Annotated in this window: 44 protein-coding genes (2 of these 44 only partly in view); 16 read left to right on the forward strand and 28 right to left on the reverse strand. The window is 74.4% G+C overall.

Going from position 1 to position 57,671, the window contains the following annotated elements:
* The 3 genes in view from ACF1AL_RS09190 to ACF1AL_RS09200 are tightly spaced (each overlapping or abutting the next) and all read left to right on the forward strand, a layout consistent with a single transcriptional unit that may run on beyond the window.
* On the forward strand, positions 1-1,067 hold the 3' portion of the coding sequence (locus ACF1AL_RS09190) for an FGGY family carbohydrate kinase (RefSeq protein WP_391825673.1). It extends 373 nt beyond the left edge of the window; only the last 1,067 of its 1,440 coding nucleotides appear in the window; the start codon falls outside the window, past its left edge; its stop codon occupies positions 1,065-1,067.
* Positions 1,064-2,467 carry an FAD-dependent oxidoreductase gene (locus ACF1AL_RS09195; protein ID WP_391825674.1) on the forward strand — a complete coding sequence of 468 codons (1,404 nt, stop codon included), beginning with the start codon at positions 1,064-1,066 and terminating at the stop codon, positions 2,465-2,467. The genes ACF1AL_RS09190 and ACF1AL_RS09195 overlap by 4 nt, the downstream gene beginning before the upstream one ends.
* Positions 2,464-3,543 carry an NAD(P)/FAD-dependent oxidoreductase gene (locus tag ACF1AL_RS09200; protein ID WP_391825675.1) on the forward strand — a complete coding sequence of 360 codons (1,080 nt, stop codon included), beginning with the start codon at positions 2,464-2,466 and terminating at the stop codon, positions 3,541-3,543. The genes ACF1AL_RS09195 and ACF1AL_RS09200 overlap by 4 nt, the downstream gene beginning before the upstream one ends.
* Positions 3,544-3,644: 101 nt before the next feature.
* Here the strand turns inward: ACF1AL_RS09200 and ACF1AL_RS09205 are convergent, their stop codons facing one another.
* Complete coding sequence (locus tag ACF1AL_RS09205; protein WP_391818440.1) at positions 3,645-4,409, reverse strand: crotonase/enoyl-CoA hydratase family protein; 765 nt, start codon at positions 4,407-4,409, stop codon at positions 3,645-3,647.
* A 94-nt stretch (positions 4,410-4,503) separates the two neighbouring features.
* On the opposite strand from ACF1AL_RS09205, the gene ACF1AL_RS09210 reads away from it, so the two are divergent.
* The gene (locus ACF1AL_RS09210) at positions 4,504-5,217 is read left to right on the forward strand and encodes an SDR family NAD(P)-dependent oxidoreductase (RefSeq protein WP_391825676.1); all 714 of its coding nucleotides are present in this window, start codon (positions 4,504-4,506) and stop codon (positions 5,215-5,217) included.
* 228 nt (positions 5,218-5,445) lie between these two features.
* Here ACF1AL_RS09210 and ACF1AL_RS09215 read toward each other — a convergent pair whose 3' ends face one another.
* The gene (locus ACF1AL_RS09215) at positions 5,446-6,420 is read right to left on the reverse strand and encodes a YbhN family protein (RefSeq protein WP_391696004.1); all 975 of its coding nucleotides are present in this window, start codon (positions 6,418-6,420) and stop codon (positions 5,446-5,448) included.
* Between the two features lie 144 nt (positions 6,421-6,564).
* Here ACF1AL_RS09215 and ACF1AL_RS09220 point away from each other — a divergent pair, with 144 nt between their 5' ends.
* Positions 6,565-8,520 carry an ABC transporter ATP-binding protein gene (locus ACF1AL_RS09220; RefSeq protein ID WP_391825677.1) on the forward strand — a complete coding sequence of 652 codons (1,956 nt, stop codon included), beginning with the start codon at positions 6,565-6,567 and terminating at the stop codon, positions 8,518-8,520.
* Positions 8,521-8,853: 333 nt separating this feature from the next.
* On the opposite strand, the gene ACF1AL_RS09225 is transcribed toward ACF1AL_RS09220, so the two are convergent.
* Complete coding sequence (locus ACF1AL_RS09225) at positions 8,854-9,654, reverse strand: pentapeptide repeat-containing protein (protein WP_391780313.1); 801 nt, start codon at positions 9,652-9,654, stop codon at positions 8,854-8,856.
* A 558-nt stretch (positions 9,655-10,212) separates the two neighbouring features.
* Positions 10,213-10,674, reverse strand: coding sequence for a DUF4345 domain-containing protein (locus ACF1AL_RS09230; protein ID WP_391696010.1), 462 nt, complete (start codon positions 10,672-10,674; stop codon positions 10,213-10,215).
* 97 nt (positions 10,675-10,771) lie between these two features.
* On the opposite strand from ACF1AL_RS09230, the gene ACF1AL_RS09235 reads away from it, so the two are divergent.
* A complete protein-coding gene (locus ACF1AL_RS09235) occupies positions 10,772-11,389 on the forward strand; it encodes a TetR/AcrR family transcriptional regulator (RefSeq protein WP_386912425.1) in 618 nt (205 codons plus the stop codon).
* On the opposite strand, the gene ACF1AL_RS09240 is transcribed toward ACF1AL_RS09235, so the two are convergent.
* The 5 genes from ACF1AL_RS09240 to ACF1AL_RS09260 all read right to left on the reverse strand — a co-directional run bounded on the left by ACF1AL_RS09240 (position 11,386) and on the right by ACF1AL_RS09260 (position 17,616).
* Positions 11,386-11,871 carry a peptidylprolyl isomerase gene (locus ACF1AL_RS09240; RefSeq protein WP_391696014.1) on the reverse strand — a complete coding sequence of 162 codons (486 nt, stop codon included), beginning with the start codon at positions 11,869-11,871 and terminating at the stop codon, positions 11,386-11,388. The two genes, ACF1AL_RS09235 and ACF1AL_RS09240, sit on opposite strands and share 4 nt — an antisense overlap.
* A 168-nt stretch (positions 11,872-12,039) precedes the next feature.
* Positions 12,040-14,181: a SpoIIE family protein phosphatase gene (locus ACF1AL_RS09245; RefSeq protein WP_391780311.1), complete on the reverse strand. Its 2,142-nt coding sequence runs from the start codon at positions 14,179-14,181 to the stop codon at positions 12,040-12,042.
* A gap of 112 nt (positions 14,182-14,293) precedes the next feature.
* Entirely contained in the window at positions 14,294-15,343 is a 1,050-nt protein-coding gene (locus ACF1AL_RS09250; RefSeq protein WP_391825678.1) for a TolB family protein, read from the reverse strand.
* A complete protein-coding gene (locus ACF1AL_RS09255; protein ID WP_391818434.1) occupies positions 15,340-16,740 on the reverse strand; it encodes an MFS transporter in 1,401 nt (466 codons plus the stop codon). Before ACF1AL_RS09255 ends, ACF1AL_RS09250 begins: the two co-directional genes overlap by 4 nt.
* 21 nt (positions 16,741-16,761) lie before the next feature.
* The gene (locus tag ACF1AL_RS09260; RefSeq protein WP_391696024.1) at positions 16,762-17,616 is read right to left on the reverse strand and encodes a glycosyltransferase family 2 protein; all 855 of its coding nucleotides are present in this window, start codon (positions 17,614-17,616) and stop codon (positions 16,762-16,764) included.
* Between the two features lie 343 nt (positions 17,617-17,959).
* Here ACF1AL_RS09260 and ACF1AL_RS09265 point away from each other — a divergent pair, with 343 nt between their 5' ends.
* From ACF1AL_RS09265 to ACF1AL_RS09300, 8 genes are all read left to right on the forward strand, one after another.
* The gene (locus tag ACF1AL_RS09265; protein WP_391825679.1) at positions 17,960-19,399 is read left to right on the forward strand and encodes a sugar transferase; all 1,440 of its coding nucleotides are present in this window, start codon (positions 17,960-17,962) and stop codon (positions 19,397-19,399) included.
* A complete protein-coding gene (locus ACF1AL_RS09270) occupies positions 19,399-20,577 on the forward strand; it encodes a Gfo/Idh/MocA family protein (RefSeq protein ID WP_391825680.1) in 1,179 nt (392 codons plus the stop codon). Before ACF1AL_RS09265 ends, ACF1AL_RS09270 begins: the two co-directional genes overlap by 1 nt.
* A 72-nt stretch (positions 20,578-20,649) precedes the next feature.
* Entirely contained in the window at positions 20,650-21,624 is a 975-nt protein-coding gene (locus ACF1AL_RS09275; protein ID WP_391696031.1) for an NAD-dependent epimerase/dehydratase family protein, read from the forward strand.
* On the forward strand, positions 21,621-22,760 hold the full coding sequence (locus ACF1AL_RS09280) for a DegT/DnrJ/EryC1/StrS family aminotransferase (protein ID WP_384207279.1): 1,140 nt from the start codon (positions 21,621-21,623) through the stop codon (positions 22,758-22,760). Before ACF1AL_RS09275 ends, ACF1AL_RS09280 begins: the two co-directional genes overlap by 4 nt.
* On the forward strand, positions 22,757-23,446 hold the full coding sequence (locus tag ACF1AL_RS09285) for an acetyltransferase (RefSeq protein WP_384207282.1): 690 nt from the start codon (positions 22,757-22,759) through the stop codon (positions 23,444-23,446). The genes ACF1AL_RS09280 and ACF1AL_RS09285 overlap by 4 nt, the downstream gene beginning before the upstream one ends.
* Entirely contained in the window at positions 23,443-24,561 is a 1,119-nt protein-coding gene (locus ACF1AL_RS09290) for a DegT/DnrJ/EryC1/StrS family aminotransferase (RefSeq protein WP_391825681.1), read from the forward strand. The genes ACF1AL_RS09285 and ACF1AL_RS09290 overlap by 4 nt, the downstream gene beginning before the upstream one ends.
* A gap of 62 nt (positions 24,562-24,623) precedes the next feature.
* On the forward strand, positions 24,624-28,229 hold the full coding sequence (locus ACF1AL_RS09295; protein ID WP_391825682.1) for a DUF4082 domain-containing protein: 3,606 nt from the start codon (positions 24,624-24,626) through the stop codon (positions 28,227-28,229).
* A gap of 73 nt (positions 28,230-28,302) precedes the next feature.
* Positions 28,303-29,349, forward strand: coding sequence for a glycosyltransferase family 2 protein (locus ACF1AL_RS09300; protein WP_391825683.1), 1,047 nt, complete (start codon positions 28,303-28,305; stop codon positions 29,347-29,349).
* 17 nt (positions 29,350-29,366) lie between these two features.
* On the opposite strand, the gene ACF1AL_RS09305 is transcribed toward ACF1AL_RS09300, so the two are convergent.
* On the reverse strand, positions 29,367-30,029 hold the full coding sequence (locus ACF1AL_RS09305; protein WP_391825684.1) for a hypothetical protein: 663 nt from the start codon (positions 30,027-30,029) through the stop codon (positions 29,367-29,369).
* Between the two features lie 71 nt (positions 30,030-30,100).
* Here ACF1AL_RS09305 and ACF1AL_RS09310 point away from each other — a divergent pair, with 71 nt between their 5' ends.
* Positions 30,101-32,119: an O-antigen ligase family protein gene (locus ACF1AL_RS09310; protein ID WP_391825685.1), complete on the forward strand. Its 2,019-nt coding sequence runs from the start codon at positions 30,101-30,103 to the stop codon at positions 32,117-32,119.
* The gene (locus ACF1AL_RS09315; protein WP_391825686.1) at positions 32,116-33,015 is read left to right on the forward strand and encodes a glycosyltransferase; all 900 of its coding nucleotides are present in this window, start codon (positions 32,116-32,118) and stop codon (positions 33,013-33,015) included. Before ACF1AL_RS09310 ends, ACF1AL_RS09315 begins: the two co-directional genes overlap by 4 nt.
* 3 nt (positions 33,016-33,018) lie before the next feature.
* Here the strand turns inward: ACF1AL_RS09315 and ACF1AL_RS09320 are convergent, their stop codons facing one another.
* From ACF1AL_RS09320 to ACF1AL_RS09405, 18 genes are all read right to left on the reverse strand, one after another.
* Positions 33,019-33,807: a glycosyltransferase family 2 protein gene (locus tag ACF1AL_RS09320; protein WP_391825687.1), complete on the reverse strand. Its 789-nt coding sequence runs from the start codon at positions 33,805-33,807 to the stop codon at positions 33,019-33,021.
* Between the two features lie 11 nt (positions 33,808-33,818).
* Positions 33,819-34,754, reverse strand: coding sequence for a hypothetical protein (locus ACF1AL_RS09325; RefSeq protein ID WP_391825688.1), 936 nt, complete (start codon positions 34,752-34,754; stop codon positions 33,819-33,821).
* Positions 34,751-36,247 (reverse strand): oligosaccharide flippase family protein, encoded by a 1,497-nt coding sequence (locus ACF1AL_RS09330; protein WP_391825689.1) that lies wholly within the window; start codon positions 36,245-36,247, stop codon positions 34,751-34,753. The genes ACF1AL_RS09325 and ACF1AL_RS09330 overlap by 4 nt, the downstream gene beginning before the upstream one ends.
* The gene (locus ACF1AL_RS09335; protein ID WP_391825690.1) at positions 36,201-37,052 is read right to left on the reverse strand and encodes a Wzz/FepE/Etk N-terminal domain-containing protein; all 852 of its coding nucleotides are present in this window, start codon (positions 37,050-37,052) and stop codon (positions 36,201-36,203) included. Before ACF1AL_RS09335 ends, ACF1AL_RS09330 begins: the two co-directional genes overlap by 47 nt.
* Before the next feature lie 51 nt (positions 37,053-37,103).
* On the reverse strand, positions 37,104-38,216 hold the full coding sequence (gene wecB, locus ACF1AL_RS09340; RefSeq protein WP_391825691.1) for a non-hydrolyzing UDP-N-acetylglucosamine 2-epimerase: 1,113 nt from the start codon (positions 38,214-38,216) through the stop codon (positions 37,104-37,106).
* 3 nt (positions 38,217-38,219) lie between these two features.
* Entirely contained in the window at positions 38,220-39,479 is a 1,260-nt protein-coding gene (locus ACF1AL_RS09345) for a nucleotide sugar dehydrogenase (RefSeq protein WP_366834950.1), read from the reverse strand.
* On the reverse strand, positions 39,479-40,249 hold the full coding sequence (locus ACF1AL_RS09350) for a WecB/TagA/CpsF family glycosyltransferase (protein WP_366834951.1): 771 nt from the start codon (positions 40,247-40,249) through the stop codon (positions 39,479-39,481). Before ACF1AL_RS09350 ends, ACF1AL_RS09345 begins: the two co-directional genes overlap by 1 nt.
* Positions 40,246-41,409, reverse strand: coding sequence for a hypothetical protein (locus tag ACF1AL_RS09355; RefSeq protein ID WP_391825692.1), 1,164 nt, complete (start codon positions 41,407-41,409; stop codon positions 40,246-40,248). Before ACF1AL_RS09355 ends, ACF1AL_RS09350 begins: the two co-directional genes overlap by 4 nt.
* A gap of 285 nt (positions 41,410-41,694) precedes the next feature.
* Positions 41,695-42,294: an acyltransferase gene (locus ACF1AL_RS09360; protein ID WP_366834953.1), complete on the reverse strand. Its 600-nt coding sequence runs from the start codon at positions 42,292-42,294 to the stop codon at positions 41,695-41,697.
* Between the two features lie 338 nt (positions 42,295-42,632).
* Positions 42,633-43,130: a hypothetical protein gene (locus tag ACF1AL_RS09365; RefSeq protein WP_391825693.1), complete on the reverse strand. Its 498-nt coding sequence runs from the start codon at positions 43,128-43,130 to the stop codon at positions 42,633-42,635.
* 47 nt (positions 43,131-43,177) lie between these two features.
* Positions 43,178-44,341, reverse strand: coding sequence for an MFS transporter (locus ACF1AL_RS09370; protein ID WP_391825694.1), 1,164 nt, complete (start codon positions 44,339-44,341; stop codon positions 43,178-43,180).
* A complete protein-coding gene (locus tag ACF1AL_RS09375) occupies positions 44,338-45,150 on the reverse strand; it encodes a thioesterase II family protein (RefSeq protein ID WP_391818420.1) in 813 nt (270 codons plus the stop codon). Before ACF1AL_RS09375 ends, ACF1AL_RS09370 begins: the two co-directional genes overlap by 4 nt.
* A complete protein-coding gene (locus ACF1AL_RS09380; RefSeq protein ID WP_391825695.1) occupies positions 45,147-46,901 on the reverse strand; it encodes an amino acid adenylation domain-containing protein in 1,755 nt (584 codons plus the stop codon). Before ACF1AL_RS09380 ends, ACF1AL_RS09375 begins: the two co-directional genes overlap by 4 nt.
* Positions 46,877-47,689: a hypothetical protein gene (locus ACF1AL_RS09385; RefSeq protein WP_391825696.1), complete on the reverse strand. Its 813-nt coding sequence runs from the start codon at positions 47,687-47,689 to the stop codon at positions 46,877-46,879. Before ACF1AL_RS09385 ends, ACF1AL_RS09380 begins: the two co-directional genes overlap by 25 nt.
* A 20-nt stretch (positions 47,690-47,709) precedes the next feature.
* A complete protein-coding gene (locus ACF1AL_RS09390) occupies positions 47,710-50,967 on the reverse strand; it encodes a beta-ketoacyl synthase N-terminal-like domain-containing protein (protein ID WP_391825697.1) in 3,258 nt (1,085 codons plus the stop codon).
* Positions 50,964-56,066: a MupA/Atu3671 family FMN-dependent luciferase-like monooxygenase gene (locus ACF1AL_RS09395; RefSeq protein WP_391825698.1), complete on the reverse strand. Its 5,103-nt coding sequence runs from the start codon at positions 56,064-56,066 to the stop codon at positions 50,964-50,966. Before ACF1AL_RS09395 ends, ACF1AL_RS09390 begins: the two co-directional genes overlap by 4 nt.
* 57 nt (positions 56,067-56,123) lie before the next feature.
* The gene (locus ACF1AL_RS09400; protein WP_391825699.1) at positions 56,124-56,876 is read right to left on the reverse strand and encodes a TylF/MycF family methyltransferase; all 753 of its coding nucleotides are present in this window, start codon (positions 56,874-56,876) and stop codon (positions 56,124-56,126) included.
* 38 nt (positions 56,877-56,914) lie between these two features.
* Positions 56,915-57,671, reverse strand: the 3' portion of a protein-coding gene (locus tag ACF1AL_RS09405; RefSeq protein WP_391825700.1) for a hypothetical protein. Its footprint extends 284 nt past the window's final position; only the last 757 of its 1,041 coding nucleotides appear in the window; the start codon falls outside the window, past its right edge; the stop codon is at positions 56,915-56,917.

Consider the following 57,671-nt stretch of genomic DNA (forward strand, 5'->3'; position numbering starts at 1 on the left):
CGCTGGACGCCTACTTCGCCGCCCCGAAAATGGCCTGGATCCGGCGCCACCTCACCGGCGAGGGAGTCGTCACCACCTCCGACGCCTGGCTCGTGCACCGCCTCACCGGCGCCTTCGCCACCGACGCTGCCACCGCCGGCCGCACCCAGCTCCTCGACCTGGACCGCACCGACTGGTCCGCCCGCGCCCTGGACCTGTACGGCCTGGCCGGCGAACGCCTGCCGCGGGTCACCGACTGCGCCGGCCCGGTCGGCACGACCACCGCCTTCGGCCCCGAGATCCCGCTCACCGGACTGATCACCGACCAGCAGGCCGCCCTGCTCGCCCAGCGCCTGACCACCCCGGGCGGTGCCAAGTGCACCTACGGCACCGGCGCCTTCCTGCTCGCGCCCACCGGTCCCGCACCCCGCCGCTCCGCCTCCGGCCTGGTCGGCTGTGTCGCCTGGCGGCTCGGCGGGCGCACCGACTACTGCCTGGACGGGCAGGTCTACACGGCGGCCTCCGCCGTGGACTGGCTCACCGGCCTCGGCGTCCTCAGCGGCCCCGCCGACCTCGACCGGGTCGGGGCCGCCGTCCCCGACAGCGGCGGCGTCACCTTCGTGCCCGCGCTGGCCGGGCTCGCCGCCCCCTGGTGGCGTGGCGACCTGCGCGGCTCGCTCACCGGCCTCGGCCTCGACACGGAGGCCGGCCACCTGGTGCGCGCCCTGTGCGAGGGCCTCGCCGCGCAGGTCGCCGAACTCGCCGACGCCGTCGCCGCCGACCTGGACACCCCCCTGGACGCGCTGCGCGTCGACGGCGGCCTGACCCGCTCGGCACTGCTCCTGCAGACCCAGGCCGACCTGCTGCAACGGCCCGTGGAGGTCTCCGAGGTGCCGGACGCGACCGCGCTCGGCGCCGCCGCCCTGGCCCGCCTGGGCGCCGACCCGGCCCTGACCCTCGCCGACGTCCTGCCGGAGGCGAAACCGTCCGCGGTGTACGAGCCGCGGATCACGCCCGACGAGGCCGCCGCGCGGCGGGCGTCCTTCCGCGAGGCCGTGGCCCGGCTGCTCGACCGGACGCCCGTATGACGGTCACCGCGTCCGGGCCGCTGCCCGATCGGCCGTACGACGTGGCGGTCGTCGGCGCCGGCGTCGTCGGCTGCGCGATCGCCCGCGCCCTCGCCCACCACCCACGCCTCAGGATCGCCCTGATCGAGGCCCAGGACGACGTCGGCCAGGGCACCTCCAAGGCCAACACCGCCATCCTGCACACGGGGTTCGACGCCGCCCCCGGCTCGCTGGAGTCCCGCCTGGTGCGCGACGGGGCCCGCAGGCTCGCCGCGTACGCCGCCGAGTCCGGCATCCCCGTCGAGCGCACCGGCGCCCTGCTGATCGCCTGGGACGAGGAGCAGCTCGCCGCACTGCCCCGCCTCGCCGAGAAGGCCGGACGCAACGCCTACCCGGCCGCGCGCACCCTGGACCCCGCCGAGCTGTACGCCCGCGAACCCCACCTCGGGCCCGGCGCCCTCGGCGCCCTGCACATCCCCGACGAGTCCGTCGTCTGCCCCTGGACCACCACCCTCGCCTACGCCACCCAGGCCGTCCGCAGCGGCGTCCACCTGCACCTCGACTGCCGGGTGACCGGGGCGAGCCGGTACGAGGACATGCACGTCCTGGACACCACCCGCGGCCCGCTGCGCGCCCGCCGGCTCGTCAACGCCGCAGGACTGCACGCCGACACCCTCGACCGCGCCCTCGGCCGGTACGACTTCACGGTCACCCCGCGCCGCGGCCAGCTCCTCGTCTTCGACCGCTTCGCCCGCGACCTGGTGCGCCACATCCTCCTGCCCGTCCCCACCGCCCTCGGCAAGGGCGTCCTGGTCGCCCCCACCGTCCACGGCAACGTCCTGCTCGGCCCCACCGCCGAGGACCTGCACGACAAGCGGGCCACCCACTCCACCGCCGACGGGCTGGCGGCCCTGCGGACCCAGGGCCGCCGCATCCTGCCCGCCCTGCTTCAGGAGGAGGTCACCGCCGTCTACGCCGGCCTGCGCGCCGCCACCGAACACGACGACTACCGCATCACCGCCCACCCCGCGCAGGGATACGTCACCGTCGGCGGCATCCGCTCCACCGGCCTGACCGCCTCCCTCGCCATCGCCGCCCACGTCGTCGGCCTGCTCACCGAGACCGGCCTGGACCCGGGGCCGGAGCGCGCGCCGGAACCCGTGCGCATGCCCGACCTCGGGGCGGCCGGCCCCCGCCCCTGCGAACGCGCCGACCTGGTCGCGGCCGACCCCGCCTACGGCACGCTGGTCTGCCCCTGTGAGCGCGTCTCCCGCGGGGAGATCCGCGACGCCCTCGCCAGTACGATCCCGCCGCGCAGCCTCGACGGACTGCGCCGCCGCACCCGCGCCCGCGCCGGCCGCTGCCAGGGCGACTTCTGCGGGGCGGCGGTCCGCGCGCTGTTCGAGGGAGCCGCGCGGTGAACCGCGAGGTCGACGTCCTCGTCGTCGGCGCCGGCCCCGCCGGGCTCACGGCCGCGGCCCGGCTCGCCGCGGCCGGTGTGCCCCGCGTCGAGGTGCTGGAACGCGACGATCCGGCCGGGGGAGTGCCCCGGCACTGCGCCCACCGCGGCTTCGGCGCCTGGCCGGGCGCGCTCACCGGCCCGCAGTACGCCCGCCGGCTCACCGAGGCGGCCCTGCGCGCCGGGGCGGAGGTCCGCACCGGTGTCACCGTCCTGGACTGGGCGGGCCCGCGCACCCTGACCGCGGTGAGCGCCCGCGGACCGGAGACGATCACCGCCGGGAGCATCGTGCTGGCCACCGGCGCCCGCGAACGCCCGCGCGCGGCCCGCCTGGTGCCCGGCACCCGCCCCGCCGGGGTGTACACCACCGGCGAACTCCAGCGGGCCGTCCACCTCCACGGCCAGGACATCGGCGAGCGGGCCGTGATCGTCGGCGCGCGGGACGTGGCGTACGCCGCCGCCGCGACGCTGCGCACGGCCGGCACCCGCGTGGTGGCGATGGTCACCGAGCACCCGGGCCCGCGCTCCGCCCCGGTGCGCGCCGCGCACAGCCGGCTGTGGCACGCCGTCCCGCTGCTCACGGACACCACGGTCACCGAACTCCTCGGCCACGGGCGGCTGTCCGGCGTCCGCGTCCGCCGGCGCGACGGCCGTACGACCGTGCTGGCCGCCGACACGGTCGTCTTCACGGGCGACTTCGTGCCCGACCACGAGCTGGCCCGGCGTGGCGGCCTCACCCTCGACCCGGCCACCCGCGGCCCCGCCGTCGACGCCGCCCTGCACACCTCCCGCCCCGGCGTGTTCGCGGCAGGCGGCCTGCTCCTCCCGGGCCGGAGCGCGAGGGCGGCGGCCCACGCGGGCGCCCGCGCGGCCTGGTCGGTGCGGAGCCGGCAGGCGGCGGCCGAGGCGGAGGCGGTGCGGGCCCGGCAGACGCAGGCCGAGGCGGAGAGGGGGCGGCAGGCGCAGGCCGAGGCGGGACGGGTCCGGCGGTCGGAGGCTGAGCCGGTGCGGGTCCGGCGGACGGCGGGCGGCGGCTGACTCCCGGAGCACATCGCCGGGTAGCTGCTCATCCCGGCGGCTCCGGCTGCGCGACCGCCTCGACCGGTGGGCGGCCCCGCTGTGCCGTCCCGTGGGCCGAATCAGCCGGCGCCGAACGACCCGTGGCGGCCCGCGCCCGCCGCGAACCGTCCCGCTCCCCGCAGCCCCTCAGCCAACACGCCCGTGCCGTGGGCGAGTTCGGCGCGCAGGGCCTCCTCCTCGGGCAGCCCCTCCTGGCCGAGCACCGAGGCGCGGTCGGAGCGCAGGCAGTCCTGGGGAAAGCGGGCCAGCTCGGCGGCCAGTTCCTCGGCGGCGGTGCGCGCGGTGCCGGGCGGCACCAGACGGTTGGCCAGCCCCATCTCGTACGCCTCCCGGGCCGGTACCGGGCGGCCCGTCAGGATCAGGTCCAGCGCGCGGCCGGTGCCGATCAGCCGGGGCAGCCGTACCGTGCCGCCGTCGATCAGCGGCACGCCCCAGCGGCGGCAGAACACGCCGAACACGGCGTCCTCCTCGGCCACCCGCAGATCGCACCACAGCGCCAGTTCCAGCCCCCCGGCCACCGCGTGCCCGGCCACCGCGGCGATCACCGGCTTGGACAGCCGCAACCGCGTCGGGCCCATCGGCCCGTCCCCGTCCTCGGCCACCCGGTTGCCCCGCTCGGTGCCCATCGCCTTCAGATCGGCGCCCGCGCAGAACGTGCCGCCCTCGCCCCACAGCACGGCCACCCGCGCCTCCTCGTCCGCCTCGAAGGCCCGGAACGCCTCCGCCAGCTCCGCGGCCGTCGGCCCGTCCACGGCGTTGCGCGCCTCGGGGCGGGACAGGACGACCGTCGTGACGTGATCTCGTCGTTCGACGCGGACGGGCATGGTGGAATTCCCTTCGACTGCGACGCCGCTCGGCAACGCCCGCACGCTACCCGCCCGTCGCGTCGCCGGCCCACGACCTCGTCAGGAGCAGTCCATGGCAGTGCAGCCCGGCCCCGATCCCGTCGCCGTCGTCACCGGCGCCAACCGCGGCATCGGCCGCGAGGTCGCCCGGCAGCTCGCCGACCGCGGCCACCACGTCGTCCTCGGCTCCCGCGACCTCGCCAAGGGCGAACGGGCGGCCGCCCGCATCGACCCCGGCGGCACGCGCGTGACCGCCATGCGGCTCGACGTGGCCGACGCCGCGAGCGTGGCGGCGCTCGCGGAACGGGTCACCCGCGAACTCGGACGCGTCGACGTCGTCGTCAACAACGCGGCGATCCTGTACGACACCTGGGCGCGCGCCCGCAGCGCCGACCTGGACGAGGTCCGCAGGGCGCTGGAGACGAACCTGTTCGGCGCCTGGCAGGTGACGCAGGCGCTGCTGCCGCTGCTGGAACGCAGCCCGCACCCGCGGGTCGTCATGGTCAGCAGCGAGGGCGGATCGCTCGCCGGGATGACCGGCGGCACGCCCGCCTACAGCGTCTCCAAGGCCGCGCTGAACGCGCTCACCCGGCTGCTGGCCGGCGAACTGCGCTCCCACCGGGTGCTGGTCAACGCCGTCTGCCCGGGCTGGGTCGCCACCGACATGGGCGGCGGGGGCGGGCGGCCCGTGCCGGAGGGCGCCGCCGGCGTCGTCTGGGCGGCGACCCTGCCGGACGACGGCCCCACCGGCGGCTTCTTCCGCGACTGCAAGCCGGTCCCCTGGTGAGCGGGCGGGGACCGGCCGGACGGATCCTGCGGGGCTACGCCGCTGGTGAGCGGGCGGCCGGGCTGCCGGCGTCGTTCGGCCCGGGTCGCCGGCGCCCTCCGGGACGCGTCACTGGCGCCCTCCGGGCCGGGGTGCCCGGCGTCCCTCGGGGTCGGGTGACCGGTGGTCCGGAGGAGCCGGTGGCCGCGATGGTCGCGGGTCGCGGACCGTGGACCGTGGACCGGGGCTTCAGATCACTTTCAGCCGGACCAGCGCCCCCAGCGTCACCGCGCCCGGCAGCAGCGGCAGCCACACGGTGAGGATGCGGTAGGCCAGGACCACCGCCGTCGCGACGGCCGCCGGGCCGCCCGCCGCGACCAGCGCCACCACGAGCGCGGCCTCCACCGAGCCGAGGCCGCCGGGCGTCGGCACCAGCGCGACCGCGACGGTCGCCGCGAGGTACGCCACCGCGATGTGCGCGGGCGCCACCGGAAGGTCCAGCGCCTGCCCGACCAGGACCAGTCCCGAGGCCTGCAGCGCCGGGAAGGCCAGCGAACCGCCCCACAGCGCCAGGGCGCGGGCCGGCCGGGCGTGCACCGAGCGTGCCTCGCCGAGCGCGGTGCGCAGGAAGCCACGCGCGGCCGTGCGCAGCCGCCGCACGCAGGCCAGCACCAGGGCCGCGGTCACGGCGAGCGCGGCCACGGCCGCCCCGAGCGGCAGCAGGGCGTCCTGCGGCACCAGCGTGCCGAGGTGCAGCGCGCCCGGGAACGCGATCAGCAGCGCCGCCAGCAGCACCAGCCGGCCCACGCACTCGGCGAGCAGGTACAGCGCGAGGGCGGCCGAGGAGCGGGCGAGCGGCACCCCGCACACGGTCATGAAGCGCAGGTTGACGGCGCCTGCGCCCAGCCCGGTGGGCAGCAGGTGGTTGGCGGCGCCGGCGGCGAACTGCGTGGCCAGCAGCCGCAGCCGCGGCAGCCGCTCCACGACCGCGCCCTGCCGGGTGAAGGAGGCGGCCACCCAGGTCAGACAGGTCGCGCCGGCCGCGGCGGCCAGCCACGGCCACTCGGCCGTGCGCAACTGGCCGAAACCCTCGGCGAGCGTGGCGCGATGCCGTACGGCGACGACGGCGACGAGCAGGAGCGGGAGCAGGCACAGCACCTGCCGGACGGGGACGCGACGGGGGAGTCGTCCCTGCGGCAACGGGGGAAGGGGGACGGCGGTCACACCGGGAGAGGGTGTCCGCACCGCGCCAACGGCGGGTTGCGGAAGCGGGGACGGCACGTTGCGTACGGTCATCGGATCCTTCGAACGAGGGGACGAGCGGGAGACATTGACCTCAACGATGATTGAGGTTCTACGTTGCTGTCCATGAGCATGGAGACCACCGCCTGGACGCAGTTGCACAGCGTCATGACCGCCCAGCAGGAGCGGCGCCCCTTCGACCCGGCGACGCTGCGCCGCATCGCAGCCTTCGCCCGCCCGCACCGCCGCCGCATCGCCCTGTTCGTCGCGCTCGGGGTGGTGACCGCGCTGCTCGCCGTGGCCACGCCCGTCCTGGCCGGGCGCGTCGTCGACGCGATCGTGTCGGGCGGCGAGGAGGGCCATGTGGTCCGCCTCGCCCTGCTCATCGCGCTCATCGCGGTGGCCGAGGCGGCGCTCGGCATCCTCTCGCGCAGACTCTCGGCGCGGCTCGGCGAGGGACTCATCCTCGATCTGCGCACGGCCGTGTTCGATCATGTGCAGCGCATGCCGGTCGCGTTCTTCACACGCACCCGTACGGGAGCGCTGGTCTCCCGGCTCAACAACGACGTGATCGGCGCCCAGCGCGCCTTCAGCAACACCCTGTCCGGCGTGGTCAGCAACCTCGTCACGCTGCTGCTCACGCTCGCCGTCATGCTCACCCTGTCCTGGCAGATCACGCTGCTCGCGCTGGTGCTGCTGCCGGTGTTCGTGGTGCCGGCCCGGCGGATGGGCAGCCGGATGGCCCGGATGCAGCGCGAGGCCGCGGCGCTCAACGCGGCGATGGGCACCCGGATGACCGAGCGGTTCTCCGCCCCCGGCGCCACGCTGGTCAAGCTGTTCGGGCGGCCCGAGGAGGAGTCGGTGCAGTTCGCGCAGCGCGCCCGGCGGGTGGCGGACATCGGCATCCGCACCGCCACCGCCCAGTCGGCGTTCATCACCGCCCTCACGCTGGTCTCCGCCCTCGCGCTCGCCCTGGTCTACGGCCTCGGCGGCTACTTCGCCCTGCGCGGCACGCTGGAGGCGGGCGCGGTCGTCTCGCTCGCGCTGCTGCTGACCCGGCTGTACGCGCCGCTCACCGCGCTCGCCGGGGCGCGGGTGGAGGTCATGAGCGCCCTGGTCAGCTTCGAGCGGGTCTTCGAGGTGCTCGACCTCAAGCCGCTCATCGAGGAGAAGCCCGACGCCCGCGAGGTCCCCGAGGGCCCGGCCGGCGTCGAGTTCGACGACGTCCGCTTCGCCTACCCGGCCGCCGACCAGGTCTCCCTCGCCTCCCTGGAGGAGGCGGCCGCCCTCGACACCCGCGGCGGCGCCGAGGTCCTGCACGGTGTCTCCTTCCGCGCCGAACCCGGACAGACCGTCGCACTCGTCGGCTCCTCCGGCGCCGGCAAGTCGACCATCGCGCAGCTGCTGCCGCGGCTGTACGACGTCGACGCGGGCGCCGTCCGGGTCGGCGGCGTCGACGTGCGCGACCTGACGTTCCGCTCGCTGCACGCCACCGTCGGCATGGTCACCCAGGACGGCCACCTCTTCCACGACAGCGTCCGCGCCAACCTGCTGCTCGCCCGTCCGGAGGCGAGCGACGAGGAGCTGTGGGACGCGCTGCGCCGGGCCCGCCTCGACGACCTGGTGCGGGAGCTGCCCGACGGCCTGGACACCGTCGTCGGCGAACGCGGCTACCGGCTCTCCGGCGGCGAACGCCAGCGCATGACGATCGCCCGGCTGCTGCTCGCCCGCCAGCGCGTGGTCATCCTGGACGAGGCGACCGCCCACCTCGACAACACCTCGGAGGCGGCCGTCCAGGAAGCGCTCACGGAGGCCCTGGCCGACCGCACGGCCCTGGTGATCGCCCACCGGCTGTCCACCGTGCGGGCCGCCGACCTGATCCTGGTGATCGAGGCGGGGCGGGTCGTGGAACGCGGCACCCACGAGGAACTGCTCGCCGCCGACGGGCGCTACGCCGAGCTGCACCGCACACAGTTCGCCCACGAGGAGCACGTCCAGGAGGAGCACGGCCACGAGGAGCACGCTGGGGGGAAGGACGCGGCGGGGGAGGCCGTACCGCTGGCCGGGGAAGCGGTGGCGTAGACCGGGGGCGAACCGCGTCGAGTGCCGGACGGGCGGGATGCCGGGGTGCGGGGCGCCGGTGGTGCGGGGTGCGGTGGCGCCCGGCCGGCGCGCCGGGCGCGGACGCGGGGCCCCGCCGTCCGGCGCGTGAGGCACCGGCCGGGTCGCGGTCCGTCTCGGGGTTCCGGACGCGGCCCGGCCGGAGTCGTGGAATCCGGTGCGGTGCCGGTGATTTCAGTTAACGGCGGCCGGTGCGGCGCCGCATCTCCGGTGCACCGAACGGCCGAACCCGGCCGCCACCGCGCGTGGCGCCGGGTTCCGCCACCGGGTCCCGCCGGGTGACCGCGGGCCGGGTCACCAGTGCGCCGGCCGCTCCAGTCCCGCCGGGAGGACGGTCGACGCGTCGCCCCGCGCCGCGTTGAGCTGGGCCTGGGTGACGAAGAGGGCGTCGGTGAGGTCCGCGCCCGTGAGGTCCGCGTCGCGCAGGTCGGCGCCGATCAGGTCGGCCGAGCGCAGATCGGCGCCCTGGAGATCGGCGGCGACCAGCAGCGCGCCCCGCAGGCTGGCGCCGCGCAGGTCCGCCCCGGCCAGCCGGGCGCCCATGAGGTCGGCCCCGCGGTGATTGCGGCGCCGGCCCGGCAGCCCCGCGCGCGCCAGCTCGCTCGCCCGCAGCAGCAGCTCGTTCACCTCGCCGCGCAGGGCGTTCACGTCCACGGCGACGATCTCCTCGGCGCCCGCCCGGGTGAGGTCCTCGATACGGCCGGACGCGCGCCGCAGGTCCCGGTGGACGGGCCGGGCGGCCGCGAGGCCGAGCGCCTCCGTGACGTACCACAGCAGCTCGTGCAGCTGCCGCATCACCGGGAAGACCGCGAACATGGCCGGCGAGGTGCCCGGCGCGCTGTGCCAGTCCGTGCCGCCGAAGGTGACCTGGGAGACCTTCTGACCCGCGCCGAAGCAGTCGAAGACGGTGCAGCCCGGGTAGCCGCGCTCGCGCAGCTCGGCGTGGATGCCGCAGCGGAAGTCGGCCTGGAGGTTCCCGCAGGGCGTCCCGGCCGGTTTGTTCACCGCGAAGTCGGCGGACCGTGCGAAGGGCAGCGCGACACAGCACAGCCCGAAGCAGGCGGAACAGTCGGCCTGCAGATCGTCCCGCCGCACCACGGGCAGCGCACGCCCACGCCCGCCGGAGTCCTTGCCCGGCGTCCGCTCCTCGCGTCCGCCGGCGCCCTTCCCCCGCGCACCCTTCTCGTTGCGCGCCGGTGCCGTACGCCGGCGTGCCCCGTCCCGCGAGTCCCCGCGCGCGCCTTGGCGTGAGCCTTCGCGTGCCCCGTCCCGGGAGTCTTCGCGCGCGCCTTGGCGTGACCGGTCCCGCGGCGCGGCGCCCTCGCTCCTGCCGCCGGACGCGTCTCCGGCCGCGGCCCTGCCCCCTGTCCCCGGCTTGCCGACGGCCCTGCCTCCCGGCTTTCCGGTGCCTCCGGATCCGCCCCGGGCCGCCTGCCGGCCCCCGGCCGCGTCGGAGCGGCCGCCGCCCGCGGACGGGGCGGGGCGCTTGCGGCCTCCGGCGGAGGAGGGCTTTCCGTGCTGTGGCGACACCGTGTGTGTTCTCCCAGGGCGAGACGGGCACCGCTGGTCAGCGGCGGGACCGGCCGCCCATTCTCGCAGAACGCGCACGGCCCCCGGCGGCCGCTGCGCACCGGCCACGCCCTGCCGGGCCCGTCACGCCTTCCCGGGCGCCCTCTCCTCGCCGGCCACCGGCCTCTCCTCGCCGGCCACCGGCCCCTCCTCGCCGGCCACCGGCCTCCTCTCCTCCCCGGCCGCCAGCCACAGCAGCACCGGCGACAGCCCCAGTTCGACCACCGCCAGCAGGATCTGGAACCACTGCGGCCGGCCCTCGACGGCCAGGGACAGCAGCCGCCCCACTCCGCCCAGCAGGAAGACACCCGTCAGCACGCGGATCACGGACAACGGCATCGGGGACTGCCGTACGGCCCACAGCCAGGCGAGCCCGTACCCGGCGAAGACCGCGCCCATGAAGCGCCCGAAGCTGTCGACGGTCGGCCCGGCCGAACCCGCCCCCGGGATCGCGGAGTTGCCGAGCAGCACATGGAAGAGACCGATCGCCACGCACGCGTACCCCATCGCCCACGCGAGCCCGCGCAACGCCTTCACCTTGGTCATGCCGAGCGCCCCGTCCGTCAGTAGACATGTGTCCAGTAAGACGTACGGTCTCAGGGTAGGCGCCGTTAGTAGACACATGTCAAGTAAGATGCGGCGCATGCCGCCGCGCCGCCGCCTCAGCCCTGATGAACGCCGCGCCGAACTGCTCGCCGTCGCCGCGCGCGAGTTCGCCGCGCGCCCCTACGACGAGGTGCTGATGGAGGACGTGGCCGAGCGCGCGGGCGTCTCTCGGGCGCTGCTGTACCGGTACTTCCCGAGCAAGCGGGACCTGTTCGCCGCGCTCTACCGGCAGGTCGCCGACCGGCTGCTCGCCCGGACGCGGCTGGATCCGGCGGCGTCGCTGGCGGACCAGCTGGCCCAGGGCCTGGACGTGCACATCGAGTACTTCGCGGAGAACCGCAACACCGTCCTGGCGGCCAACCGGGTGCTGGCCGGCGACCGGCTGATCCAGACGATCATCACCGGCGAGCTGGACGCCCTGCGTGAGCGCCTGCTCGGGGTCCTGCCGGTGACCGACGAGGCCACCCGGCGGGCCGTCTCCGGCGTGCTGAAGAGCTGGCTGGTCTTCGTCCAGGTGCTGTGCGTGGACTGGCTGACCGAGCCGACCTGCACCCGCGCCGAACTGCGCGACGTGTGCGTCGGTGCCGTGCTGGGCGCCCTGCGCCCCCTGCTGCGGGAGGACCCGGCGCCCGGCCGGCCGGACGTCGGAGCCTAGGCCTGCACGACCTCGGCGGAGTTGATCACGACCTGCTCCTTGGGCACGTCCTGCGCGCCCGTCGGGACCTGGGCGATCCGGTCGACGACGTCCTGGCCCTCGACGACCTTGCCGAAGACGGCGTAGCCCCAGCCGTCCTGGCCCGGGTAGTCGAGGAAGTCGTTGTCGTTCACGTTGATGAAGAACTGGGCGCTGGCCGAGTGTGGCGCGGAGGTGCGGGCCATGGCGACGCTGTAGCGGACGTTCTTCAGGCCGTTCTTGGCCTCGTTCTCCACCGTGCGCGGAGCCGGCTTGATGCGCATGTCCGTGCTGTGGCCGCCGCCCTGGATCATGAAGCCGTTGATGACCCGGTGGAAGATCGTCCCGGTGTAGTGGCCGCTGTCGAGGTACTCCAGGAAGTTCGCGACCGTCTTCGGGGCCTTGGCGTCGTCGAGGCTGAGGACGATGTCGCCCATGGTCGTCGAAAGGCGGACGTTGGTCATGACTTCTCCACTCGGTGTAGTGCGTCCCTCCCGGCCCGGTCGGGCGCGGGAAACACGTCAGTCTTTCACAGCACCTTCGGGCACGCCCCGACCCACCGGCCCGGCACCGGGCGATCCGCCCTCGCGGAGCAGTGACCGGTTCGGTGACGGTGGATCAGGCGACGTCCGTCAGCCGGGGGAGCCGGCTGCTGCGGCGGGCAGCGCCTGTTCCGCCCAGATGACCTTGCCCTCGCGGAACTGGCGGGTGCCCCAGCGGTCGGCGAGCTGGGCCACCAGCAGCAGTCCGCGCCCGCCCTCGTCGAAGATGCGGGCACGGCGCAGATGCGGGGAGGTGCTGTTGGTGTCGAAGACCTCGCAGGTCAGCGTGGACTGCAGGATCAGCCGCAGCTGGATGGGGCCCTTGCCGTAGCGGATCGCGTTGGTGACCAGCTCGCTGACGATCAGCTCCGTCGCGAAGGACAGCTCCTCCAGGCCCCACGAGGTGAGCGCCTGGGCGGTGTGCAGGCGCGCGCCGGCGACGGCCGCCGGGTCCGACGGGAGGTCCAGCGTGGTGACGTGGCCCGGGTCGAACGCCCGGGTCCGCGCCACCAGCACGGCGACGTCGTCGGAGCGGTCGGCGGGCAGCACCGCGGCCAGCAACCGGTCGCAGATCTCGTCCGGCGTGTCCGGCCCGTCGGTGACCGCGTCGCACAGCGCGGCGCGCGCGGCGTCGACGTCACGGTCCCGGCTCTGGATGAGGCCGTCGGTGTACAGCGTCAGCAGGCTGCCCTCCGCCAGCTCGAACTGCGCCGTCTCGAAGGGGAGTCCGCCCAGGCCCAGCGGCGGCCCGATCGGCATCTCGGGGAAGTCGACCGACCAGGTGGCGCCGACACCGCGCGCCTGCGGGGGAGTCGCCACGGCCGGTGCGACATGGCCGGCGCTGGCCAGCGTGCACAGGCGGGACACCGGGTCGTAGACGACGTACAGGCAGGTGGCGCTCAACTCGCCGTCGCCCGGGGCCTCTTCGCGCTGCAGGCGGATGACCACGTCGTCCAGGTGCGTGAGGAGCTCGTCGGGCATCAGGTCGATGTCGGCGAAGGACCGCACGGCCGTGCGCAGCCGGCCCATGGTGGCGGCGGCGTGCAGCCCGCGGCCGACGACGTCGCCCACGACCAGGGCGACCCGCGCACCCGACAGCGGGATCACGTCGTACCAGTCACCGCCCACACCGGCCCGCGCGCCGCTCGGCAGGTACCGCGACGCGGTGTCGACGGCGGACTGCTCCACCTCCCGCTGCGGCAGCAGGCTGCGCTGCAGGGTGAGCGCGGTGCTGCGCTCCTGGCTGTAGCGGCGGGCGTTGTCGATGGACACCGCCGCCACCGCCGCGATCTCCTGGGCCAGCAGCAGATCGTCGTCGTCGAAGGGGGGCGCGGTGGCGCGGCGCAGGAACCGGGCGAGGCCCAGCGTGTTGCCGCGGGCCCGCAGGGGAAGCAGCAGCGCCGACACGCGGGCGTCGGCGGACGCCGGGGCGCGGAGCGGTCCCGGCTGCCCCGAGGCGAGCGCGCGGGCCGCCTCCGAGTCCGCCGGAAAGGTGTGGGTCCGGCCGGTGGCGACCGGCGGGTCCGCGTCGTCGTCCAGCAGGGAACGCTGGGCGATACGGCGCAGCAGCGGCGTACGGCCGGGCGGGGCGGAGGGATGGTCGTCGCCGTCGTGCAGCAGGGAGTCGAGGAGGTCGACAGTGACGAGGTCGGCGAAGTCCTCGGTGCCGAACCCCGCCAGTTCCTCGGCGGTGCGGGCGGTGTCGAGCGTCGTCCCGATCCGCCGGCTCGCCTCGTTGGCGAGCAGCAGCCGCCGCTGCACCCGCCGGTCGCGCTCCTCCTGGTAGGCCGTGACGACCTGCTCCGACCCCCGGTCGACGTACGCGAAGGCCGCGCCGACGAGCCGCATGATCGCGGCGTTGCGCAGCTCCCAGTCGTCGGTGAGCCGGGCGGCCTCGTCCTGGAGCTGCTGGACCAGGAGCATGTGGCCGAGGCGGTAGGAGCGCAGCAGCCGGCTGATCGGCACTCCCCGCCGGGCGGCCAGGCGGGCGATCTCCAGCGCCTCGGGCGGCGCCTCGACGTCCTCCACCTCGATGCGCTGTCCGAGGACGTCCAGGAACCGGGAGATGTGCCCGGTCGTCTCCTCCAGCGCGAGCCCGGCGACCTCCTCGTGCTCCCACAGCTCCGGCATGTCGACGCGCAGGCGCCGCAGCAGCAGCTCGGCCGACTCCTCCGCCCGCGGTCTGAGCTCTTGCGCCAGACGACGCAGGAACGCGTCGACATCGATGCCCATACCGGAAACGTACCGTTGCTCCCGGCTCCGCGCCTCCGGCGCCGCCGGGACCGGCCACCACGGCGGCGTCCCTCCGCCCGAACCCGGCCCGTTGCCTGCGGGGCCCCGGTGGCTACAGCGGCGCCAGCGACGACGCGCCCGCGATCAGCAGCCGCGGGGTCCCCGTGCCGTCCGCGGGCACGCTCCACAGGTCGCTGCTGCCGACCCTGCCGTTCGCGGGCAGGGCGTAGGCGAGGGTGCGGTCGTCGAGCCAGGTGGCCTGGTCGTCCACGCTGTGCCGCTCGGCGAGCGGCGTCTGGCGCAGGGTGCGCAGGTCGAGGACGTACTCGTGCCAGAGCGAGGCACCCGACAGCACCCGCTTCTTGTACGCCACCCGGGTGCCGTCGGGGGAGAGCGAGGGGCACTCCACGTTCTCGGCCAGGGTCGTCACCGTCCGCCGGGACAGGGAGCCGCGGACCAGGTGGGTGCGGCCCGCGGTGTTGAGGGTGGCGTAGAACGTGTCGTCGTCCGCGGCGAAGGTGACGCCCCAGAAGTTGACGTCCGAGGCGTGGTAGGGCTTGCCGTCCTTGACGACGGAGAACGTCTCCAGGCTGGGCGTCAGCTTCATGGTGCGGGTGTCCAGGAGGGAGGTCCGGGTGGAGAAGAACGCCGAGGAGTACGACTCGCCGGAGACGAAGACGGTCCAGGCGGCGAAGCGGCCGCTGGGCGAGACCCGGGCCCGGCTCGGGGTGCCGGCGAGCGCGAAGGTGCGCACGGTGCGCAGCTCGGAGTCCAGGAGCAGGGCGCGGTTGCTCTGCTTGAGCACACCGGGGTTGGACTGCAGGCAGATGCCGGTGCCGGCCGCCGCGTAGAATCGCGCGCACGTCAGGTCCGCGGCGGTGCGCCGCCCCTGCGGATCACCGGCCGGCACCGAGGCGACGGCCCCGCGGTGCGGTCCGGCGGCGGCGTTGACGAACATCAGGCGGTCCTTCTGGCCGAGGGTCGGACGGCCCGCGGTGACCGTGGGGCCGCCGGGCTGCGCCTGGCCGGCCCGGTCGGCGCGGCCGGCGGCGTGCAGCACCACGGCGGTTCCCGCGCCGGCGAGCAGCAGGACCGCCGCGAGGAGGACGAGCAGGCGGCGGCGCAGCGGGGTCATGGTGGTCCTCGGGGTCGTGACGGTCATCGGGGGCCGCCGGCGGGCCGCAGGACGACGCCCGCGACGGCGGCGCAGCACAGCAGGCCGGCCGCCGCTCCGGCGAGCGCCGGGCCGTCCCCCCACAGCGTCCACGCGGCGCCGAACCCGAGCGAGCAGCAGAACCGGGCCAGCGCCTGGCTGGTGCCGACGATGGCCAGGCCGCTGCCGCGCAGACGCTCGGGCACGACCGCGGCGAGCGCGGCCGGGAGCACCCCGTCGGTGGCCGCGTAGAACGCGCCGTGCAGCGCGAGGACGACGGGGGCCAGCGCCGGGGTGGCCGGGGCCCACAGCAGCAGGGCGTAGGCGGTGAGCAGGGCGGCGTGCCCGGCGAGGAACACGGTGCGCCGTCCGATGCGGTCGGCCAGCGCGCCCAGCGGCACCGCCAGGAGCAGGAACACGACGGCGGTGCCCAGCGGCAGCAGCGTGAACCAGGCCTCGCCGACGCCGGCCCGCCGCTGCAGCAGCAGATAGACGAAGGCGTCGCTGACGGTGGTCAGACCGAGCAGCGCGGCACAGCCGGCCAGCGCCCGCAGCCGGGGCAGGCGCAGCAGCGCCAGCGCCTCGCGCACCCGGACCGGCTGCGGCCCGGTGATCGCCGCAGCGGCGCCCGTCGGTCCGCCGGCGGTGACCGGGGGGCCGGCGTCCACCGGTCCGTCGCCGGAGGTCCCGGCGCCCGTGGGTCCGGCGGCCGAGGGTTCGGGACCCGCCGACCCGCCACCCGCGTCACCGGAGGCCCCTGCCCCCGCCCGCTGCCTCCGGCCCGGCACGAACAGCACCAGGACGAGGACGCCGAGGACGGCCACGCACGCGCTCACGCCGAACACCGCGTCGTAGCCGTCGGCGGCCGCGCGCAGGATGAGGAAGGCGGCCAGCGGGCCGAGCATCGCGCCCGTGGTGTCCATCGCCCGGTGCACGCCGAACGCCCGGCCCTGGCGCCCGGCCGGGGTGGACAGCGAGATCATCGCGTCGCGCGGCGCGGTGCGCAGGCCCTTGCCGGTGCGGTCGAGCGCCAGCACCGTCCCGAGCGCGCCGAAGCTGCTCACGAGCAGCAGCAGCGGCTTGCACAGCGCGGACAGGCCGTACCCGAGCCCGGCCATCAGCTTGTGGCCGCGCACCCGGTCGGCCAGATGGCCGCCGGTGAGCTGGACCAGCGCGCTGACGCCGTTGTAGATGCCGTCCAGGGTGCCGAAGCCCAGCGGGCTGAAACCGAGCGTGCTGACCAGATAGAGCGGCAGGACGGCGGTCACCATCTCCGAGGAGACGTCGGTGATCAGGCTGACCGTGCCCAGGACGAGCACGACCGGGGCGACCCGGGCCCCGGTGCCGCGTCCCCGGCCCCGGACGGTGTCCGTCCGCGCGGGTGCGGAACGCTCGGTGAGGTACATGTGCGCAGGCTCCAGGTGCGATCAGGTCCGCCGGCTGCTCTCGTCGCGCAGCCAGGTGCCGAAGTCCTGCGCCCGGATGGCCTTGCGGGCGCCGCGCCGGGCGACCAGGGCCGCGGCGAGGAAGACCACCAGGCCCGGCAGCAGGGCCGGGTCCTCGCGCAGCAGGGCCAGCAGGTCCGCCCGGCTGGTGCGCGCCGACGCCCGGCCGGGGTCCTGCCGCTGCTCGACCTGGGCGGTGGACACCGCGGCCCGTATGCGCCGTCGTATCAGGTCCCGCCAGGTGCGCGGGGGGTGGACGACGACCCGGGCCGCGCCGACCACCCGGCGCTCGGGCGCGTCGAACGCCAGGGACGCGGCGAGGTCGTCGGCCATCAGCGGAGGCAGCGCGGCGAGCCGCGCCTGCCCGGCCTTGGACACGGCGATCACACCCCGGCCGAACAGGCCCTCGCGCACGGCGGGCAGCCGCTGCCAGACCCGGTAGTAGGCGCGCACCGGCCAGGCGCAGCCGGCCAGCGGGATGTGCCGCTCGGGCGCGGTGGCCAGGATGTCGGAGGCATCGTCGTCCAGCGGCGCCGTCAGTGCCCGGACGTCGGCGGGCGTGATCACGACATCGGCGTCCACGTACAGCCGCGGGAAGCCGCGCGCGTGGTCGTCGCCCGTGCGCAGGGCGGTGTGCTTGGAGGGCACGGGGATCTCGACCACCCGCACCCGCGGACCGCGTGCGGCCGCGACCCGCGCGGTGTCGTCCGTACAGCCGTTGCACACGACCACGATGTCGGTCTCGTCCTCGTCCCCGGCGGGGTCTGCCAGCAGCGCGTCGAGGAGCCGGCCGATCACGCGCGCCTCGTTGTGCGCCGGGATCACGATGCTCGTCACCCGGGCAGTATGCCGCCGGTGTCGCCCCTGCGCTGCGTGTTTCGTCCAACTGTTCACGGGACTGCGTCCCGTGGTCTAGATTGAGGATCGCCGGACCGGTTTGGGAGGGGAGACCAGCCCTTGACTGCGTGTCAGGGAACGGCGTTGTGAACCGGATGCCGAACAGGCAGCCAGCCAACATGCGGGGGGCATGAGGCGGTTGGGGAACCGCCGAGCTTCCTCGTTCTTCAGTGCCGCTGTGTTGAGGAGACGCACCGGTGCTGATCCATTCCCGGCTGCGGACCTCGTGCCGCATGCCCGGGTTCGTTGGGTCAGGGGTAGCTGCGCATGTGGTGGGGGGTCCATGGCCATTGAGGTCACGCATGAGCACCTGGTTGTGGAACGTAGACGTCCAGATGCTCGCCGAAGACGTTGGGAACGCACGTACCGAAGAACTCTGCTGGTCGCGGACGCCCTCGCGGCCACGGCCGCGGCCCTGGTGATCCACGGGGCGTACGGCCGCTGGGCGGCGGCCCTGCTGCTGCCACCCCTGTGGATCACGGCGATGTTCGCCCATCGCACCTATGAACGCGGCGCCCTCGGCCTGGGCGGCGAGGAGTACCTGCGGGTCCTGCGCGGCGCCCTCGTCCTGCCCGCCCTCGCCGGCGCGCACTGGCTGGTCACGCACGACACCGGCCTCCTCCATGACATGACCCTCGCCGCGGCGCCGGCCGTCGCCTTCGCGCTGCCCGCCCGTTACGCGCTGCGCCGTCGGCTGCACCGCCGCTGGGCACGCGGCCGCGACCGCAACGCCACCCTCCTGGTCGGCCCCTCCCGGGGCGTCCTGGAACTGGCCGCCGTCCTGCGCCGCGCCGGCGGCCCGCAGGAGATGCGGGTCGCCGGGGTCTGCCTGAGCGACACCGACCACGCCGCCGAGATCCGCGCCCTGGGGCTCCCCGTCCTGGGCGGCGCCGGCGACCTCGACGACGTCATCCGGGCCATGGGCATCGGCACCGTGGTGGTGCTCCCGGCACCCGAGTTCGACGCCGCCGCGCTGCGCCGGATGAGCTGGATCACGGCCGTCCACGACGCCGACTTCCTGCTCGCCCCCGTCCTCTCCGACGTCTCCGCCTCCCGGCTGGCCGTCCGGCCCACCCACGGGGTGCCGCTGCTGCGCATCCAGGCACCCAACCTGTCCCGGTTCGCCCGGCTGCCCAAGGAGGCGCTGGACCGCTCGCTCGCCGCGCTGCTGCTGGTGCTGTGCGGGCTGCCCATGCTGCTGATCGCCCTGATCGTCCGGCTGGACAGCCCCGGACCCGCGCTGTACCGGCAGCAGCGGGTGGGCCGCTACGGCGACCACTTCACCATGCTGAAGTTCCGCACCATGCGCCCCGACGCGGACGCCCTGCGGGCCGAACTCGCCCACCTCAACAGCAACAGCGACGGCCTGCTGTTCAAGGTGAAGGGCGACCCGCGGATCACCCGCGTCGGCTCCTTCCTGCGCCGCAGCTCGCTCGACGAACTGCCGCAGCTGATCAACGTGGTCAAGGGGCACATGTCGCTCGTCGGCCCCCGCCCCCCGCTGCCGGAGGAGGTGGAGGAGTACACCCCGGACATCAAGCGCCGGCTGCTGGTCAAGCCCGGCCTCACCGGACTGTGGCAGGTCAGCGGCCGCTCCGACCTGCCCTGGGACGAGGCCGTCCGGCTCGATCTCGGATACGTGGACAACTGGTCGATGAGCCTCGACCTGACGATCCTGGCGCGCACCGGCTCGGCGGTGGTCCGGGGAACGGGGGCCTACTGATGAGCAGACGCTCCGCCGGGGAGCGCGGCGCCGCACGGCAGCCGGGCCCCCACCACCCGCCGCCGAGCCCGCACACGCGCCCGGCCGGCTGGGACAACCTCCCTACGCACCAGGAGAAGAGGAACGCTGTGACGCAGGAGCCGTTGGGGGTCGCGGTCGTCGGGGCCGGCTACTGGGGTCCCAATCTCGTCCGCAACTTCCAGGCCGGCGAGCACTTCCGGCTGCGGTGGCTGTGCGACCTGGACGTCGACCGCGCTCAGCGGGTCCTCGGCGCCTACTCCACGGTGCAGGCCACCGCCGACTACGCCGCCGTCCTCGCCGACCCGGCGGTGGACGCCGTCGCCGTGGCCACGCCCGCCGGCACCCACCTGGACATCGCCCTGGCCGCCCTGCGCGCCGGCAAGCACGTCCTGGTGGAGAAGCCCCTCGCGGCCACCTACGCCGACGGCCTGCGCCTGGTGAACGAGGCGGAGGAACGCGGCCTGACCCTGATGTGCGACCACACCTACTGCTACACGCCCGCCGTGGGCCGTATCCGGGAGGCCGTCCACTCGGGGGAACTCGGCGAGATCCACTTCGTCGACTCGGTCCGCATCAACCTCGGCCTGGTCCAGAAGGACATCGACGTCCTGTGGGACCTGGCCCCGCACGATTTGTCCATCCTGGACTTCATCCTCCCCGACCACGTCGAGCCGGTCGCCGTCGCCGCCCACGGGGCCGACCCGATCGGCGCCGGGCAGGCCTGCGTGGCCTATCTGACGCTCCAGCTCAACACGGGCGCCATCGCCCACGTGCACGTCAACTGGCTCTCCCCGACCAAGGTGCGCACCACCATGGTCGGCGGCTCCAAGCGCACCCTGGTGTGGGACGACCTCAACCCGCTGCAGCGGGTGGCGATCTACGACCGGGGCGTGGACCTGGCCGCGCCGCAGGAGATCGGCGCGGACGAACGCCGCGACATGCTCGTCTCCTACCGCTCCGGCGACATGGTCGCCCCCGCCATCGGCGAGCGGGAGGCGCTGCGCGGCATGGTCGACGAGTTCGCCGACGCGATCAGGAACCGGCGGACCCCGCTCACCGACGGACGGGCGGGCCTGCGCGTGCTGGACATCCTCGAAGCGGCCTCCCGCAGCCTGGAGTTCCGCGGTGCGGTCGTCGGCCTGCGCGCCGGGCGTTGACAGTTCGACCAGGGAAGCCGGGAAGCCGGGAAGCCAGGAAAGCCAGGAAAGCCAGGAAAGAGGGAGCGGCAGTTGAGCAGCGTACGAGGCAAGAAGATCCTGGTCACCGGAGGGGCGGGCACCATCGGCTCGAACCTCGTCGACCTCCTGGCCGAGGGCGGTGCCCGTGAGATCGTCGTGCTCGACAACTTCGTGCGCGGACGCATGGCCAACCTCGCCCAGGCCCTGGGCAGCGGCGTGGTGCAGGTCGTCGAGGGCGACATCCGCGACGCGGCCCTCGTGCGGAAGGTCACCGAGGGCTCCGACCTCGTCTTCCACCTCGCCGCGATCCGCATCACCCAGTGCGCGGAGGAGCCCCGGCTCGCCAACGAGGTGATGGTCGACGGCACCTTCAACGTCCTGGAGGCCGCCGTCGACGCCGGGGTGTCCAAGGTGGTCGCCTCCTCCTCGGCGTCCGTCTACGGCATGGCCGAGACGTTCCCGACGACGGAACGGCACCACCCGTACAACAACGACACCTTCTACGGCGCGGCCAAGGCCTTCAACGAGGGCATGCTGCGCAGCTTCCACGCCATGTACGGCCTGGACTACGTGGCGCTGCGGTACTTCAACGTCTACGGCCCCCGGATGGACATCCACGGCCTGTACACCGAGGTCCTCATCCGCTGGATGGAGCGCATCGAGGCCGGCGAACCCCCGCTGATCCTCGGTGACGGCAGCCAGACCATGGACTTCGTCGACGTCCGCGACATCGCCCGCGCCAACGTGCTGGCGGCCGAGGCGGACGTCACCGACGAGGTGTTCAACGTCGCCAGCGGCACCGAGACCTCGCTCAAGGAGCTGGCCGAGGGCCTGCTGGAGGCCATGGGCGCGTCCGGACTGGAGCCCGAGTACGGCCCCGCCCGCACGGTGAACGGCGTGGTGCGGCGCCTCGCCGACACCTCCCGGGCCGCCGAGCGGCTCGGCTTCACCGCCCATATCGACCTGCGCACCGGCCTGAAGGACCTGGTCGAGTGGTGGCGCGCGGAGCGGGAGGCGGCCAAGTGACCACCGACCGCATCCCGGTGATGATCCCCTGGCTCGGCGAGGAGGAGGCGAAGGCGGCCTCCGACGCGGTGCTGTCCGGGTGGGTCGCCCAGGGCCCCCGCGTCGCCGCCTTCGAGCGGGCCTTCGCCGAGCGGGTCGGCGCCGAGCACGCCGTCGCCGTCAGCTCCTGCACGACCGCCCTGCACCTGTCCCTCGTCGCGCTCGGACTCGGGCCCGGCGACGAGGTCGTCGTGCCGTCGCTGTCGTTCATCGCCACCGCCAACGCGGTGCGCTACGTGGGCGCCGAGCCGGTGTTCGCCGACGTCGAGGAGGCCACCGGCAACCTCACCCCGGCCACCGTGGACGCGGTGCGCACGCCGCGCACCCGGGCCGTGCTCGCCGTGCACCAGGGCGGCGTCCCGGCCGACGTGCACGCGCTGCGCGCCGCCTGCGCCGACTGGCAGCTCCCGCTCGTCGAGGACGCCGCCTGCGCCATCGGCTCGACGGCCGGCGGCAAACCCGTCGGGCAGGGCGCGCTGATCGCCGCCTGGTCCTTCCACCCCCGCAAGATCGTCACCACCGGCGAGGGCGGCATGGTCACCACCGACGACGCCGCCTGGGCGGCCCGGCTGCGCCGGCTGCGCGAGCACGGCATGAACGCCTCCGCCGCCGAGCGTCACGCGAGCGACAAGCCGGTCCTGGAGAGCTATCTCGAGGTCGGCTACAACTACCGGATGACGGACATCCAGGCCGCCGTCGGCCTGGTCCAGCTCGGCAAGCTCGACGAGATGATCAGCCGCCGCCGCGCGCTCGCGGCACGCTACGACTCGCTGCTGCGGGACCTGCCCGGCCTCACCCCGGTGCGCGACCCGGCGTACGGGGAGAGCAACTTCCAGTCGTACTGGGTGCTGCTGGGACCGGACTTCCCCGTCGGCCGGGACGATCTGCTCGCCGCGCTCGCCGCGGCCGGCGTCTCCGCCCGGCGGGGCATCATGGCCGCCCACCTCGAACCCGCCTACGCCGGCCACCCGCACGCACCGCTGCCGGTCACCGAGCGGATCAGCCGCGACTCGCTGATCCTGCCGCTGTTCCACACCCTCACCGAGGCCCAGCAGGACCGGGTGGTGGCGGTGCTGCGCGAACAGGCCGCGCGATGAACGGGCTGCTGATCGTCGGCGCCGGCGGCTTCGCCCGCGAGACCGCGCAGGCGGTCCGGGACACGGGCGCGTTCGAGCTGCTCGGGCACCTCGACGACAACCCCGCCCTGCGCGGCACCGAGGTGGACGGCGTGCCCGTCCTCGGCGGCACCGCCCTGGTGCACGACCTGCCCGAGGCCCGCGTGGTGATCTGCGTGGGCAACCCCCGCGACTACGCCGCCCGGGCCCGCCTGGTGCGCCGGCTCGGCCTGCCCGAGGAGCGCTACGCGACCGTCGTCCATCCCACGGCGTCCGTGTCGGCGACCTCCTCCCTCGGCCCCGGCTCGGTGCTGCTCGCGCACAGCGTGCTCACGGCCGCCGTGCGGGTGGGCGCGCACGTCGCGGTGATGCCGCACGTGGTGCTCACCCACGACGACGTCGCCGAGGACTTCGTGACGCTCGCCGCCGGGGTCCGCCTGGGCGGGGGAGCGCTGCTGGAGCGCGGCAGCTATGTGGGCTCCGGGGCGCTGGTCCGGGAGGGCACGACGGTCGGCGCCTGGTCGCTGGTCGGGATGGGGAGCACGGTGCTCGGCGATGTGCCGCCGGGCGAGGTCTGGGTGGGGAGCCCGGCCCGGCGGCTGCGCGAGGCGGCCGCCCCGGCACTGGACGAACTCGCGAGAGAGAGCATGGGGGGACGGGTCGGATGAACCGGATACCGCTGGTGGACCTCAAGGCGGCCCACGAAGAGGTCGCCGACGAGGTACGCGAAGGCTTCGAACGGGTGCTGGCCGGCACCGCGTTCATCGGGGGTGAGGAGGTCCGCCTCTTCGAGCGCGAGTACGCCGCTTTCGGCGGCGTCGCGCACTGCGTCGGCGTCGCCAACGGCACCGACGCCGTCGAACTCGCCCTGCGGGCAAGCGGGGTGGGGCCCGGCGACGAGGTCGTGGTCCCCGCCAACACGTTCATCGCCACCGCGGGCGCGGTCGCCCGGACCGGCGCCACCCCGGTCCTCGCGGACTGCCTTCCCGACAGCCATCTGCTCGACCCGCAGGCCGCCCTGGACGCGGTGACCCCGGCCACCCGCGCCGTCGTCCCGGTCCACCTCTACGGCCAGATGGCCGACGTGGCCGCGCTCACCGGCCGGCTGCCGGAGCACGTGCACGTCGTCGAGGACGCGGCCCAGTGCCAGGGCGCGACCCGCGACGGCCGCGCCCCGGGCAGCGGCACCATCGCCGCCACCAGCTTCTACCCGGGCAAGAACCTCGGCGCCTACGGCGACGCGGGCGCCGTCCTCACCGACGACGAGGAACGCGCCGACCTGGTCCGCGCGATCGCCAACCACGGCGGCATCGCCAAGTACCGGCACGACGTGCCCGGCTTCAACAGCCGCCTGGACGGCCTGCAGGCCGTCGTCCTGCGCGCGAAGCTGAAGCGGCTGGCCGACGGCAACTCCGCCCGGCGCGCCGCCGCCGCCCGCTACGACGAACTGCTCGCCCCCCTGGCCCAGGCCGGCCGGGTCGTCCTGCCCGTGACCGTGCCCGGCAACGTCCACGTCTGGCACCTGTACGTCGTCCAGATCGCCGGCGCGGACCGCGACGACGTCGTCGGCAAGCTGAACGCCGAGGGCATCGGCGCCGGCGTGCACTACCCCACTCCCGTCCACCTCACCCCGGCCTACCGCCACCTGGGACACGCGCCCGGCGCCTTCCCGCACGCCGAGCGGGCCGCCGGACGCATCCTGTCGCTCCCGCTGCACCCGCAGATCACCCCCGACCAGCAGCAGCGGGTCGTGGACGCGCTCACCACGGCGCTCGCAAGCTGAACCACCCTCCGCTCCACGCCGGCCGCACGGCCGGTCCTGCACAGCACCGCTGAGAGGTACTCATGAACAGTTGGAGCAGACGGCTGCGGGGCGGCCGCCTCGCCGTCGTCGCAGCGTTGATCTGGGCGGTGCTGCCGCAGGCCGTCCCCGCCCAGGCGGTGTCCGATCCGTGCGGTGCGGGATCGAACCCGATCGTCTGCGAGAACTCCAAACCGGGCAGCCCCAAGTCGGACTGGTTCTCGGCCAACGCCTACGGCGACGTCAAGGGGTTCACCACCAAGGAGAGCGTCCAGGCCGGGGACACCGTCCAGTTCAAGGTCCAGTCGAAGACGCCGTACCGCATCGAGATCTACCGCCTGGGCTGGTACGGCGGTGACGGCGCCCGCCTGATGTCGACGGCGGCGCAGGCCGCGGTGACGTATCCCGCGAACTACACGACCAGCCCCAAGAGCTGCACCACCAAGAGCGCCACCGGCCTGGTCGACTGCGGCAACTGGCCAGTCACCGCCACCTGGACGGTGCCCTCCGACGCCGTGTCCGGCCTGTACATCGCCAACATCACGCAGACCGACGGCGACGGCCTGATGCCGTACCCGTTCGTCGTCCGCAAGGACTCCTCCACCTCCGACGTCGTCGTGCAGACCAGCGACCAGACCTGGCAGGCATACAACGACTACGGCGGCCAGGACCTGTACGGCGGCGGCGGACCCGCGCCGGACGGGCGCGCCTACGAGGTCAGCTACAACCGGCCGCTGGACATCGGCGGCGACAACGGCATCTACGGCTCCGAGTTCATGATGCTGTCCTGGCTGGAACGCAACGGCTACGACGTCAGCTACCTGTCCGGCGTGGACGTGTCCTCGGCCGCGGGCGCCACCCTGCTGAAGAACCACAAGGTGTACATGTCCTCCGGCCACGACGAGTACTGGACGCAGAGCCAGTACTCCAACGTGCTCGCGGCCCGCAAGGCCGGTGTGCGCCAGGCCTTCTTCAGCGGCAACGAGGTGTTCTGGAAGACCCGGTTCGCGCCCAGCATCGACGGCACGAACACCGCCGACCGCACCCTGGTCTGCTACAAGATGACCAAGATGGCGCAGAACAACGGGATCGCCGACCCGAGCGGTGTGTGGACCGGCACCTGGATGGACCCGGCGAGCACCCAGTACGGGCAGTCCTACCAGCCGCCGAACATCCTCACCGGCTCCATGTTCACGGTGAACGGCTACCGCGCCGACGCCATCACGGTCCCCGGCACGTACGGCAAGAACCGGCTGTGGCGCAACACCTCCGTCGCGAACCTCTCGCCGAGCCAGACCGCCACCTTCCCGGCCGGCACGCTCGGCTACGAGTGGGACAGCGACATCGCCAACGGCACCCGGCCCGCCGGCGCGATCGACCTGTCGTCCACGACCGTGGACATCAACGACGGCAAGCTCCGCATGGACTGGGGCAACGTCTACGGCAACGGCACCGCCACCCACAACCTCGTCGCCTTCCGCGACCAGGACTCCGGGGCGCTGGTGTTCGGCTCCGGGACCGTGCAGTGGTCGTGGGGGCTGACCAACGTCCCCACCTACAACCCCGCGGACACGGTGGTCACCGAGGACGCCCGCATGCAGCAGGCGACCGTGAACATCCTGGCCGACATGGGCGTCCAGCCGAAGACGCTGCAGAGCAACCTGGCCGCCGCCACCGCCTCCACCGACACCACCGGCCCGGCCGTCACCGTGACGAGCCCCGCCGCCGGCGCCACCCTCCCGGCGCTCAAGCCCGTCACCGTCACCGGCACCGCCAACGACTCCGGCGGCGTGGTCGCCCGGGTGGAGGTCTCCACCGACGGCGGCACCACCTGGAACGCCGCCACCGGCCTCACGTCCTGGAAGTACACCTGGACGCCGACCACCCCGGGCGCGGCGTCGATCAAGGTCCGCGCGGTCGACGACAGCGTCAACATCGGCGCCGCCACCACCCTCGCGGTGACCGTCGGCCCGCAGAGCTGCCCCTGCACCGTCTGGCCGGCCTCCGCCGTGCCCGGCACCGTCAACGCGGGCGACGGCAGCTCCGTGGAGCTCGGCGTCAAGTTCCGCACCACCGTGGCCGGTTCCATCACCGGCGTGCGCTTCTACAAGTCGCCCGCCAACACCGGCACCCACACCGGCAGCCTGTGGACCGCCTCCGGCAGCCGCCTGGCCACCGGCACCTTCTCCGGCGAGTCGGCCTCCGGCTGGCAGCAGCTGAACTTCTCCACCCCGGTCGCCGTCAAGGCGAACACCACCTACGTCGCCTCCTACTTCGCCCCCAACGGCGGCTACTCCTACGACGGCGGCTACTTCACGAACAACGACGCCGGCCTCGCCCCGCTCACGGCGCTGAAGTCCGGCACCGACGGCGGCAACGGCGTCTACCACTACGGCTCGACCAGCGCCTTCCCGTCCTCCCCGTCCTCCGGCAGCAACTACTGGGTCGACGTCGTGCTCGACACCTCGGCGGCCAGCACCACCCCGCCCACCGTCACGGCGACCTCCCCGACCTCCGGGGCGACCGGCACGTCGATCACGGCGCCGGTGTCGGCCACGTTCAGCTCGTCCCTCGACACCGACAGCCTGACGTTCACCGTGCAGGACCCCGACGGCGCCGCCGTGCCCGGCACCGTCACCTTCCCCTCGGCGAACAAGGCCACCTTCACCCCGTCCACCGAGCTGCAGCTGCACACCGTCTACACCGCCTCGGTGCAGGCCTCCGACGTGTGGGGCAACACCATGGCGGACCCGGTGACCTGGACCTTCACCACCAGCTCCACCCCGCCCGCGGTCACCTGCCCCTGCACGCTGTGGAATTCCTCCACCGTGCCGGCCACCCCCTCCATGACCGGCGACACCAACTCCGTCGAACTGGGCACCCGGTTCACCTCGTCCGCGGCCGGCTGGATCACCGGCGTCACCTTCTACAAGGGCACCGGCAACACCGGCACCCACACCGGCAGCCTGTGGAGCGACGACGGCACCCTGCTGGCCACCGGCACCTTCACGAACGAGACGGCCTCCGGCTGGCAGACGCTGACCTTCACCACCCCGGTGGCGGTCACCGCCGGCACCCCGTACGTCGTCTCCTACCACGCGCCGGGCGGCAACTACGCGGTCGACGGCGGCTACTTCACGGCGGCCCACCAGTCGTATCCGCTGACCGCCACCGCCGACACCACCACGCACCACAACGGCCTGTACCGCTACGGCGCGGGCCCGGTCTTCCCAAGCGGCTCCTACGGATCCGCGAACTACTGGGTGAGCCCGGTCTTCACCGCCGACAACCCGAGCGCCATGCTCGCCCCGGCCACCGCCTCGGAGGTCACCTCGTCCTCGGTGACGCACACCGCCGACGCGGCCGCCCCGCTCGTCACCGCGCTGCCCGCCGGTGCGGCCCTGTCGTCGGTGACGGCGACCGTGACCATCCTGCCCGGCCCGCAGGCAGCCGCCGCCAGGAAGCTCCACGTCACCGCCGTCACCTCCTACGACCGGGCCACCCGCAAGGTGTCCGTGCACCTGTCCGCCCCGCTGCCCGACGGCACCCGCCTCACCGTCACGGTCACGCCCCGGGACAAGCACCGCAAGACGGTGGGCGCCCACAGCTGGACCCTGACCAGCAAGTCGCTCCGCAAGAAGAAGAACTGACCGACCGCAACGCACCGGTGGTGGTCCAGGCCGTGCGCGCCGGGACCACCACCGGGGATTGGCTGCCGCACCGATGAGCACCGTCAGTGTTGTCATCCCCTGCTACAAGTACGGCCATTTCCTCGCCGACTGCGTGAGCAGCGTCCTCGACGAACAGGACGGCGTGGACGTCCGGGTCCTCATCATCGACGACGCCTCGCCCGACGACTCGGCCGAGATCGCGCAGAAGCTGGCCGCCTCCGACCCGCGCATCGAGGTCCTCGTCCACGAGACGAACAAGGGCCACATCGCCACCTACAACGAGGGCCTGATGGAGTGGGCCGACGGCGACTACGTCGCCCTGCTGTCCGCCGACGACCGGCTGGTGCCGGGCGCCCTGGTCCGCGCCGCCGCCCTGCTGGACGCCCACCCGGAGGCCGGCTTCGCCTACGGGCGCCCGCTGCGCTTCCAGCACGGCGGCCCCCTGCCCAGGGCCCGCACCCGGTCCACCGGTTCCGTGGTCTACCCCGGCCGGTGGTGGCTCGAGCGGCGCTTCCGCGAGGGCACCGGCTGCATCACCTCACCCGAGGTCGTCGTCCGCACCAGCCTGCAGCGCCAGGTCGGCGGCTACGACCCGGCCCTGCCGCACGCCGGCGACATCGAGATGTGGATGCGGCTCGCCGCGCACGCCGACGTCGGCTACATCCGCGGCGCCGACCAGGCCTTCTACCGCGTCCACGGCAGCAACATGTCCACCACCGACTTCGGCGGCCAACTCGACGACCTGCGCCAGCGCCTCATCGCCTTCGACTCGGTGCTCGCCAAGTGCGGCGACCGGCTGCCGGACGCCGACCGCCTCGCCGAACAGGTCCACACCCGGCTCGCCCGCTACGCCCTGCGCCGCGCCTACCGGGCCTACGACCGGGGGCGCACCGGCCTCGTCCCGGTCGACGCCTGCGTGGCCTTCGCCGAGGAGTGCCGGCCGGACTACCGCACGCTGCCCGAGTACCGGGCGCTCAGGCTGCGCCGGCGGATCGGCCCGAAGGCCATGCCCTATCTGCAGCCGCTGGTCTGGTCGGCCGTGGCCGAACGCGGCCGGGAGTGGCTGTGGTGGGAGTCGTGGAAGCGCCGCGGCCTGTGACGCACCGCCCGCTCACCTCACGGCGCCACCGGCAGCGGACCGGTGCGCCGGCGCCGGCCCGGGACGTGCGCCCGCCGGTTCATCAGGTACCGGTCGAGCCACAGCGCGCCCACGACCCCACCGGCCAGGCCCAGCAGCGCCGTGCCCGCAAGCCCCCGGCTCGGGGTGCCGCGCACCTCGGCGGCACTGGGGGAGACCAGCACGGAGGCCGTGATCCGCGCCCCGTCCGCGACCCCCTGGGCCTCCTGCACCTGCCCCACATGCCGGGCGTACACGTCGATGATCCGGCGTACGGACGCCACGGCGGTGTCCGCGTCGGAGGCCTGCGACTGCACCTGCAGCGACGGGATCAGATAGCGGGGCGTCGCACTGGTGCCGCTGTTGCGCGGCACGAGATGGTAGGTCCCCCGGACACCCGCGGCACGCAGCTCCCTCGTCCCGGCCGGCGACTGCAACTGCTGGATGACGCCGTAGGAGAGCACGGCGAGCGGCGGCTGCAGATTCGTGAACTGATTGGGCTGGTTGCGCGTCACCGGAGGCTTCAGCACGACCACCGCCGACCCCGTGAACTGCGGGGCGGGGCGCACCACCTGCCAGGCGCCGGCGGCCGTCAGCAGCAGCGCGGCCAGCAGCACGTACCAGCGGCGCAGCAGCGCGTCGGCGACGTTCCCGGGGGACATAGGAGATCCTTCCGTCACCCCCGATACTGGCAGGACGCGCGGCGTGATGCCACCGATTGGGGGGACGGTACGTGAGCCTTGGTGAGATCTGGGCCATCCTGCGCAGACGGTGGTACTTCATGGTGCCGTTCACGGTCCTCAGCCTGCTCGGCGGCGCCTATCTGTACGTGACCGTGCCGGTGTCCTACCAGTCGCAGAGCTCGGTCGCGCTGCTGGACTCCTCCGCGGTCGCCCGGCTGGCCCCGACCTTCGGCAACCCCATCTCCAACGCGGGCGGTTCGCTCATCGTCACCGCCGACGTGCTCATCCGCACCCTGCAGTCCGGCGACGCCGCGAAGGAGTTGCAGGGGCGGGGCGTCACCGATCCGTACACCGCGGGCTTCGCGCCCGAGAGCGAGAGCCCGCTGCTGTCCCTCAGCGTCACCGGAACCGACCGGGCGAAGGTGCTGCGGGAGACCAACACCCTGACCACGTTCGCCGGGGAGCAGCTCATCGCGCTGCAGGAGGCGGCCAAGGTGCCGCCGGCCTACCTCGTGCAGACGGCGCCCGTCGTACTGCCGCAGACACCGGTGGCGAAGTCCAAGAGCCGCTACCAGGACATCGCGGCCGTCGTCATCCTCGGCGTCGTCAGCGCGTTTCTGCTGTCGATCCTGATGGAGGGCGTCGCCGTGGTCCGCCGCCGGCGGCACACCGAGCCCCGCCCGAAGGAGGCCCGCACCCCGAGGCTGACCCGGGCCGGCCCGCTGGCCCGGCGCGTCGACGCCACGGCGATCCTCACCGTCTATCTGGCGCTGGCCTTCTTCATTCCGTCGAACCTGGCCCTGCCCGCGCTCGGCGGGGTCGGCACCCCCGCCAACGTCTTCGCACTGCTGGGCCTGTTGTGGTACCTCGCGACCTGGCTCGGCGGGCGCATCCTGCCCGCGCCGGGCACCCGGCTCGCCCGCGTCGCGATGTGCGTGCTCGGCGTGGCCGTCCTGCTGGCGTACATCGCCGACGCGATGCGCCAGAGCTCGCACCAGGAGGTCCTCGGCGCCGACCGCGGCCTCATCGGCTACCTGGTGTGGGTGTCGCTGGTGGTGCTCACCTCGGCCGCCGTGCAGGAACGCGGCCGGCTGGACGTGCTGCTGCGCCGGGTCGTGGTGTTCGCCTCCGTCGTCGCCGCGATCGGCTTCTACGACTTTTTCGCCGCCACCAACGTCGCCGACTCCCTGCACATCCCCGGACTGCAGACCAGCGTGGCCCAGGTGTCCGTCATGGACCGCGGCGCCTTCACCCGGCCCCGCTCCACCACCGCCCAGCCGCTCGAGTTCGCCGGTGTCCTCGCCATCCTGCTGCCCTTCGCGATCCAGCAGGCCTTCGACCCGGTCCGCCGCCGGCTGAGCGGGTGGCGCCGCTGGGCGCCCGTGGTGCTGCTGGCCGGGGCGCTGCCCCTGTCGGTGTCCCGGACCTCGATCATCGGGCTGCTGCTGGTGGCGCTGGTGATGGTGGTGCGCTGGAAGCCCGCCCGCCGCTGGGCCGCCATCGGCGTGCTGACGGCGTCCGTCGCCGTCTTCAAGGTCCTCGTCCCCGGGCTGATCGGCACCATCACCGGCCTGTTCGCCTCGTTCCTGTCCAACTCCGACAGCAGCACCCAGGCCCGTACCGTCAAGTACAGCGCGATCGTGCCCTATCTGAAGGAACACCCGCTGTTCGGGCGGGGCTTCGGCACCTTCACCCCGGACCTGTACTTCTTCACCGACAACCAGTACATGCTGGGCCTGGCGGAGATGGGCGTGGTCGGGCTGCTCGCGCTGCTCACCCTGTTCGTCACCGGCATCCACCAGGGCGGCGCCATCCGGCGCCTGGCCCGCACGGAGGCCGACCGGGAGCTGGGCCAGGCGTTCTTCGCCTCCTCGCTGGTAGCGCTCGTCATCAGCGCCACCTTCGACTCCCTCAGCTTCCCGATGTTCGCCGGCATGTTCTTCCTGCTGCTCGGGGCCGGAGGCAGCTGTCTGGGCTTCATCCGGCGCGAGGCCGCCGCCCCCGCCCCGCTCCCCGCACCCCCGGCCACCGCGCGAGCGGAGCGCAAAGAACTCGTGGAGTCCCGATGAGTCCCGTCGCCGTCGTCGTCGTCACCTGGAACAGCGCCGCGGTGCTCCCCGCGTTCCTCGCCGCCCTCCCGGACGGCATGGCCGGCCTGGACTGGCACCTCGTCGTCGCCGACAACGACTCCGCCGACGACACCGTCGACCTGGTGCGCACCCTCGCCCCCGAGGCCACCGTGGTGCAGACCGGCCGCAACGCCGGGTACGCCGCCGGCGTCAACGCCGCCCTGGCCGCCGCCGGGGACCACGGGGCCGTGCTGATCTGCAACCCCGACATCCGCATGCGGCAGGGCTGCGCCAAACGCCTCGTCGACAGCCTCGGCGGCGGCGTCGGCATCGCCGTACCCCTGCTGTACGAGGAGGGGCGCGACACCCCGCACCACTCGCTGCGGCGGGAGTCCAGCGTGCTGCGGGCCCTCGGCGAGGCGGTCATCGGCAACCGGCGGGCCGGGCGCTTCCCGCGCCTGAGCGAACTCGTCACCGACCCGGACGCCTACCGTCGGCCCACGCGCGCGGACTGGGCGACCGGCGCGCTCATGGCGCTGTCGGCCGACTGCCTCGCCGCGTGCGGTGGCTGGGACGAGTCGTTCTTCCTCTACTCGGAGGAGACCGAGTACTGCCTGCGGGCCCGCGACCTGGGCTACGCCACCCAGCTGGAGCCGACCGCCGAGGCCGTCCACCTGGGTGGCGACTCCCAGGTGTCGCCCCGGCTGTGGACCCTGCTGACGCTCAACCGCGTACGGCTGTACGGCCGCCGGCACGGGGCCGCGGCGACCGCGTGCTTCCGCGCCGCCGTGTTCCTGCGGGAGGCCTCGCGCGCCGCCCTCGGCCGCCGGGCCAGCCGCGCCGCCGCGACCGCCCTGCTCACGCCCGGGGCGCTGCGGGCCACGCCCGGACCCTGACGGTCAGCCGGACCACGTCGTGTAGAAGCTCTCCGGGTTCACCAGGTACCGCACGGTGGCGTGCGGCACGTGGCGCACCCGGTGGGCGCGGCTGTAGCGGTGGACCAGCTCCCAGTCCTCGCGGGGCAGCACCTCGGGTGTGCGCCGCAGCCGGCTGAAGTGCAGGGCGCGGGTGCGGCGGGCGACGAACGCGTTGGTGTCCAGGAAGGACGCGTGGGCGGCCCGGCGGCGGTCGAACGGCACCGACAGCACGTCCCGTTCGGTGCCGTCGGGCAGGACGCGGCGCAGCGCCGTGTACACGCCGTCGGGCCCCTGCGGGGACTGCAGCACCTCCAGTGCCCGCTCCAGGTGGTCCGGCTCCCACAGGTTGTCGTCGTCGAGGAACGCCACGTACCGCGAGTCGGTGAGGCGGATGCCGACGTTGCGCACGACACCGGCCACACCGGTGTTGCGGGCCAGGGAGACGGCGAACAGCCGCGGATCGGCGGGCAGGTTCGGGAGGCCGGCGCCGTCGTCGACCACGATCACGACCTGGTCGCGCACGGTCTGCGCGAGGGCCGAGCGGACCGCCGCCCGCAGCGCGTCCGGGCGGCGGTGGGTGGCGATCACGGTGGCGACCAGCGCGGCGGGCGGGGTGCCGGCGGCGGCCAGCCGGCGCACCTCGGCGGTCTCGAAACGGCGCAGCCGCAGCGCCGAGGGCGCCAGCAGCACCTTGTTGCGCAGCTCGAACAGGACCAGCCAGCCGAAGACGCGCTTGAGCAGCTCCCAGGGGGCGCGGGCGATCCGTCGCATGATCCTCTTCCTCAGCCGGCCGGCCTGGGGACGACCGGGGTGCCGTCGGAGAAGCGGTTGCCGCGCCAGACGTTGCCGGCGCCGCCCTCGTTCCAGGCGGTGACGGCGCCGTAGACGCCGGAGTTGCGGTGGTAGCGGCGGGAGAAGACGTTGTCCGTCACCGAGATCCCGGTCGCGCCCGGGCCGCCCCCGTACAGCGCGTACGCGCCGCCGGCCAGCAGGTTGCGTTCGACGACGACCTGCGAGACGTGGCCGGTGTCGGCGAACAGGCCGATCGCGGCGGACGCGCCCCGCTCCACCGGCACCGGGTTGAGCAGCGTGTTGTGCCGGATGACCAGCTTGCCCTGGTTGCCGCCGCCGCTGATCACCGCGTCGGTGTGCTGCCACTCGCCGCCGGTGTTGCGGAACGGCACCAGGTCGTGGACGTAGTTGTCGTGCAGATACCCCTGGCCCATGGACAGGGCGTTGCCGAACACCGAGATGTCGCACCAGCCGACCTCGACCGAGTTGGTGCCCATGTTGGACACGGCGTAGTCCACCCCGCCGTTGTCGGGTCCCTTGCCGGGGACGGCGGTGATGGTGCTGTGCAGGACCTTCAGGCCGCGGTAGCCGGGCCGCAGGTTGATCCCCCACCAGTTGGTGGAGGTGATCCGGGAGTCGACGATCGTCACGTCGTTGGCGTAGACGTCGAGCGAACCGGTGATGTCCCAGCCCTTGATGACCGTGCCGTCGGTCTTGATGCTGAGGTTGCCCGTGGAGTGCGGCGTGAGCGCGATGCGCGGGCCGGTGCCGCGCGCGTCGGGGAAGCCCTCCTCGCCGGGCGGCACCGGGCTCGCGGGCGCCGTGGGGCGCGGGGGGCCCTTGGCGTCCGGGGCGGCGCTGCTCGAGGAGCAGGCGGCGCACAGCAGCAGGGCCAGGCCGGCGAGCAGCAGGCGCAGCCTCGTCATACGGTCTCCGGGACGCGGGCGCCGAGCAGGAAGCCACGGCTGGGCAGGACGCACAGCACGTAGCATGCCAGGGCGGCGGTGCCGGTGACGCACACCGCGAGGACGCCGTCACCGAGGAGTCGCTTCGCGACGAGGAGCACGACGGTCATCACCGCGCCCCCGAGGAAGGGCCAGGCGCAGGCGCGGGCGACGGGCGCCAGGCCGATGCCGGCCCGGCCCAGGGCGTACAGGAACACCGGCACCACCAGCACGACGGCGACCAGCACATGCGCCTGGGAGACGCCGACGATGCCGTTCAGGCGGGCGCCGGCGATCAGGACCGGGACGAGGGCGACGACCCACAGGCCCTGGGTGAGGATCAGGGAGCGGCGCTGTCCGGCGGCGACGAGGCAGTCGTAGGCCAGTTCGCAGCCAATGCGGACCAGGCCGAGGGCCATCAGCCAGGGCAGCGCCGCCGCCGCCGGCACCCAGGTGTCGCCGTACACCAGGCGCACCACGGGGGCGGCGAGGCCGCCGAGCAGCACGCACAGCGGGACGGTGCCGGTGACCAGGACGCCCAGGGCGCGGCCGAACCCCTGAGCGAGGGCCTGCGGGGAGCCGGCGAGGCGGGAGAAGCCCGCGAAGGACACCCGCCGGGCCGCCTCGGAGATGATCCGCACCGGCCAGCCCGACATGTTGAACGCCAGCACGTAGAAGCCGAGCGAGACACCGCCCAGGGTGGAGCCGACGACCATGGTGTCCACGTTGACCACGGCGAGGGCGAGCAGGCTCGCCCCGGCCAGCGGCAGCCCGAACCGCAGCAGGGCGCGGGCCTGCGCCGGGTCCCAGCCGAACCGCAGCAGGCCCGGGGCGGCCAGGGCGCAGCCGGCCAGGGCGGCGACGTTCCCGGCGACCGCGCCCCAGGCGAAGCTCATCGCGCCGCCCCCGGCGAACGCCAGCGCCAGCGTGACGCCGGTGCTCAACACGAAGTTCAGCGCGTCGACGACCATCCGCCGGCCCTGCTGGAACTCCCGGGTGAGGACCCCGGCGGGCACCTGCGCGATGCCGTCGATCACCAGGCACAGGCACATCACGCGCAACACGCCCGTGGCGTCGGGGGAGTCGAGCAGCGTGGCCACCGCCGGCGCCGAGAGGAACAGCGCGGCGTACAGGATGCCGCTGGAGGCGGTGGCCAGGGTCAGCACGGTCGGCGCGAACCGGCGCGGGTCGCCCTCCCAGCGCACGATGGCCAGGCTCACGCCCAGTTCGTTCGCCGACAGCAGGACCAGCAGAACGGTCTGAGCGATGCCGTAGACGCCCCACTCGGTCGGGCCCAGGGCGAAACGCGCCAGCAGGATGCCGGTGGCGAAGTTGCCCAGGCGCATGACCACGGTGTTGATCAGGCTCCAGCGGGCCGCGGAACGGACCTTGCGGCCGAGCGAGGCGGCAGCGGGGGCACCGCCCGGTTCAGCGGTGATGCTGTCCGGTGTGCGGACGCTGTCGGTGCTCTCCATGCGCGGACTCCTCGTCGAGCGGCTCGGCGGCGGGCGCCACGGTCATCACGGACCGCCCGCCCCTCGGCTCCGCGGCGGACCTGTTCTCGGCGGACCGCGACCAGCTGGGCGAGGACCGCAGGGCCATCGTCTGCTCGGTGACCGGCTCCTCGGCCGCCGGTTCCGGGGCCGCCGGCTGCGCGGCCTCCTCCTCGCGCGCCGAGGGACGCGGCCGGCGGCGCGCCTCCACCCAGAAGACGGCGACCAGGCTGAGCACGAAGCCGAGGCCGCCGGCCATGACCATGTACTCCAGCCGCGTCTTGGTCTGCGCCACGGGGTCCTGCGGCGGCACGATGGTCGTCATCCGGATCATGGCCTTGGGCGCGACCGCCTGCTGCTTCTGGAACTGCTCCAGCCGCTCCTCGGCGTACGCCGTCAGGACGCGGTCCGAGGCGAGGACGCGCGCCTTGTCGGTGCCGGTGACGGTGAGCCACATCAGCGGGCCCTGCGCGTTGTCGGCGAGCTTCGCCTCGAACGTGCCGCTCGCGCCGCGCGACTTCAGCTCGCGCAGGGAGCCGTCGGAGTTCAGGTTGCGGGCCAGGCTGTCGGCCATGCCGGTGAGCGAGGTCTGGGTGCTGAGGAACGGGTTGCCGTCGTAGGCGACGGTGGCCTTCTGGGAGTTCAGCAGCACCACGGTGCTCTGCGACTGGTAGCTGACCGGCACCAGGAACGCCACGGCCACCGTCAGCGCGGCGGTCAGCAGCAGTCCGGGCAGCAGCACGTACCAGCGCCTGCGCATGACACGGAAGATCTCAGCCAGATCCATGGTGGTCCCCCCTCGCGACCCGACGTGCCCCGAGCATATGTGGCGAGCGGATCATAGGGGGAGCGTCCGGTCGGTCGGCCGCGGCCGGGTGGCCGCCGTGCCTCCCGTGAACAGCACCTCGGCGATACGGTCGCTCGCGCGGCCGTCCCACAGCGCGGGCCGGCGCGGCGCGGGCGAGGCGTCGAGGACGCCGTTCACCGTGGCCACGATCCGCGCGGGGTCCCGGCCGGCGAGCACGTTGGTGCCCTCCTCGACGGTGATGGGCCGCTCCGTGTTCTCCCGCAGGGTCACACACGGCACCCCGAGCGCCGTGGTCTCCTCCTGCACGCCCCCGGAGTCGGTCAGCACCAGCCGGGCGCCCTCCTGCAGCGCGAGGAAGTCCAGGTATCCGGCCGGTGGCACCAGCCGGACACCGCCGGGCACGCCGAGTTCCGCCAGCCGTCCGGCCGCACGCGGGTGCACCGGCAGGACGAGCGGGCAGCGGCCGGCGATCTCACCGAGCGCCTTCAGCAGCCCGGCGAGCACCTCCGGGTCGTCCACGTTGGCCGGGCGGTGCAGGGTCACCAGGCCGTACTCGCCGCGGGCCAGGCCGTGGCGGTCGAGGACGTCCCCGGCCCGCGCGCGGTCCAGGTTGGCCAGCAGCGTGTCGATCATGACGTTGCCGACCAGGTGGATCTGGTCCTCGCGGTAGCCCTCCGCCCGCAGGTTCTCCACGGCGTCCGGCGAGGGGGCCAGCAGATAGTCGCTGACCCGGTCGGTGGCGACCCGGTTGACCTCCTCCGGCATGCTCCAGTCACGGCTGCGCAGACCGGCCTCGACGTGCGCCAGCAGCGGCCCGGCCTTGGCGGTGACCAGGGCGCAGGCCAGCGTGGAGTTGATGTCCCCGACCACCACGACGACGTCCGGGGACACCTCCTGCAGCAGCGGCTCGAACGCGGTCATCACCCGCCCGGTCTGCTCGGCGTGGCTGCCGGAGCCGACGCCGAGGAAACGGTCGGGCGGGCGGATGCCGAGGTCGGCGAAGAACACGTCGTTCATGGCCGGGTCGTAGTGCTGGCCGGTGTGGACGAGGACGACCTCGGCACCCCGCCGCTCCAGGGCGTCCATCACCGGTTTGATCTTCATGTAGTTGGGTCGCGCCCCGGCGACGCAGACGACGCGCATGTCTCAGAGCACCTCGATCGTGGGGCCGGCCGCCAGCCGCCGGCGGCAGTCCAGGACGAACGGGGCGTACTCGGCGATCAGTTCGTAGTCGAAGGCGTCGTGGTCGGTGAGCAGCACCACCACGTCGGCGGCCGCCAGCTCCTGCGGCACCGGCTCGACGCGCACCAGCCGGTTGTCCACCGGCAGGTCCTCCACGACGTGCGGGTCCGCCGCCCGGACCTGCGCGCCCATGTCCAGCAGCAGCTGCGAGATGCGCAGCGCGGGCGACTCGCGGGCGTCGCCGGTGTTCTTCTTGTACGCCAGGCCCAGCAGCAGGATGCGTGAGCCGTTCACCGACCGGCGCCGCTGGTTGAACAGGTCGCCGATGCGCCGCGCCACGTACTCCGGCATGTGGCCGTTGATGTCGTTGGCCAGCTCCACGAACCGGAAGGACTGGCCCAGTTCGCGCTGCACCCGCCACGACAGGTAGGAGGGGTCGATGGGCAGGCAGTGGCCGCCGACGCCCGGCCCGGGGGTGAACTTCATGAAGCCGAACGGCTTGGTGGAGGCCGCGTCGATGGCCTGCCAGACGTCGATGCCCAGGTGGTGGGCGAACATCGCGATCTCGTTGACCAGCGCGATGTTCACGTGCCGGAAGGTGTTCTCCAGCAGCTTGGCGAGTTCGGCCTCCTTCGGCGAACTCACCGGCACGGTGGTGTCGACGAGCTGCCCGTAGAAGTCCCGCACCGCCTCCAGGGAGGCCGCGTCGACGCCGGAGACCACCTTCGGGGTCTCCTTGAAGCCCCAGACGGCGTTGCCCGGGTCGATGCGCTCCGGGCTGTAGCCGAGGTGGAAGTCGGCGCCCGCCGTCAGACCCGAGCCGTCCTCCAGGATCGGCGCGAACAGTTCCTCGGTGGTGCCGGGGTAGGTGGTCGACTCCAGGATCACCGTCGCCCCGGGCCGCAGATAGCGAGCGAGGGTGACCGCCGACTCCTTGATGTATCTCAGGTCGGGAGTGCCCTCGTGCAGCGGCGTCGGCACCGTCACCACGGCGACGTCGAAACCGCCGCAGTCGCGGGCCGAGTCGCTGGGGCGGTAGCTGCCGTCGTCCAGCGCGGCGCGGATCCGCTCGGAGGAGACATCCTCCACGAAGGACTCACCGGCCGCGAGGCTCTTGATCCGCCGGGTGTCGACGTCGTAGCCGATCACCTCGTGTCCGACCTCGGCGGCCCGGACGGCCAGCGGAAGCCCGACGTATCCCTGTCCGACCACGACGACGCGCATCAGTGACTCCTGTTCGCGGGAGCGGGCGACGGGGTGAGCCGGATGAACTCGCGCGCCGTCATGAGGAGGAAGGAGACATTGGTGGTGAGGTAGCGCCGGCCCAGGCGGCGCGGCTCCTGCAGCGCCCGGTAGAGCCACTCCAGGCCCCACCGCTGCCAGGCCCTCGGGGCGCGCTTGGTGACACCGGCGAGGATGTCGAAGGAGCCGCCGACGCCGTGCACGAGGCGGGCGCCGGTGCGGGCGCCGTGGGCTGCGGTGAAGATCTCCTTCTTCGGCGAGGTCATGCCGAGGAAGAGCATCTGGGCGCCGCTGCGGGCGATCGCGTCGGCGATCCCCTCCTGGTCGGCGTCGTCGAAGTAGCCGTGGCGGCTGCCGGCGACCTTCAGGCCGGGGAAGCGGTCGGCGACCCGGCGCAGCATCTCCTCCAGCACCTCCTGCCGGGCGCCGAGGAAGTACACGGACATGCCCGCCGTCTCCGCCTCGGCCAGCAGCCGCACGAACAGGTCTATGCCGGCGACCCGTTCGGGCAGCGGTGCGCGCAGGACGCGCCCGGCCCACACCACGGCCTGCCCGTCGGCGAGGACGAGGTCGCAGCCGCTCACGGCCCGCGCCAGACGCGGGTCGCGCCGCATGTTCACCAGCTTCGCGGCGTTGACCACGCCGATCTCCAGCCGGCGCTCCTCGCGCACCGCCCGAAGGCAGCGGTCCACGGTCTCGTCCATGGTCAGCGGGTCGAGTTCGATCCCGAACAGGGTGCGGCGCGCGCTCATATCCGGCCCCCCTGCCAGGCGTGCAGCATCCAGCCGAACTCGTACGGCCGGCACTCGCGGTCCACGGCGAGCGGACGGTACATGCGGTCCAGCGGCTTCAGCCGCAGCCCCGGCACGACCCGGGACCCGAGCCCCCGGGCGGCGCGCACGGCCTTCTTCGGGTCGCCGCGGAAGACCTTGCGCCAGGTGACGCCGAGCTCGTCGAGGATCATCGGCTCGCGGTGCGCGGAGCACGCCAGTTCGGGTACGTCCGTCATCCAGCGCAGACCCTTGCGGATCGCCGCGCCGTAGTCGCCACCGCCGGCGTCGGTGAGGTCGAACAGGGCCGTCGGCGCCATCGCGTGCTGGTGGACGCTGTAGACGGGGTAGCCCTCGATCACCCCGCCGGTGCGCGCGTCGTAGTGCCACCACCACTGCCCGCCCTCGCCCTGCAGCGCGCAGACACGGGCCGCGCACGCGTCCGCGGCGGCCAGCGCCTCCGGGTCGCCGTCCCCGCTCGCATGGGCCCGGGCGAGGGCCTGCAGCGGGTAGGTCTGGTCGGCGAAGCAGCTCACGTGCGCCCGGTACCAGGGCACCAGGCCGGGGCCGGTGGCGTGCGGGAACAGCGGGCTGTCGCCGACCCGGGCCCGCAGCAGGCGGTCGCGCGCGGCGGCCAGGCTGCGCTCCACGTCGACGGTGTCCCGGGCGGCGGCGAGCGCGGACAGCACCCACGCCGCCTCGACGGTGTACCGCGGCCGGCCGTCCTCGTCCAGGGCCTCGACCCGGGCGAGGGCGTCGGAGAGCTTCGGGTGCCCGGTCTCGGCGGCCGCCCAGGCGATGAGCGCCGCGTCGCCGAGGTTGGTCACCGCCGGCAGCGACTCGACCAGCAGCCCGGCGAACTCCTCGGCGGTGCGCCCGCCGAGCACCGCGCGCTGCCGGTCCTCGGACAGGAAACGGGCGCCCAGCACGGTGATCGCCGCGTACCTGGTGCTGATCCCGCGCCGCTCCAGGGTCCACGAGCCGTCGGGGCCCCGCAGTCCGGCCATGGTGAAGGCGAACGCCTCCCCGCCGGGCAGCAGCATCTTCGGAAGCCCCGACTCGGCCACGGCGAGCAGCCGTTGGGCGAGCGCGAGCAGCGGCGGCTCCTCATGGCCGAGCGCCGCGAGACGTGTGCTGGTCATCGTGTGGACACACCAACCCCCCTGTTGTGCACAGACTTGTGATCGCCGGGGCCCCGGGCCGCACGGCGGAAGGCAGACGTCGGAACGCGAGGCGTCGGCCGGACTCGAAAAACGGGACGTCAGGCGCCGGAGCCGCTCCCGCTCCTCGCCGCAGACACAGATGTCCTCACCCGGTACCCCCCCTGGGCGCTGGTTTGTGTGCTCACTGTGCCCGATCTCCACAGTTCGCCCACATGCTATGCCGGTGCATGTTCAAGCAACGGCGTTTTTGCGAGAATCAGAACGTCATATCTGCTCGAAAAGTTCGCCGTCCTTCTCGTCGTACCGCGCGCCCGTCTCCGGGCAGCGCCAGCCCCCCGGCTCGCCCTCCCGCTCGACCAGCCGCACACCGGCCCGGCCGACCCAGCCGATCCGCCGCGCCGGCACGCCCGCCACGAGCGCGAAGTCCGGCACGTCCCGCGTCACCACGGCGCCCGCCGCGACCAGCGCCCAGCGCCCCACGCGCACCGGCGCCACACACACCGAACGCGCCCCCAGCGACGCCCCCTCGCCCACCACCACGGCGACTGCCTCCCAGTCCCCGCCCCGCTTCAGCCGGCCCTCCGGGTCCACCGAACGCGGGAAGTAGTCGTTGGTCAGCACGGCCGCCGGCCCGACGAACACCCCGTCGCCGAGCACCGCGGGCTCGTACACCAAGGCGTAGTTCTGCAGCTTCACGTGGTCGCCGATCCGCACCCCCGGCCCGACGTACGCGCCCCGGCCGACGATGCAGCCGCTGCCCAGCCGCGCGTCCTCCCGTATCTGGGCCAGATCCCACACGGTCGTCCCGTCCCCGACCTCGGCCGCCTCGTCGACCTGCGCGGTCGGCTGGATTCTCACGCTCACGGTGGTGGACCTTTCTCGTCGGCAGGCTCGACGCGCCGCCGTTCCCGGCGCCGCACCGTGGGGGCCGGCGGGCGGGGTGAGGGGCGCGGTCGAGGGTGGCGTTCGTCCCCGGTCGGCGTGGTGACCGGACGCTCGGTGGTCCGGGCCCGGCCGGCGGACGGCATGAAGAGCCGGGGGCTCGAGGTCGTGTGATCGTTGCCTCGCTGAAAGTACCGCCCCCGGCTCCGTCGAACCAGACCCGAACCCGGCCAGTGAGCCCGAAGCCCTCCGGGCGCGCGCTCCGGCGCGCAGCCGACACGGCACGGGGGAGGGCCGACTCCGGCCACGGACGGGCCTGTTCAGGCCGGGCAGTCCGTCTCCGCGACGGCGGTGCCCCAGCGGATCATCAGGTAGTGGGAGCCGCCGATCTCCGCAACGGCGTAGCGGGAGTACGGCCAGGCGCTTCCCGCGCTCTCCCGTTCCCGTACCAGGGCCCGGCACGCCTCCTGGGCGGCGAGGCCGGCCCAGGCCTCGACCTGCTGCTCGTTCCACTCCACGTAGTCCGACCACACGTACATCACGGAGTCGGCCGGGTCGAAACCCACCTTGATCGTCTCATTGCCGAGGACACGGTCGGTGCCGAGCGTCGGGCGCATCCCGTTGGTTGCCGTGATGATCCTCCGGGCGGCGCCGTCCGCGACGCGGATCTCCGCGTTGTCGGTGCTGGGGATCATCGCCTGTCCCAGGCCGTCCTCGTCCGGCTGCCAGTCCTGGGTACCGGCCGTCTCCTGTCCGGCGCCGTCCTCGGCGGCCGTCCGGCAGCCGGCACCGGTGACGAAGTCGTCCTGCCACGTCACCTGAGCGGCACCCCCCTGCTCCTGCCGCACCATCGCGTAGCGGGGCGTCAGGTGGCCGTCGGGGTGGGCTCGGGGTGGCGGTCGTGGTGGAGGAGGCGGAGTTCGGACAGGGCGGCCGCGGCGCAGAGCAGGGCCGCCGGCAGGGGGATCCGGTGCGGGGCGACGTGGTCCAGGAGGAGGCCGCCGGTCGCGCCGCCGAGGGCCGCGCCGACGTAGATGACCGAGCTGTTCAGGGACACCGCCAGGGCGCCCGCGGGTCCGCCCAGGCGGAGCAGGCGGTGCTGCTGGGGCGCCGCGTACATCCAGCCGGCGACGCCCCACAGGGCCATCGCGATCAGCGCCCCCGGGAACGTCGCGGCCAGCCGCGGCATCGCGAGGAAGGTGACGGCCATCCCGGTGACCGAGACCAGCACGAGCCGGCGGCCCGCCGGACGGTCCAGGTACGCGCCGGCGACGGCGTTGCCGGCCAGGCCGCCGACGCCGAAGACGAAGAGCAGCACCGCCAGCCGTGTGCCGTCGCCGCCCGTCGCCCCGGCGAACACCGCGGAGGCGTAGGTCAGCACCGAGTACTCCGCGATCACCGCGAACACCGTCACCGTCAGCACCATCCGCACCGCCGGCCCGCGCAGCGCGGCCAGCCGCTCCCGCGGCGAGGCGGCGGCGCGCTCACTGCGCACGCCGCGCAGCCCCGCCGCGAGCGGCACGGCCACCGCCGCCGTCGCCGCCGCGAGGCCCAGGAGCGTGGGACGCCAGCCGAAGGAGTCCGCCGCCCAGGTGCCGCAGGGCACGCCCACCACCGAGCCCATCACCAGGCCGGTGGTGACCAGCGCGAGCGCCTTGCCCGAACGGCCCCGCGGGGCGAGGGAGGCCGCCAGGGAGCACGCGTGCGGGGTGAACTGGCTCGCCCCGGCCGCCACCAGCAGCCGCCCGGCCATCGCCGTCGTCAGCGAACCGGCGACCGCGCACAGCAGGTTGCCGAGCGCCACGGCGACCAGGGCGGCGGTCAGCCCGGTGCGCGGCGACCGGCGGCCCAGCGGCACCGCGAGCAGCGGGCCGAGGACGGCGTACCCGACGGAGAACACCGTCATCAGCTGCCCCGCCGCCGACAGCGACACGTCGAGCGACGCGCCGATCTGGGGCAGCATCCCGGCGATGACGAACACGTCGGTGCCGATGAGGAAGGTTCCCATGGCCAGCAGGAGAAGCGTCATGTCCGGGTCCTGGTCCGTGAGGGCGCCGTCGTGTCGGTGACGTGGGTGAGCGCGGTGCGCACCGCCTCCACGACCGGCGGGGGAAAGCCGTGCAGATAGAAGTGGCCCCCGGCGAAGTGCCGGGTGCGGAACGCCGCGGTGGTGTGCTCGGCCCAGGCCTCGACGTCGGCACCGGCGAGTTCGTCGTCCCGGCCCGCCCACGCGGTGATCGCGCAGGACAGCAGCGAGGGGCAGCTTCCCGGCCGGTACGCCGTGGCCGCGCGCACGTCGCCGCGCAGCGCCGGCAGGATCATCGCCCGCAGCTCGGGGTGGGCCCAGACCGCCGGGTCGGTGCCGCCGAGCGCCAGCAGCGCCTCCAGCGCGGCCTCGTCGTCGCCGTCCGGCAGGCACCGCGCCGGCCTCCGGTACGGCGCCTGCATCCCGGAGACGATCAGTCCCGCGGGCGCGGCGCCGTGGCGGTGCTCCAGCCGGGCCGCCGTCTCGAAGGCGACCAGCGCGCCCATGCTGTGCCCGAACAGCACCGGTGCCGGGCCCGAGGGGGCCTCGGCGAGCAGCCGCGCGATCTCGTCCGCGAGCAGCGTGACGTCCTCCACGACGGGCTCGGCGCAGCGGTCCTGACGCCCCGGGTACTGCACGGCCATCGTGCGCACGCCGGGGGCGAGCGCCGCGGACAGCGGGAAGTACAGGCCCGCGGTGCCGCCCGCGTGGGGGAAGCACACCAGGGGGCGGGCCCCCTCGCGGGCGTCGTGGAAGACACGCAGCCAGGCGTCGCGTTCGCGCGGCCCGGTGGGCTCGGCAGGGTCGGTCATGCGGCGGTCCGTTCCGTGATCAGCGCGGTGAGCGCGTCCACCGTCGGCGCCCGCAGGAACTCCTGCACCGACACCTCGACGCGCAGGCGCCGGTGCAGGCGGGTGACGACCAGCGCCGCGGACAGCGAGGTGCCGCCCAGGTCCATGAAGTGCCGGTCCGGCGGTACGTCGGTGACGCCGAGCACCGTCGACCAGACCGCGGCGACGGCCGCCCGTACATCGCCGGTCGCGGGGTCGGGGTGCTGGGCCGTGTCGTGGCCCGCCGCGTGGGGGGCGGGAAGGCGGCGGCGGTCGACCTTCCCGTTCGGGGAGAGCGGCAACTCCGGTGTGAGGACGACGTGCTGCGGCACCAGGTAGGCGGGCAGCAGCCCGGCGGCATGGGCGCGCAGTTCCTCCGCCGAGGGGCGGTGGCCGGGCGCGGGCACCACGTGGGCGACCAGCCGGCGTTCCTCGCCGTCCGGCGGCGTCCAGCCCACCACGGCGCACTCCCGCACCCCCGGGTGGCGCAGCAGCGCCGCCTCGACGTCGCCCGGCTCCACCCGGTACCCGCGGATCTTCAACTGGCCGTCCGTGCGCCCCAGATACTCCAGCACCCCGTCGGGCCGCCGCCGTACCAGGTCGCCGGTGCGGTAGGCGCGTACGGTCCGCCCGCCGATCCGCAGGGGCCGGAAGCGCCGCGCCGTCTGCTCCGGGTCGCGCACATACCCGTGGGCGAGCGCCACCCCGGCCAGCCACAGCTCACCGCCCTCCTCGCCGGGCGCGACATGCGCCGTGACGCCCGGCAGCGGCCGCCCGATGGGCGGAAGGTCCGGCCACGAGTGCGGCGGGCCGGTGAGGGTGTGGGCCACGGCGACATGGGTCTCCGCCGGGCCGTAGTGGTTGTGCAGCCGCGCGGCCGGCAGTCGTCCGAACAACTCCCGGACGGCCGGCGTGATGTGCAGCGCCTCCCCGGCCACCGCCACCTCGCGCAGCGCGCCGGGAAGGATGCCGAACTCACCCGTCAGGTCCGCCAGCCGGCGCAGCGCCACCGGCGGCAGGAAGACCCGCTGGATTCCCCATTCCCGGCACAGGCTCCACACCCGTTGCAGGTCGACCCGTTCGGCCTCCGACGGCGCGTAGAGGCAGCCGCCGCTGCACCACGCCGTGAACACCTCCTGCACGAACACGTCGAAGCCGAGCGGCGCGAACAGCAGGGTGCGCAGCGGCTCCGCCGACGTGGAAGCCAGCGTCCAGGCGATGAGGTTGTCCAGGCAGCGGTGCGGCAGGGAGATGGCCTTCGGCACGCCGGTGGAGCCCGAGGTGAAGACCAGATAGGCGGGGTCCGCACCGTCCGGGTCCGGCACACCGGCCGGCGCGGCCACGGGAGCGGGGTCCGCCTCCAGGGGAAGGAGGACCGGACCGTCCGGCATCACAGGAGGCCGCACCCCCGCCGCCACCAGCGCGAACCGGGCGTGGCTGCGCCGCCACATGAGCGCCGCTCGGTCCGGCGGATAGTCCGGGTCCACGACACAGAAGGCGCCGCCCGCCCGCAGCACCCCGAGGACGGCCACGCCGAGGGCCACGCTCCGGGGCGCCTGGACCAGCACGGCGTCTCCGGGACGCACCCCCTGCTGCCGCAGCCGAGCGGCCAACGCGGCAGAACGCCGGTCGAGTTCGTCGTAGTCGAGCCGGCCGTCGGGCGCGACGAGCGCGGCCGTGTGCGGACGGCGCCTCACCTGCGCGGCGATCAACTCCAGGACACGCTGGGGCACCGCCCTGATCCCTCCTGCGCGTACGGCTCCCGCGGCAGGCCGAGCGCGTCGAGGACGGCCGCGCGGGCCTCCTCCGAGCGCAGCAGCTCGAACCGGTCGCAGGGCAGCCGCAGTTCGGCGCGCCGCCCGGCGTCCCGGGCGATCCCGGACGGCACGGCGTCGGCGGAGGTCAGGCACAGCACCTCGCCCGGCCAGCCGGACGTGCGCGCGTGCCGGGCCGCCACCAGGTGGCACAGCCAGTCCGTGTACGCCCCCACCAGGTGGGTCGCGCTCGCCGTCACCTCGGCCTCGTCGGCGCCCGCCTCCCGCAGCGCCGCGCGGGCCAGCCGCGCCAGTTCCCCGGTGAGTGCGTCGACGAAGCGCTGCGGGTCGTCGGCCAACGTCGCCGCCGCCCTGTCCCCGACCGGATCCGCCTGCCCGTCCGGGGGGATGCCGAGACCGGCGAGCCGGGCGCGGTAGTCGGCCGTCACCGTGTCCCAGGACGTGGTCTCGGGATCGAACAGCACGATCAGGGGCGGTGGCCCGCCCAGGGCGGCGGCGACCTCGAAGGCGAGCGGCGCCGACGCGCAGTAGGCCGCGATCGCGGCGACGGGCCCCGGCTGCGGCGGCAGGCCCGCCAGCAGCCGCGCCGCGTACGCCGCCCCGCTCACCGCCCGCGGGAGCGGAGCGCGCAGCAGTTCGTGCACGCGGACACCGTGCCGGTCCAGGCCGAGTTCGTCGATCCGGGCCTCCTTGCGGAAGCCGGGATAGTCCAGGGTGAGCACCACGGGGCCATCGGTCCGGTGCATCGAGGGGGTCCTTTCGCCGCTCATCGCCGGGGCTCGCCGACGAGGCCGGACAGGGTGCGCAGTTGGGCGGTCATCAGGTCGTGCACGTCGTCGACGAGGTCCTTCATCGACGCGAGCTGCCGGCCGGCGACTTCGGTGAGGGGGTGGGGCGCGGTCGGCCGCTCGGAGGCGGCGCGGGCCTGCCCCACCGGCTCCGTCGCTTCCGACCCCTGCCCCGCCGGCGCCGTCGTCGCCTCGGCCAACGGCTCCGTGGACACCGCAGCCGTCGCTTCCGACCCCTGCCCCGCCGGCGCCGTCGTCGCCTCCGCCAACGGCTCCATGGGCACCGCAGCCGTCGTCTCCGCCCCCGTCAGCCGCGGCAGTTCCGGCGTCGCGTGCCGGACGCGGCGGAACGGGTAGCCGGGCAGCCGGACCCGGCCGCCGTCCACGCCCACGGCCCGCCAGTCGAGGTCGCGGCCCCGGCGATACAGCGCCGCCAGCGCCTCGTGCAGCGCGCCGAGCCCGCCGGCCTCCCGCGTCAGGCTCGCCGTCCAGTGACTGTCCGGCAGCGTCCGCGCGGCCAGCGCCGTCAGCACCTCGCTCGGCCCGAGTTCGAGGAAGTCGCCGTACCCCAGCGCGTGGACGGCGGTCAGCGTCCGGTGGAACAGCACGGGCCGGCGCGCCTGCCGGACCAGGTGCTCCGCGTCCACCAGGGAACCGGCCGGGAGGATCTCGCCCCGGGCGCTGTCGCCGCACGGGATGCGCAGCGGAGCGAACGCGACGGACTCGGCGGCCTCGCGCAGCGCGGGCAGCACCGGGTCGAGCAGCGCGGAGTGGAAGGCCCTGGCCACGCCGAGCGGACGGCAGGCGATGCCCTGGGCGGACAGGGCAGCCTGCGCGCGGTCGACGGCGTCGGGCGTGCCCGAGAGCACCAGCGAGGTCGGTCCGTTGACCGCGGCCGTCTCCACCGGCAGCCCGGCGCACGTCGCCAGGACGGTCTCGGCGTCGCCCTCCACGGCCAGCATGCGGCCCGGCGCCGCGGCGTCCATCAGCCGGCCCCGGGCGAGGATGAACCGCAGTCCGTCGGCGAGGGGGAAGGCGCCCGCCGCGCAGAGGGCGGCGATCTCACCCAGGCTGTGCCCGAGCACGCACTCGGGCTCGACCCCGAACTCACGCCACAGCCGCACCAGCGCCATCTGCAGCGCGAACTGCGCGGCCTGTGCGACCGGCCCCGCCACGTCCGCACCGCCGGAGGGCGGCGTCAGCAGGACGTCCAGCAGGCTGCCGGACTCCTCCTGCCGGTGGATCTCCTCGCAGGCGTCCAGGACCTCCCGTACGACGGTGTGGTGCCGGTACAGCTCGCCCGCCGTGCCGGCGACCGTCTGGCCCTGCCCGGAGAAGGCGAAGGCGATCGGGCCGGGGGCGGCCGGCGGCTCGACGTCCGGCGTGCGCAGGAACCGGTCGAGGGCGTCGGCCAGTTCGCCGGCGGTACGGCCGTGCACCACCGCGCGGTGGGCGTGGTGCGTGCGGCCGAGCGCCAGGGTGGTGTGGATGCCGGCGGCACCGAGCCCGGGCCGCGCCCTCAGCTCGTTGCGCAGCCGCGCGGCGACCTCGTACAGCTCGGCCTCGGACCGCGCGCTCAACGGCACCGGAAGGGGATGAGCCGGGTCCGGCCGGCGGGCCGGTGCGGGCGGTTCCTCCAGCACGACGTGCGCGTTGGTGCCGCCGAAGCCGAGCGCGCTGACCGCGCCCCGGCGCGGGACCCCCTCCGGCGTCCGCCACTCCTCGGCCTCGGTGGCCAGGCGGAAGGGGCTGGTGTCCCAGGGCAGCCCCGGATGGGGCCGCGTCACGTTCACGGTGGGCACGAGGGTGCGGTGGCGCAGCATCAGCACCGTCTTGACCAGCCCCGCCATCCCGGCACAGGTGTCCAGGTGCCCGATGCCGGGCTTCACCGAGCCGAGCGCGCAGTGGCCGGTGCGGCCGTGCCGCGACCGGTACGCCCGCGACAGCGCCTCGAACTCGACCCGGTCGCCGAGATCGGTGCCGGTGCCATGGGCCTCCACGTGCCCGACGGAGTCCGCGTCGACGCCCGCGCGGGCCAGCGCCAGACGGGCGGCCTCCGTGTGGCCGCGCACGCCGGGCGCCGTGAAGCCGGCCTTCGCGGCACCGTCGTTGTTCACCGCGGAACCGAGGATCACGGCGTGGATCTCGTCCCCGTCCGCGAGGGCCGCATCCAGCCGCTTCAGCAGGACGACGGCGACACCGTTGCCGCCGACGGTGCCGTCCGAGGCGGCGTCGAAGGCGCGGCACATCCCGCTCGGCGACAGGATGAACTCCGGGTCGTGCGCGTACGCGACCTCCTGCGGCAGGTGCACGGCCGCCGCCCCGGCGAGCGCCAGGTCGTTCTCGCCGGACAGCAGGGACTGGGCCGCCAGGTGGACCGCGACCAGCCCGGTCGAGCAGGCGCTCTGCACGGCGACGGCCGCGCCGGTCAGCCCCAGCCGGTAGGCGACCCGGGTGGCGAGGAAGTCCTGCTGGGCGCCGATCAGCGCCTGCATGTCCTCCATGACGTTCGCCGACGACGCGGCACCACCCCTGCCGTGCCGCGCGAAGTAGGGCAGCCGGGGGCCGTACAGGTTCATCCCGCCGCCCGCGTACACCCCGATCCGGCGGCCGTGGGCCTGCCCCGCGTACCCGCCGTCCTCCAGCGCGTGGGCGCAGCACTCCAGGAACAGCCGGTGCGCGGGATCGGTGAGCGCCGCCTCCCGCGGGCTCATGCCGAAGTAGTCCGCGTCGAAGCAGTCGACGTCGTCGAGGACCCCCGCCGCCCGCACCCGCCCGTCGCCGGTCCCCTCCTGTCCACCGACCCGCCCGGCGCCGAACACCCGCACGCTGCTCCTGCCCGCGCGCAGATTCGCCCAGAACGCGGCCACGTCCGGCGCGCCGGGCAGCCGCACCGCCATGCCGATGACGGCGATCCGCCCGTCGCCGGCCGCCGGGGCACGCCCGGTACCGTGCGGCTCGTCCGTCGCGGAGGAGGGGCCGCTCACGCCGGACCCCGCGGAGGCGAGTCCTGCCAGGTGCGCGGCCAGCGCGGCGACGCTGGGGTGTTCGAACAGGGCGGCGTCGGGCAGGCTCCGGCCGAGGCCGGCCTCCAGACGCACCCTGACCCGCGCCAGCGACAGCGACGTCAGCCCCAGGTCGAGGAAGGAGGCCTGCGGGTCGGCCGGGGCGCCGAGCACCTCCTCGACGGCGGCACCGATCCGCTCCCGCAGCTCCCGCTCACCGGGCGCGCTCATGCCCGTACCCCCTTGTCCCGCAGAGCGGTCAGCCGGGCCGCGACACCCCGGATCGTCGGCGCGGCGAAGAAGTCGGACACGGGCAGGCGCTGCCCCAGCTCCGTGTAGAGGCGCTCCAGCAGACGCACCGCCGACAGGGAGTTGCCCCCGACGTCGAAGAAGGAGCGGTCCGGGTCGATCGGGTCGACGCCCAGCTCGACCGCCCAGAGCTTGTGCACGGTGCGCTCCAGCTCGCTCAGCGCGAAGTCCGCGGCAACGGGCGCCGGTTCGGCCCGCAGGGTGAGCAGCCGGTCCCGCGCCAGCTTGCCGGTCGGGCCGTACGGGATGCGGTCCAGGCGCACCCAGGACTGCGGCACGAGGTAGTGCGGGAGCATCGCTGTCAGCCGCGCCCGCAGCGGCGCGCTCCAGTCGGCGTCCGCCTCGGGCGCGGCCGACAGCACCACGAAGGCGGCGAGTTCCATGTCACCGGACTCGTCGGGCCGGGCCAGGACCACGGCCTCGCGCACCCCGTCCAGACGGCCCAGCGCCCACTGCGCCTCCTCGGGTTCCACCCGGTAGCCGCGGATCTTCACCTGGTCGTCCATGCGGCCGAGGTATTCGAGGACCCCGTCGGCCCGCCAGCGCACCAGGTCCCCGCTGCGATACCACCTGCCACCCGCGTCCGGCGCGCGGAAGAAGCCGCGCTCGGTGGCCTCGGGGTTGCCGTGATAGCCGTGCGAGACGGCGACCCCGCCGATGAGGAGCTGGCCCGGGACACCGATCGGCACCGGCCGGTCCGCCGCGTCGGTCACGGCGAGCTCCACGTTGTCGACGGGCCGGCCGATCGGCACCACCGTCTCGGTCGCCGGGTCGACGCGGTGCGAGGTCACCACGACGGACGTCTCCGTCGGCCCGTACTGGTTGTACAGCGTCAGGCCGGGGCACCGGTCGGCGAGGTCGCGCAGCTCCGGGGTGAGGGTCAGCTTCTCCCCGCCGATCAGCAGCTGCCGCAGGGACGGCACCGAACCCAGCTCCCGCGCCAGGTACTTCAGCGGCGTGTACGGCACGCTCATGCGCTGCACCTCGTAGGCGCGCAGCCGGTCGGCGACCGCCGCCGGGTCGTAGCGGGTCTCGTCGTCGACGGTGATGAGCGCCTGCCCGGAGGCGAGCGTGGAGAAGATCTCCTGCACGCTCACGTCGAAGCCCGCCGACGCCCACTGCACGGTGCGCAGCGCGCCGAGGGTGCGCAGCTGCCAGCGGACGAGGTTCACCGGGCCGCGGTGCGGGACGGCCACGGGCTTGGGCCGGCCCGTCGAACCCGAGGTGTAGATCAGGTACGCGGTGTCCTCGGGGTCCACCTCGCGCCCGAGCGGACCGTCGTCGCCGCCCGCGGGGACGTCGTCCAGCCACTGCACCGGGCAGGGCAGCTCCCCGGCCGTGTCGCCGTCGGCCTCCCGGTCGGCGACGACCAGCCGGGCGCCGCTGTCCGCCAGCATGAACGCGCGGCGCTCGGCGGGCAGCGCGCGGTCCACCGGGACGTAGGCGGCACCGCACTTGAGGACGGCCAGGACGGCCGTCACCAGACCCGGGCCGCGGGGCACGCAGACGGCGGCCTGCTCGCCCCGCTCCAGGCCCCGCGCGGCCAGCCGCCGGGCCAGACGGTTCGCCGCGGCGTCCAGCTCGGCGTAGGTGAGCGGTTCGCCCACCCCGGCGAGCGCGAGGGCGTCCGGGGTGCGGGCCGCCTGCTCCTCGAACAGGCCGTGCAGCGTGGCCGGTTCCTCCTCGGTGCGCTCGCCCTGGAAGCGCGCGAGATCCCGCTCGTCCCGCGCGGTGAGGGCCGGCAGGGCGGACAGCGCGGTGCCGGGGGAGTCCACCGCGCCGCGCAGCAGCAGCTCGACGTACTCCATGATCCGCCGCACCGTCGACGCGTCGAACAGGGCGGCGTCGTACTCCACGGTGCAGCGGACGCCGGCCGTGTGGTCGGTGAAGTAGAAGGTCAGCGGGAACGGCGCCTGGGCGCGCGGGACGTCCAGGAACCGGGCGGACAGCCCCGTCCCGGCGAAGACGGGGCCCTGGTCCTCCTCGTACTCGACCATGACCGGGAACAACGGATGGGCGCCGTTGCCGCGGTCCGGGTTCACGGCCTGGACGATCTCGTCGAACGGGACACCCTTGTGGTCCATGGCCGCCGCCGTGCGGGCCTTGACGCGGTGCAGCAGCTCGGCGAAGCCGATGCCGCCGGACAGGTCGAGGCGCAGCGGCACCGTCCCGACGAACATGCCGACCACGTCCTCGGCGCCCTCCGGCCGGTTGCTGACCGCCGTGCCGATCACCACGTCGTCCTGGGCGGCGAACCGGCCGAGCACCGCGGCCACCGCGCCGAGCAGCGCCATGAACGGCGTGCAGCCCTCCGCGCGGGCGACACCGTGGACCGCGTCGCGCAGCTCGCCGCCGACCTCGTGGACCAGCGTGGCCCCGCGCACCGTGTGCCCCGCCGAGCGCGGCCGGTCGGTGGGCAGGTCGAGCGGCACCGCGTCGGCCAACTCCCGCTTCCAGTACGCCAGTCCGTCCGCCGTGCCGCTCTCCTGCGCCGCGACGGGCAGGCGGGGCAGTTCCGGCAGGCCGGCCGAGTCGCCCGGGCGGGCGCGGTAGTACGCGGCGAGGTCCCGGCACAGGACGCGGGTCGACAGGGCGTCCAGCACGATGTGGTGCGCCACGAGGTGGAGCAGATGCCGTCCGTCGGCGAGCCGGCCGATCCGGGCGCGCAGCAGCGGCCCTGCGGCGAGGTCGAAGTCGGCCTCGTCCTCCAGGTCCCGCAGCCGCAGCAGCGCGATCTCGTCGTCGAGGCCGGACACGTCCGTCACCGGGCAGTCCACGTCCACGGTGTCCAGGACGACCTGCTCCAGCCGGCCGGACCTCTCCCGGAAGACGGTGCGCAGCTGGGGGTGGCGCTCCACCACCCGCCGCAGGGCGGCGCGCAGCGCGTCGGTGTCGAGCGGCCCCTCGATGAGCAGGGCCTTGGGCTCGTAGTAGGTGTGGCTGCCGGGGTGCATCCGGTCCAGCAGCCACATCCGCCGCTGCAGCGGGGTCGCGGGGGCGGTGAACACGGAGGAGCCGGCGGGAGCCGAATCCGCGCCGGCGGGGGACGTGCCGGCGGGAGCCGAAGCCGCGCAGGCGGGGGACGTGCCGGCAGGGACCGGAAGGGCCCCGGCGGGACGCGAGACGGCGTCGGTGCGGGGCGCGGTGGCCGCGAGGCGCAGCCGGTCCAGCTCGGGCAGGCCGCCCAGCATGAGGTCCGGCGCCACGCCGAAGTCGACGAAGCAGCCGATCTCGTCCGCGCCCGCCGCCGTCAGCGAGTCGAGGACGGGCCGCACGTCGTCGGCGCTGCCGATCAGCGCACGGGTCGCGCAGTAGCGCTCGTAGGCCAGGTCCAGGACGTAGTCCAGGTCGTCCGGATCGGTGGCCCGCAGGTCGACGTCGATGCCGAGGCTGTTGGCCGCGTTGTCGAACAGGTCGATCGAGGAGCGCAGATAGTCGCAGAACGGCTTCCGCGCCTCCTGCCGGGCGCGTGCGCCGTCCGGGCCGAGGTAGGTGTGCACCAGCACCACCACGCGCCCGGCCGCCGGGTCGAGGCCGTGCGCCGCGCGGGCGGCACGGTAGCGGGCGATGTTCGCGGCGAGGTCCTCGACGCTCTGGGCCATGAGGTTGGTGACGACGCCGAGCCCGGCCCGCGCGGCCCGTTCGTAACTCTCCGGGTTGGACAGCACGGCCGTGAACAGCGGTACGTCGTCGCCCTGCACGGGCCGGGGATGCAGGCTCACCTCGACCGGGCGTCCGTCGCCCGAGGTGAGCGTGACCGCATCGCCGGACCACAGGCGGCGGAACGTCTCCAGGTGGTCGTAGAGCACGTCCCGCTGGCGGCCGTAGTTCTCCGGTGCGAGGACGAAGTCGGTGGCGTGCCAGCCACTGGCGAAGCCGAGACCGACCCGGCCGCCGGACAGGTTGTCCACGACCGCCCACTCCTCGGCCACCCGCACCGGGTGGTGCAGGGGGAGCACCACGGATCCCGCGTGCAGCCGGATGCGGGAGGTCTGCGTGGCCAGCGCGCTCGCCAGGACGGACGGGCTCGGGAAGAGCGCGCCGAAGGAGTGGAAGTGCCGCTCGGGCAGCCACACCGCGTGGAATCCCTTGTCGTCGGCGTACTGCGCGGCTTGCAGCAAATGCCGGTAGGCGGCGGCGGTGTCGGGCCCGGGGTAGTCGCCGAAGAAGTAGAGGCTGAAGTCGGGGGAGGGGCGCGGCGCCGGCCAGGGTGGGGTGGGCGTCGCGGACGAGGCGGGCTGCGGGGCCGCCGGGCGCGAGTCCGCGGTGCGCTGCGCGGCCGGGGCGGGGTGTACGGCCACGGGGGCCTCCGGCGTCCGGTCCGTGCGGGGCGCGGGGCTCGGGTGGACCGGGGCCGACGCCGTCGCGGGTGCCACCGCCGGGGTGCCGGCAGGGCGTTGCCCGGCCGGGCCGCCCCGCAGCGCCCCGAGCGTCCGGAGCTGCTCGGCCGTCAGTTCGCCGAAGCGGGTCAGCATCGTGCCGGCCAGGTCCAGCTGCTCGGCGAAGAGGGCGAGCGCCGCCTCATAGGCACCGGCGGGCGACGACCCCGGCGGGACCTGGGCGGACGGGACCGGCGGCGCGTCGGTGGGCGGGACCGGCGGCCCGTCGGCGGGGGCGGCCGATGGCGTCGGCGTGGCCGTCCGCGTGGGCGCGACCGACGGCGCGGGCAGGACCGACGGTGTGGGCGGGGCCGGCGCCGCGGCCGGCGGCGCGGCGGCCGGCGCCGGACTCGGATCCGCCGCGAGGGACGCGGCCGGCGTCGGCGCCGGGGCGGAGACCGGGCGCTCCGCCGCGCGGGCGCTCACCAGCTCCGCCAGCTTCCCCGGGGTGTCCGCGTCCGTGAAGAGCTCGCGCACGGAGACGTTCACGCCGTACTCCGACCGCACGGCCCGGGCCAGCGCCATGAGCGACAGCGAGTCCGCCCCCGCGGCGACGAACGAGCGGCCGGGGTCGAGCCGGCCGGCCGCGACGGTCAGCCGGTCCGAGACAAAGCCCAGCACCTCACCTGCGGTTACGGTCACCGCTGCTCCAATCCACGTGCCTGCGTTGCGTTGAGAGAACGGAAACGGGCAGGGGCTTCAGGACCCGCGCCGCCAGAAGACGCCCAGACCGTCGATGTCCTGGATCGGGTCCTCGACCCCGAACTTCTGCCGCCAGTCGTGGACGGCCTCGGCGCACACGGGGATGTGGTAGTCGTCCACGATCACGAACCCGCCCGGCGAGAGCTTGGGATACAGATGGACCAGGGTGTCCCACGTCGACTCGTACAGATCGCTGTCCAGGCGCAGGACGGCGAGACGGTCGACCGGGGCGGAGGGCAGGGTGTCGCGGAACCAGCCGGGCAGGAACCGCACCTGGTCGTCCAGCAGGTCGTACCGCTGGAAGTTGCGGCGGACCGTGGCCAGATCGGTCGCCATGAAGGCGTTGTAGCGGTCGGAGGCGAGCTCCCGGTCGCCCGCGTGGGAGGACTCTGGCGCCTTCGGCATGCCCTGGAAGGAGTCCGCCACCCAGACGAGCCGGTCGCTCACCCCGTACGCCTTGAGCACGGCCCGCATGAGGATGCAGGCCCCGCCGCGCCAGACCCCGGTCTCGATGAAGTCCCCGGGCACGCCGTCTTCGAGGGCCGTCCTCACACAGAACTCGAGGTTCTCCAGGCGGCGTATGCCGATCATCGTGTGCGCCACGCTGGGCCAGTCGACGCCGAGCCGGCGGTTGAGCTCGTCGTACTCGTGCGCCGGTGCCCAGCTGGCCGGCACGGGCGGATCCTCGTAGATCGTGTTCGCCAGGACCTTCTTCATCAGGTCCAGGTACAACTGCGCGGCGGTTTCCATACGACCGTCCTGTGCGGGGGGTGAGAGCGGGGGGAGGGTCACGCCCGGAACGTCTCGGACGACACGGGCGACGAGGAGGACGCGGGGGAGGGAGAAGACGTGGGGGAGGGAGAAGACGGGGAGGCCACGGACGACGAGGACGCCCCGGACGCCACCGAACCCCCGGACGCCTGGGCCGGATCCGGCGCCGGTGCCGCCTTCGCCGACACCCGCACGTACCACAGCGCGACGACGACCAGCGCGCAGATCAGCGCCGACGACACGGCGTCGAAGGAGCCGTGGAAGGCGCACTCCGCGAGGTAGGTGATGCCGGGCAGCGTGGTGAGCAGCACCATCGCCACCATGGGGTCGGTGCGCTGCAGCCCCGTCTGCAGCCAGAACAGCGGCAGCGTCACGGCGAGGACACCGGTGAGCAGCAGCCCCGACAGCCGTCCGGTGCCGTCCCCGCCGGGCCCGCCGACGGCGAGCAGCAGCACCCCGCCGGCCAGGTACGTGAGGTGGAACCGGTGGGCGGTGACGTACACCGGGTCGACCCGGCGCCGCCCCAACTCGGCCGACACCAGGGCCAGTACGGGCGCCCCGACCCCGGCGACCAGCACCAGGCCGAGTCCCGCCACCAGGCCGGGCCCGAACGCGCCGCCCTCGGTGAACCGCCACGCGAGCGCGATGCCGAGCAGCACCAGCCCGCCCGCGGCGAACCAGCCCTGCCGGGAGGCCCGGCGGCCGCGCCCGGCGAGGCCGAGCAGCACGAGCACCATCGGCCCGACGGCGGTCTCCACGCCGGTCGCCAGCGTG

It is taken from the genome of Streptomyces sp. NPDC014801 (assembly GCF_043082085.1).
GTDB lineage: Bacteria > Actinomycetota > Actinomycetes > Streptomycetales > Streptomycetaceae > Streptomyces.

Excerpts from the sequence above, each read along its gene's own strand:
- ACF1AL_RS09195 (WP_391825674.1), top strand. The coding sequence starts at position 1,064 with ATGACGGTCACCGCGTCCGGGCCGCTGCCCGATCGGCCGTACGACGTG.
- ACF1AL_RS09205 (WP_391818440.1), bottom strand. The coding sequence starts at position 4,409 with ATGCCCGTCCGCGTCGAACGACGAGATCACGTCACGACGGTCGTCCTG.
- ACF1AL_RS09210 (WP_391825676.1), top strand. The coding sequence starts at position 4,504 with ATGGCAGTGCAGCCCGGCCCCGATCCCGTCGCCGTCGTCACCGGCGCC.
- ACF1AL_RS09220 (WP_391825677.1), top strand. The coding sequence starts at position 6,565 with ATGAGCATGGAGACCACCGCCTGGACGCAGTTGCACAGCGTCATGACC.
- ACF1AL_RS09230 (WP_391696010.1), bottom strand. The coding sequence starts at position 10,674 with ATGACCAAGGTGAAGGCGTTGCGCGGGCTCGCGTGGGCGATGGGGTAC.
- ACF1AL_RS09235 (WP_386912425.1), top strand. The coding sequence starts at position 10,772 with ATGCCGCCGCGCCGCCGCCTCAGCCCTGATGAACGCCGCGCCGAACTG.
- ACF1AL_RS09240 (WP_391696014.1), bottom strand. The coding sequence starts at position 11,871 with ATGACCAACGTCCGCCTTTCGACGACCATGGGCGACATCGTCCTCAGC.
- ACF1AL_RS09245 (WP_391780311.1), bottom strand. The coding sequence starts at position 14,181 with ATGGGCATCGATGTCGACGCGTTCCTGCGTCGTCTGGCGCAAGAGCTC.
- ACF1AL_RS09250 (WP_391825678.1), bottom strand. The coding sequence starts at position 15,343 with ATGACCGTCACGACCCCGAGGACCACCATGACCCCGCTGCGCCGCCGC.
- ACF1AL_RS09255 (WP_391818434.1), bottom strand. The coding sequence starts at position 16,740 with ATGTACCTCACCGAGCGTTCCGCACCCGCGCGGACGGACACCGTCCGG.
- ACF1AL_RS09265 (WP_391825679.1), top strand. The coding sequence starts at position 17,960 with ATGGCCATTGAGGTCACGCATGAGCACCTGGTTGTGGAACGTAGACGT.
- ACF1AL_RS09270 (WP_391825680.1), top strand. The coding sequence starts at position 19,399 with ATGAGCAGACGCTCCGCCGGGGAGCGCGGCGCCGCACGGCAGCCGGGC.
- ACF1AL_RS09285 (WP_384207282.1), top strand. The coding sequence starts at position 22,757 with ATGAACGGGCTGCTGATCGTCGGCGCCGGCGGCTTCGCCCGCGAGACC.
- ACF1AL_RS09290 (WP_391825681.1), top strand. The coding sequence starts at position 23,443 with ATGAACCGGATACCGCTGGTGGACCTCAAGGCGGCCCACGAAGAGGTC.
- ACF1AL_RS09295 (WP_391825682.1), top strand. The coding sequence starts at position 24,624 with ATGAACAGTTGGAGCAGACGGCTGCGGGGCGGCCGCCTCGCCGTCGTC.
- ACF1AL_RS09300 (WP_391825683.1), top strand. The coding sequence starts at position 28,303 with ATGAGCACCGTCAGTGTTGTCATCCCCTGCTACAAGTACGGCCATTTC.
- ACF1AL_RS09305 (WP_391825684.1), bottom strand. The coding sequence starts at position 30,029 with ATGTCCCCCGGGAACGTCGCCGACGCGCTGCTGCGCCGCTGGTACGTG.
- ACF1AL_RS09315 (WP_391825686.1), top strand. The coding sequence starts at position 32,116 with ATGAGTCCCGTCGCCGTCGTCGTCGTCACCTGGAACAGCGCCGCGGTG.
- ACF1AL_RS09320 (WP_391825687.1), bottom strand. The coding sequence starts at position 33,807 with ATGCGACGGATCGCCCGCGCCCCCTGGGAGCTGCTCAAGCGCGTCTTC.
- ACF1AL_RS09325 (WP_391825688.1), bottom strand. The coding sequence starts at position 34,754 with ATGACGAGGCTGCGCCTGCTGCTCGCCGGCCTGGCCCTGCTGCTGTGC.
- ACF1AL_RS09330 (WP_391825689.1), bottom strand. The coding sequence starts at position 36,247 with ATGGAGAGCACCGACAGCGTCCGCACACCGGACAGCATCACCGCTGAA.
- ACF1AL_RS09335 (WP_391825690.1), bottom strand. The coding sequence starts at position 37,052 with ATGGATCTGGCTGAGATCTTCCGTGTCATGCGCAGGCGCTGGTACGTG.
- wecB (WP_391825691.1), bottom strand. The coding sequence starts at position 38,216 with ATGCGCGTCGTCTGCGTCGCCGGGGCGCGACCCAACTACATGAAGATC.
- ACF1AL_RS09345 (WP_366834950.1), bottom strand. The coding sequence starts at position 39,479 with ATGCGCGTCGTCGTGGTCGGACAGGGATACGTCGGGCTTCCGCTGGCC.
- ACF1AL_RS09350 (WP_366834951.1), bottom strand. The coding sequence starts at position 40,249 with ATGAGCGCGCGCCGCACCCTGTTCGGGATCGAACTCGACCCGCTGACC.
- ACF1AL_RS09355 (WP_391825692.1), bottom strand. The coding sequence starts at position 41,409 with ATGACCAGCACACGTCTCGCGGCGCTCGGCCATGAGGAGCCGCCGCTG.
- ACF1AL_RS09370 (WP_391825694.1), bottom strand. The coding sequence starts at position 44,341 with ATGACGCTTCTCCTGCTGGCCATGGGAACCTTCCTCATCGGCACCGAC.
- ACF1AL_RS09375 (WP_391818420.1), bottom strand. The coding sequence starts at position 45,150 with ATGACCGACCCTGCCGAGCCCACCGGGCCGCGCGAACGCGACGCCTGG.
- ACF1AL_RS09385 (WP_391825696.1), bottom strand. The coding sequence starts at position 47,689 with ATGCACCGGACCGATGGCCCCGTGGTGCTCACCCTGGACTATCCCGGC.
- ACF1AL_RS09390 (WP_391825697.1), bottom strand. The coding sequence starts at position 50,967 with ATGAGCGCGCCCGGTGAGCGGGAGCTGCGGGAGCGGATCGGTGCCGCC.
- ACF1AL_RS09400 (WP_391825699.1), bottom strand. The coding sequence starts at position 56,876 with ATGGAAACCGCCGCGCAGTTGTACCTGGACCTGATGAAGAAGGTCCTG.